The organism is Paenibacillus sp. UMB7766-LJ446, from assembly GCF_030226665.1.
Lineage (GTDB): Bacteria > Bacillota > Bacilli > Paenibacillales > Paenibacillaceae > Paenibacillus > Paenibacillus vandeheii.
In genome coordinates this window covers 1-57,671 of record NZ_JASOYM010000003.1, presented here as the reverse complement: position 1 = coordinate 57,671, position 57,671 = coordinate 1, and the positions used below count along the sequence as shown (strand labels likewise).

General features: G+C 46.7%; 43 protein-coding genes, 2 pseudogenes and 1 riboswitch (1 of these 46 running past the window's edge). All 45 genes and pseudogenes read left to right on the top strand.

The features are described from left to right. A protein-coding gene (locus QP794_RS08450; RefSeq protein ID WP_483311892.1) for an L-threonylcarbamoyladenylate synthase crosses the window boundary here: on the top strand, positions 1-426 show its 3' end. Its footprint begins 723 nt before the window's first position; only the last 426 of its 1,149 coding nucleotides appear in the window; its start codon lies off the left edge, out of view; it ends in the stop codon at positions 424-426. A gap of 171 nt (positions 427-597) precedes the next feature. Then, the gene (locus tag QP794_RS08445) at positions 598-1,158 is read left to right on the top strand and encodes a manganese efflux pump MntP (protein WP_024632729.1); all 561 of its coding nucleotides are present in this window, start codon (positions 598-600) and stop codon (positions 1,156-1,158) included. Positions 1,159-1,281: 123 nt separating this feature from the next. After that, positions 1,282-1,854 (top strand): low molecular weight protein arginine phosphatase, encoded by a 573-nt coding sequence (locus QP794_RS08440; RefSeq protein ID WP_285075808.1) that lies wholly within the window; start codon positions 1,282-1,284, stop codon positions 1,852-1,854. 84 nt (positions 1,855-1,938) lie between these two features. Next, positions 1,939-2,020: riboswitch (ZMP/ZTP riboswitch) on the top strand. 139 nt (positions 2,021-2,159) lie between these two features. Further along, positions 2,160-2,753 (top strand): TIGR01440 family protein, encoded by a 594-nt coding sequence (locus QP794_RS08435; protein WP_285075807.1) that lies wholly within the window; start codon positions 2,160-2,162, stop codon positions 2,751-2,753. Positions 2,754-2,797: 44 nt separating this feature from the next. Then, positions 2,798-4,045 carry a serine hydroxymethyltransferase gene (locus QP794_RS08430; protein WP_175480831.1) on the top strand — a complete coding sequence of 416 codons (1,248 nt, stop codon included), beginning with the start codon at positions 2,798-2,800 and terminating at the stop codon, positions 4,043-4,045. Positions 4,046-4,473: 428 nt separating this feature from the next. After that, positions 4,474-5,103 carry a uracil phosphoribosyltransferase gene (gene upp / locus QP794_RS08425; protein WP_024632725.1) on the top strand — a complete coding sequence of 210 codons (630 nt, stop codon included), beginning with the start codon at positions 4,474-4,476 and terminating at the stop codon, positions 5,101-5,103. A 38-nt stretch (positions 5,104-5,141) separates the two neighbouring features. Then, positions 5,142-6,299 carry a non-hydrolyzing UDP-N-acetylglucosamine 2-epimerase gene (gene wecB / locus QP794_RS08420; protein WP_285075806.1) on the top strand — a complete coding sequence of 386 codons (1,158 nt, stop codon included), beginning with the start codon at positions 5,142-5,144 and terminating at the stop codon, positions 6,297-6,299. Positions 6,300-6,485: 186 nt separating this feature from the next. Next, a complete protein-coding gene (locus tag QP794_RS08415) occupies positions 6,486-6,740 on the top strand; it encodes an AtpZ/AtpI family protein (protein ID WP_024632723.1) in 255 nt (84 codons plus the stop codon). Then, positions 6,733-7,110, top strand: a complete 378-nt coding sequence (locus QP794_RS08410; RefSeq protein ID WP_079350325.1) for an ATP synthase subunit I — start codon at positions 6,733-6,735, stop codon at positions 7,108-7,110. Before QP794_RS08415 ends, QP794_RS08410 begins: the two co-directional genes overlap by 8 nt. Positions 7,111-7,155: 45 nt before the next feature. Continuing rightward, complete coding sequence (gene atpB, locus QP794_RS08405; RefSeq protein WP_024632721.1) at positions 7,156-7,974, top strand: F0F1 ATP synthase subunit A; 819 nt, start codon at positions 7,156-7,158, stop codon at positions 7,972-7,974. A 78-nt stretch (positions 7,975-8,052) separates the two neighbouring features. Next, complete coding sequence (gene atpE / locus QP794_RS08400; RefSeq protein WP_017691934.1) at positions 8,053-8,277, top strand: F0F1 ATP synthase subunit C; 225 nt, start codon at positions 8,053-8,055, stop codon at positions 8,275-8,277. Positions 8,278-8,391: 114 nt separating this feature from the next. Beyond that, positions 8,392-8,880, top strand: a complete 489-nt coding sequence (gene atpF, locus QP794_RS08395) for a F0F1 ATP synthase subunit B (protein WP_079350326.1) — start codon at positions 8,392-8,394, stop codon at positions 8,878-8,880. Next, the gene (locus QP794_RS08390) at positions 8,877-9,425 is read left to right on the top strand and encodes a F0F1 ATP synthase subunit delta (RefSeq protein ID WP_094938884.1); all 549 of its coding nucleotides are present in this window, start codon (positions 8,877-8,879) and stop codon (positions 9,423-9,425) included. The genes atpF and QP794_RS08390 overlap by 4 nt, the downstream gene beginning before the upstream one ends. A gap of 16 nt (positions 9,426-9,441) precedes the next feature. Next, the gene (gene atpA / locus QP794_RS08385; protein WP_024632718.1) at positions 9,442-10,956 is read left to right on the top strand and encodes a F0F1 ATP synthase subunit alpha; all 1,515 of its coding nucleotides are present in this window, start codon (positions 9,442-9,444) and stop codon (positions 10,954-10,956) included. 248 nt (positions 10,957-11,204) lie between these two features. Then, positions 11,205-12,077: an ATP synthase F1 subunit gamma gene (gene atpG, locus QP794_RS08380; RefSeq protein ID WP_024632717.1), complete on the top strand. Its 873-nt coding sequence runs from the start codon at positions 11,205-11,207 to the stop codon at positions 12,075-12,077. 96 nt (positions 12,078-12,173) lie between these two features. Next, a complete protein-coding gene (atpD, locus tag QP794_RS08375) occupies positions 12,174-13,577 on the top strand; it encodes a F0F1 ATP synthase subunit beta (protein WP_024632716.1) in 1,404 nt (467 codons plus the stop codon). 59 nt (positions 13,578-13,636) lie between these two features. Then, positions 13,637-14,041: a F0F1 ATP synthase subunit epsilon gene (locus QP794_RS08370; RefSeq protein ID WP_079350329.1), complete on the top strand. Its 405-nt coding sequence runs from the start codon at positions 13,637-13,639 to the stop codon at positions 14,039-14,041. A gap of 603 nt (positions 14,042-14,644) precedes the next feature. Next, complete coding sequence (locus QP794_RS08365; RefSeq protein WP_024632714.1) at positions 14,645-14,902, top strand: DUF1146 family protein; 258 nt, start codon at positions 14,645-14,647, stop codon at positions 14,900-14,902. Positions 14,903-15,422: 520 nt separating this feature from the next. Next, positions 15,423-16,769 carry a UDP-N-acetylglucosamine 1-carboxyvinyltransferase gene (gene murA, locus QP794_RS08360; protein WP_024632713.1) on the top strand — a complete coding sequence of 449 codons (1,347 nt, stop codon included), beginning with the start codon at positions 15,423-15,425 and terminating at the stop codon, positions 16,767-16,769. A gap of 459 nt (positions 16,770-17,228) precedes the next feature. Beyond that, positions 17,229-18,575, top strand: a complete 1,347-nt coding sequence (gene spoIID, locus QP794_RS08355; protein ID WP_285075805.1) for a stage II sporulation protein D — start codon at positions 17,229-17,231, stop codon at positions 18,573-18,575. Positions 18,576-19,481: 906 nt separating this feature from the next. Then, the gene (locus QP794_RS08350) at positions 19,482-20,219 is read left to right on the top strand and encodes a M23 family metallopeptidase (RefSeq protein WP_024632711.1); all 738 of its coding nucleotides are present in this window, start codon (positions 19,482-19,484) and stop codon (positions 20,217-20,219) included. 171 nt (positions 20,220-20,390) lie between these two features. Continuing rightward, positions 20,391-20,678 carry a sporulation transcriptional regulator SpoIIID gene (gene spoIIID, locus QP794_RS08345; RefSeq protein ID WP_024632710.1) on the top strand — a complete coding sequence of 96 codons (288 nt, stop codon included), beginning with the start codon at positions 20,391-20,393 and terminating at the stop codon, positions 20,676-20,678. A 219-nt stretch (positions 20,679-20,897) separates the two neighbouring features. Next, the gene (gene mreB, locus QP794_RS08340; protein WP_024632709.1) at positions 20,898-21,896 is read left to right on the top strand and encodes a rod shape-determining protein; all 999 of its coding nucleotides are present in this window, start codon (positions 20,898-20,900) and stop codon (positions 21,894-21,896) included. Between the two features lie 102 nt (positions 21,897-21,998). Continuing rightward, positions 21,999-22,883 (top strand): flagellar hook-basal body protein, encoded by an 885-nt coding sequence (locus QP794_RS08335; RefSeq protein WP_285075803.1) that lies wholly within the window; start codon positions 21,999-22,001, stop codon positions 22,881-22,883. A 593-nt stretch (positions 22,884-23,476) separates the two neighbouring features. After that, positions 23,477-24,316, top strand: a complete 840-nt coding sequence (locus QP794_RS08330; RefSeq protein WP_024632707.1) for a flagellar hook-basal body protein — start codon at positions 23,477-23,479, stop codon at positions 24,314-24,316. 12 nt (positions 24,317-24,328) lie between these two features. Then, the gene (locus QP794_RS08325) at positions 24,329-24,553 is read left to right on the top strand and encodes a DNA-directed RNA polymerase subunit beta (protein WP_285075802.1); all 225 of its coding nucleotides are present in this window, start codon (positions 24,329-24,331) and stop codon (positions 24,551-24,553) included. A 483-nt stretch (positions 24,554-25,036) separates the two neighbouring features. Further along, complete coding sequence (gene fabZ, locus QP794_RS08320) at positions 25,037-25,468, top strand: 3-hydroxyacyl-ACP dehydratase FabZ (RefSeq protein ID WP_024632705.1); 432 nt, start codon at positions 25,037-25,039, stop codon at positions 25,466-25,468. A 57-nt stretch (positions 25,469-25,525) separates the two neighbouring features. Further along, positions 25,526-27,247, top strand: coding sequence for a phospho-sugar mutase (locus QP794_RS08315; RefSeq protein ID WP_285075801.1), 1,722 nt, complete (start codon positions 25,526-25,528; stop codon positions 27,245-27,247). 239 nt (positions 27,248-27,486) lie between these two features. After that, positions 27,487-29,508: a DUF5693 family protein gene (locus QP794_RS08310; protein ID WP_285075800.1), complete on the top strand. Its 2,022-nt coding sequence runs from the start codon at positions 27,487-27,489 to the stop codon at positions 29,506-29,508. Next, positions 29,484-30,731: a polysaccharide pyruvyl transferase CsaB gene (csaB, locus tag QP794_RS08305; RefSeq protein ID WP_285075799.1), complete on the top strand. Its 1,248-nt coding sequence runs from the start codon at positions 29,484-29,486 to the stop codon at positions 30,729-30,731. Before QP794_RS08310 ends, csaB begins: the two co-directional genes overlap by 25 nt. Positions 30,732-30,737: 6 nt before the next feature. Next, entirely contained in the window at positions 30,738-31,496 is a 759-nt protein-coding gene (locus tag QP794_RS08300) for a WecB/TagA/CpsF family glycosyltransferase (protein WP_285075798.1), read from the top strand. Between the two features lie 366 nt (positions 31,497-31,862). Then, a complete protein-coding gene (locus QP794_RS08295) occupies positions 31,863-32,990 on the top strand; it encodes a glycosyltransferase family 4 protein (RefSeq protein WP_285075797.1) in 1,128 nt (375 codons plus the stop codon). A gap of 163 nt (positions 32,991-33,153) precedes the next feature. Then, positions 33,154-37,110: an S-layer homology domain-containing protein gene (locus tag QP794_RS08290; protein ID WP_285075796.1), complete on the top strand. Its 3,957-nt coding sequence runs from the start codon at positions 33,154-33,156 to the stop codon at positions 37,108-37,110. A gap of 204 nt (positions 37,111-37,314) precedes the next feature. Beyond that, complete coding sequence (locus QP794_RS08285) at positions 37,315-37,656, top strand: hypothetical protein (RefSeq protein ID WP_285075795.1); 342 nt, start codon at positions 37,315-37,317, stop codon at positions 37,654-37,656. 416 nt (positions 37,657-38,072) lie between these two features. Next, positions 38,073-41,501 carry an Ig-like domain-containing domain gene (locus QP794_RS08280; protein WP_285075794.1) on the top strand — a complete coding sequence of 1,143 codons (3,429 nt, stop codon included), beginning with the start codon at positions 38,073-38,075 and terminating at the stop codon, positions 41,499-41,501. Positions 41,502-41,632: 131 nt separating this feature from the next. Further along, positions 41,633-44,230 carry a hypothetical protein gene (locus tag QP794_RS08275; RefSeq protein ID WP_285075793.1) on the top strand — a complete coding sequence of 866 codons (2,598 nt, stop codon included), beginning with the start codon at positions 41,633-41,635 and terminating at the stop codon, positions 44,228-44,230. A gap of 140 nt (positions 44,231-44,370) precedes the next feature. Continuing rightward, positions 44,371-44,937 (top strand): hypothetical protein, encoded by a 567-nt coding sequence (locus QP794_RS08270; protein ID WP_274568671.1) that lies wholly within the window; start codon positions 44,371-44,373, stop codon positions 44,935-44,937. Positions 44,938-45,073: 136 nt separating this feature from the next. Beyond that, a pseudogene (locus QP794_RS08265) lies at positions 45,074-45,345 on the top strand (alpha/beta-type small acid-soluble spore protein). Between the two features lie 257 nt (positions 45,346-45,602). Continuing rightward, entirely contained in the window at positions 45,603-46,805 is a 1,203-nt protein-coding gene (gene metK, locus QP794_RS08260; RefSeq protein ID WP_285075792.1) for a methionine adenosyltransferase, read from the top strand. A gap of 202 nt (positions 46,806-47,007) precedes the next feature. Next, positions 47,008-50,715, top strand: a complete 3,708-nt coding sequence (locus QP794_RS08255) for a SwmB domain-containing protein (RefSeq protein WP_285075791.1) — start codon at positions 47,008-47,010, stop codon at positions 50,713-50,715. Between the two features lie 284 nt (positions 50,716-50,999). Next, positions 51,000-53,723 (top strand): stalk domain-containing protein, encoded by a 2,724-nt coding sequence (locus tag QP794_RS08250; RefSeq protein ID WP_285075790.1) that lies wholly within the window; start codon positions 51,000-51,002, stop codon positions 53,721-53,723. Positions 53,724-53,770: 47 nt separating this feature from the next. After that, positions 53,771-54,931 carry a sensor histidine kinase gene (locus QP794_RS08245; protein WP_285075789.1) on the top strand — a complete coding sequence of 387 codons (1,161 nt, stop codon included), beginning with the start codon at positions 53,771-53,773 and terminating at the stop codon, positions 54,929-54,931. Between the two features lie 4 nt (positions 54,932-54,935). Further along, positions 54,936-55,658, top strand: a complete 723-nt coding sequence (locus QP794_RS08240) for a response regulator transcription factor (protein WP_063567747.1) — start codon at positions 54,936-54,938, stop codon at positions 55,656-55,658. A 291-nt stretch (positions 55,659-55,949) separates the two neighbouring features. After that, positions 55,950-56,363 carry a hypothetical protein gene (locus QP794_RS08235; protein WP_285075787.1) on the top strand — a complete coding sequence of 138 codons (414 nt, stop codon included), beginning with the start codon at positions 55,950-55,952 and terminating at the stop codon, positions 56,361-56,363. Positions 56,364-57,258: 895 nt separating this feature from the next. Beyond that, positions 57,259-57,671, top strand: a pseudogene (locus tag QP794_RS08230) (DNA/RNA helicase); the annotation flags it as partial.

Here is a 57,671-nt window from a genome sequence, read left to right as displayed (position 1 = left end):
GACCCGGCGCTGCTCGCCGAGGGGCCCGGTGGCGATGACAGCCCGGCGCCGCGCTCGCCGGGCATGAAGTACACGCACTACGCGCCCACAGGTGCGCTGTGCGTGGTGGAGGGGCCGCCCGCAGCGGTGGCGGCCTGGATCAGCGCCGCCCTCGCAGAGGCGGCGCAGCGCGGGGAGCGCACCGCAGTGCTGGCGTTCGCCGAGCACGCGGAGCAGTACCGCGCCGATGCCGTGTTCTCGCTGGGCGAAGCCAGCGAGCTGGAGGAGGCAGCGCGCCGGCTGTACGCCGTGCTGCGCAGCTGCGATGAGCAGGGAGCCACATATATTGTGGCTGAAGCCTGCTCGCGCGAAGGGCTGGGAGCAGCCGTCATGAACCGGCTGCTCAAGGCGGCAGGTCACCGACTCATACAGGTCGGTAACCGATAGCCCCCTTTTCCACGGCTTCGTCAGGCATGTATTTTCTTCTCCCTCTACACACCACGACCAGCAATCTCTTTTTTTTGAATGCTACGAATGCAAAAAATCTCCTCAGGTTATGTTTAGGTCCTTGTCCGCATATGGTGTACAAGAACCTTTACGTGACTTGGGGGTATGGGGATGTGGGATGTGTCTGCCCATGTAGGGCAGTTGGTAACCATTTTGATCATGGCAGTCGCACTCGGACTCGACGCGTTCTCACTCGGCATCGGGATTGGCATGAAGGGCATTCGTCTGAGAGACGTATTGCGAATCAGTACCGTAACGGCCTTGTTTCACATCATCATGCCGCTCATCGGCATGTATACGGGCAAATACGTCAGTTCCCTGCTTGGTGACATTACGACGTATGCAGCTGGCGGTTTGCTGGTCCTGCTCGGTGCCCATATGATTTTGAACGCTTTCCGGGAGGGAGACACCAAACTGGTGGATCATCGCTCTCTGCTCGGTGTGATTCTATTCTCTCTGAGTGTCAGTGTGGATTCATTCTCCGTTGGAGTCTCGCTCGGCATGTTCAGCAGTGATTTGGTGTTAACAGTGCTGGCTTTTGGCGTATGCGGTGGATTAATGTCCGTTATGGGTCTGCTGTTGGGACGGCGTGTGAGCCAGAACATGGGGGATTATGGAGAAGCGGTCGGCGGAGCAATCTTGCTCGCTTTTGGACTATTGTTTATATTTTAAAATATAACGTTAACTATAATTACAGCCTAGTGCAGTCTTCAATATATAGGTATGAGGTTCATTGGATCAGATGGGGTTTCAACATGATTCGACAACATATGCAAAATGGGGAGGCTAACCACAATGAAACATATTTTGTTTGTATGTACAGGGAATACCTGCCGCAGCCCCATGGCGGAGGGACTTTTACGTAAACTGGCGTCTGAGCGGGGCATTCAAGTGGACGTTCGTTCCGCAGGTGTAGCCGCAACAACGGGCATGCCGATTTCCCGTCATGCGGAGGCCGTATTAAGGGATCACAACGTGGAGGGACCACCTCATTCGACGCTTCTTAGCGCGAACCTGGTTGGCTGGGCCGATCTGATTCTCACATTGACACGCAGTCATAAACAGCATGTTATTCAGGTTTTTCCTGACTCGGTACACAAGACATATACTTTGAAAGAATACGTCGAAAATGACGAGCAAGTTCTGAGTGATCTTCAGGAACTGGACAGCCTGTTCGCGACATTGGAGATGAAACGTGCGCTCGGTCAGGAGATTTTGGCATCTGAACGTGAGCGGGCGATCGAGATTAGGCAGCGCATTCCGAGCTTTGACATTTCGGACCCGTTTGGCGGCAGTCGCGACGATTACAACATTGCTGCGGCAGAGATTCGGACCGCGCTCGACAGACTTTTGGACAAGTTGGAGTAATTGGAAGCCATATTAAAGCGGACATGGGATGTAAATTAGTCGTTGATTTTAAACGCAGGTTGTTTTATGATGAATGGGAAAACAGGGATCCGGTGTAACTGGCGACGAAGTGGGCACAACCACAATGGAGCACCGGAACAAACGGCCGGTCGCCTGGGCAAAAGAGCAATTCTGCGTTACCCGCAGACTGCTCTTTTTTTCGTCTTTCATCTGATTATTCGCTATAATAGTACCTGAAATGCCATGCAAGAATACGAAGGGCAGCCAAGAGGAAGCCGGGCATGATTTTATCGGGAGGCGATAGGATGACTATTGAATTAGATTCGGAACAACCCGGATTGCATGAACAGACTGCATCCATACTGCGTGAACTGGCGCTTGCCGGACAGCTTGGATCTGGACAGATTGTTGTGATCGGTACAAGTACAAGTGAAGTCGCAGGCAAACGGATTGGTACAAGCGGTGCAGTTGAAGTGGCGCAGCAGCTTCTTGCGGGTATACGCGAGGTGCAGCAGGAGTTCGGTTTTGATGTTGTATTCCAATGTTGTGAGCACCTGAACCGCGCACTGGTTATGGAGCGTTCTCTGCTTACACGTCTTGGATTGACTGAAGTGGGTGCAGTACCTGTGCCCAAAGCAGGTGGTTCCATGGCATCCGCAGCGTATCGCTCGCTGACCGATCCATGCCTGGCTGAACATGTGCAGGCCCATGCGGGACTGGATATTGGCGAGACGATGATTGGCATGCACTTGCGGCATGTGGCAGTACCTTACCGTACAGCACTCCGCTACATTGGTGATGCCCGTGTAACTACAGCGTTGACCCGTCCCAAGTTGATTGGTGGCGAGCGCGCAGTGTATCGCATGGAAGAGCAACCGGATTCGACATTTTGTGACTAATTTTTATTCAACCAATTCACTTATAAACTGGGAGGAATTTAATCATGGAACAATTGCGCAAGAATGACCCGGCAGTACTGGAAGCGATGAATCTTGAACTGAAACGTCAACAGAACAACATCGAGCTGATCGCATCCGAGAACATCGTAAGCGAAGCGGTTATCGAGGCTCTTGGATCTGTACTTACGAACAAATACGCTGAAGGCTATCCAGGTAAACGTTACTACGGTGGTTGTGAACATGTCGATATCGTTGAGGACATTGCACGTGACCGTGCCAAAGAACTGTTTGGAGCAGAACATGTGAATGTTCAGCCTCACTCCGGTGCACAAGCGAACATGGCAGTATATCTTGCGGCTTTGAAACCAGGTGACACTGTACTGGGCATGAACCTTGCGCATGGCGGACACCTCACACATGGTAGCCCGGTTAATGCTTCCGGCTTGCTGTACAATTTCGTGGCTTATGGTGTACAAGAAGATACGTTCCTGATTGATTACGATGAAGTGCGCAAAGCTGCATTCAAACATCGTCCTCGCATGATCGTTGCAGGTGCAAGTGCATATCCGCGTATCATTGATTTTGAAAAGCTTGCTTCCATCGCCAATGATGTAGGCGCTTTGTTCATGGTGGATATGGCTCATATTGCAGGACTGGTAGCTGCCGGATTGCATCCAAGCCCGGTTCCACATGCGCATTTCGTAACAACAACAACACACAAAACGCTGCGTGGACCTCGTGGTGGTATGATTCTGTGCCGCAAAGCATGGGCAGCAGCGATTGATAAAGCGGTATTCCCAGGTTCCCAAGGTGGACCTCTGATGCACGTGATTGCTTCCAAAGCGGTAGCCTTCGGTGAAGCACTGCAACCTTCGTTCAAAACATATGCACAAAATGTGGTGAAAAATGCACAGGTGCTGGCTGAAACGTTGATTGCTGAAGGATTGAACATCGTATCCGGTGGTACAGACAACCACTTGATGCTGATCGACACACGCAGCGTGAATATCACAGGTAAGGAAGCTGAGCATGTACTTGATTCCATCGGTATTACCGTGAACAAAAATGCCATTCCGTTTGATCCGACCAGCCCGTTTGTAACAAGTGGTATCCGGATCGGTACACCTGCGGCGACTTCCCGTGGTATGAACGAAGAAGCGATGGTGGCGATTGGTAAAATTATTGCTAAAACATTGAAAAACCCTAAAGATACAGCGAAATTGGACGAAGCCCGTGCGGAAGTGACTGCACTGACAGACCAATTCCCACTCTACACTGACCTTAAATACTAAAAAACATTGCTCATGCTGCTTTCTTTTGAGTTTTTATAAATTGGAATACAAAAGACGAAGCTGGCAGAATGCAACCGGAGAAGCGAAGCGCTCGCCTTTATCCCCTGATTTTCTCCTTATTTAAGGGGAATCAAAAAAAATCTGGGGATAACAGCGATCGAAGGTGCAATCTGTTTGCGGAGCATCACTTGTATTTATAATTTTTACCTACTCAATGATATAACAGCACGAGCAAACAGGACCGGAAGACTCATTTTTCCGGTCCTGTTTTTGTAGGATTCGGTTTTCTGTAATGATTAGGTGCCCTTTGATGGTGTAATTCGGTGTGGGTGATGATATAATATACAGGATTTATCGGGGCCTATGAATGATGATTAGGCATATTTGGTAATGCTGAACATGAAGAACATACCGGAGGGACAAATTAGATGGGAAAATTAGTAATATGTGATCACCCTTTGATTCAACACAAACTGACGTTTATACGCGACATGCGTACGAATACGAAAGATTTTCGTGAATTGGTGGATGAAGTAGCAACGTTGATGGCTTACGAGATTACAAGAGACGTTGAGCTGGAGACGATTGATGTACAGACTCCTGTAGCTGCAACACAAGGTAAAGTTATTTCTGGACGTATGCTCGGACTGGTACCAATTCTGCGCGCAGGACTCGGCATGCTGGATGGTGTTGTAAAATTGTTGCCAGCTGCAAAAGTTGGACATGTTGGTCTGTTCCGTGACCCTGAAACACTGCAACCGGTAGAATATTACACTAAGCTGCCTACAGACGTAACTGAGCGTCAACTGATTGTCATCGATCCGATGCTGGCAACGGGTGGTTCTGCCATTGCTGCTATTGACGTGCTCAAAAAACGCGGCTGCACACAAATCAAAATGATGAATCTGGTTGCAGCTCCTGAAGGAGTCAAAGCCGTTCAGGAAGCCCATCCGGATGTAGACATCTACGTCGCTGCGCTGGATGATCGTCTGGATGATCACGGCTATATCGTTCCCGGACTGGGAGATGCAGGAGACCGTCTGTACGGAACTAAATAAGCATATTGCATGCTGAATAGAAAAGGGGCTTTGCTTCAATGTCCAAGAAAATTAAAGTCATGACAATATTCGGGGTGCGCCCGGAAGCCATCAAGATGGCTCCGCTTATTTTGGAACTGCAGAAACATCCCGAATCTATTGAATCGATCGTTTGCGTTACTGCACAGCATCGTCAGATGCTGGATCAGGTTCTTGAAGTATTCGATATTCATCCGGACTATGATCTCGATGTGATGAAAGACCGCCAGACGCTGAATGAAATTACGATTCGTGTGCTGGGAGGTCTGGAGCCGGTTTTGCGTGAAGCAAAGCCGGATATCGTATTGGTTCACGGGGATACGCTGACAACGTTTGTAGCCAGCTATGCTGCGTTCCTGCAACAGATCCAGGTGGGGCATGTGGAAGCGGGCCTCCGGACGTGGAACAAGCTCTCTCCATACCCGGAAGAAATGAACCGTCAGTTAACCGGGGTGCTTGCTGATTTGCATTTTGCGCCTACGGACTGGTCGTCTTCCAACCTTGCCAAAGAAAATAAACCGGAGTCTAGTACGTATGTCACAGGCAATACGGTAACAGATGTGTTTCAATATACAGTACGGCAGGATTACACACATCAGGTACTCGATTGGGCACAGGGCAAGCGTCTTGTGCTGATGACAGCTCACCGCCGTGAATCCCAAGGCGAGCCTCACCGTAACATTTTCCAGGCTGTCAAACGGATTGCCGACGAGTTTGAGGATATTGCCATCGTGTACCCGGTGCATCCAAGTCCTGCTGTGAAGGAGCCGGCTCACGCGATTTTGGGGAATCACCCCCGTATTCAACTTATTGATCCACTAGACGTGGTGGATTTGCATAACTTTTACCCGCATACGCACTTGATTCTGACAGATTCAGGCGGATTGCAGGAAGAAGCACCTTCGTTTGGTGTGCCTGTTCTCGTCCTGCGGGACACAACGGAGCGTCCGGAGGGAATTGAGGCTGGAACACTGGAGCTGGTGGGTACCGAAGAGGAACGTGTATATGAGCGGACCAGAGCTCTGCTTACAGACGAAACAATGTATGCAAGCATGAGTCAAGCTGCCAATCCTTATGGAGATGGACATGCTTCGGAAAGAATTGTCAATGCGATTTTGCATCATTTTGGTGTGAATAGTGAACGTCCGGAATCATTTCACAGAAAATTCAAAAAATAATTCATTTTTTCTGACGGATTTATAAAGGGTACAGCATACAGTTAAACTGTACGGTTTACGCGGGTTTATGGGCTCTGAGGGCCTATAATCCCGTCGTTTTCCCCTTTAAAACACTAAAATCATTCAATTGACAAAGGCTCTCATCATTCAGTAAAATTAACTGGGATTGCAAGGGTGGCGTGGAAAATGGCCGATTCGAACAAACCAAATTCATCCCGTAACCATGATGATAATGTGTGGAAAGCAATGGGGCTCGTTACAGCTTTTGGAATCGAGATTGCCATTCTCGCTGTTGCCGGATATTACGCTGGCTCCTGGTTGGACAAGACCATCGGAGGTAACGGAATATGGATCGCCGTAAGCGTTCTCTTTTTCTTGGCGGCGGGCGGTGTAAGCATCTACTTTATCGCGAAAAAATTCATGGGGGAAAGTGATGAGTGAACTAACCAGATACCGCAGAATGATGACTGTTTTCATCATGTACTTTCTTATGATTTGTTTTCTCGCTGCGGCCTTTATGCCACGTGTGGAGACAATTGCTTTGGGACTGGCCCTGGGTACAGGAATTAGCTGGATCAATGCATTTTACCTGGGCTACAAAGTAAGGAAAATGTCGGATGATGCGGCAGAAGGTAACTTGAAGCGTGTGAACCTGGGATTTTTGACAAGAGCGGCACTCGCAGTGCTCGGTATTTTCATATCGATGCGCTTTCCGCAGTACTTCAATACATATGCGGTTGCAGGCGGTCTGGTCCTTGCACAATTTTCCTTACTGATTATAGGGATCGTCTATTCCCGCAGAGCAGAATGATGTTAGGTGCTGCAGCTTTCAAGTCGAGAAAGGGGTGAGAAAAATATGCATGAAGCTCCAATTATTATGCTTGGCGGATTTCGGCTGGATCTATCGGTTCTGTTGATGCTGGTTGTAACAGGTGCACTTGTTTTTATTTTTGCTGTACTGGCAACACGGAGATTATCCGTTGAAAATCCCGGCAAGCTGCAAAATTTTATGGAGTGGGCAGTAGAATTCGTCCGCAATCTGATTTCCAGCACAATGGACATGAAGAAAGGGAAACATTTTATCTCTCTCGCTCTTTCCATGATTATGTTCATTTTTGTAGGTAACATGCTCGGTCTTCCGTTTCAGGCTGTAACCGCGGTGGATAGCGCAGAACATGCGCAGGTGTTCGGTCAACCGATTGTTACGGCAGTGGACGCGTTTGAAGAAGCGCATGCCAAGGACCCTGAAGCACACCCGCACGTTGAGCTGGCCTGGTGGAAATCACCGACAGCTGACTTGTCTGTAACGATGGGATTGGCACTCGTAGCATTCCTGGTGTCTCATGGACTGGGATTGTTCCGTAACACAAGAGGATATCTGCAACATTATCTTAAACCGTTCGCCTTGTTCTTGCCGATCAACCTGATTGAGACGGCATCCAAGCTGCTAACACACGGAATGCGTTTGTTCGCGAATATTTTCGCGGGCGAGGTACTGATTACAACGATCCTGAAGCTGACCACATTCAAAGTGTTTGGTGCCATTGCAGCGATTCCGTTGCTTATGGTGTGGCAGGGCTTTAGTATCTTTATCGGCGCAATCCAGGCATTTGTTTTTGTAATCTTGATGATGGTGTACATTTCACAAAGCATCGAGACGCATGACGAACATTAAGTTTCAAGCCCTACGAAGATTTCTTCACCAGGCTGAACAATAAAAAATTCGATTTAACATTTTAAGGAGGATATACAAATGGGAGCAATGGCATTAATCGCAGCAGCAATTGTTGCAGGACTGGGCGCGTTTGGCGCAGGTATTGGTAACGGTATGGTAATCAGCAAAACGGTGGAAGGGATTGCCCGTCAACCGGAAGCAAAATCCACTCTTCAAACAACAATGTTTATCGGTGTAGGTCTGATCGAGGTATTGCCGATCATCGGTGTGGTATTGGCGTTCATGTTCTACGGTATGGCTTAATTAAATCGATACAGGTTTGGCGGGGAAGGCCATAGCCATCCGCGCCTTCTTTTTAGGTAATGTCCGTTCTAACGGATGACGTTTCAAGGATACCTCCAGGAAGGAGTGAACAGATTGAGTTTCATATGGGAAAATACGCTTCTTGCGATGATTGCATTTGTAATTTTATATTGGCTGCTTAGCCGTTATGCTTTCGGTCCTTTGTTCTCCATTATGGAAAAACGTCGTGAACTCGTGATGACGCAGATGAATGAGGCTGCTCAGACTCGGGAACAGGCCATTGCCTATGTGGAGGAACAAAAACAAGCTCTGGAGCAAGCGCGCAAAGATGCTTACGACATTATTGAACAATCCAAACAAACGGGCGGCAAACAAGCCGAATCGATTCTGGCTGATGCGAAAGCAGAAGCTAATCGTCTCAAAGACGATGCTGTACGTGAGATCGAGAGTGAGAAGAACAAAGCGGTCGCAGCGCTTCGCAGCGAACTGGGTACAGCTTCCGTTCAAATTGCTTCCAAATTGATCAAAAAAGAAGTTGAGAACGGTCCTGCACAAGAGGAACTTGTGAACCAATACCTCAATGAGGTAGGAGGCCGACAATGAGCCGCGATACGATAGTTGCCAAGCGTTATGCGAAAGCATTGTTCGAAGTTGCTCTTCAGCAACAGCAGGTACTTGAAGTTGAACAGGAACTGCGTGCGGTTGTTAGTGCATTGACCGGGGATGCTGATATTGAAAAATTTATCGTATCTCCGAACATCTCTGATGAAGCCAAGCAGAATGTGCTTCATTCAAGCCTTGATGGCAAGGTATCCGAACCTGTCCTTCGCACCGTGCTGCTGTTGATTGAGCGCGGACGCGTTGAATTGCTGGAAGCTTTGCTGAATGATTATTTGAAGATCCAAGGCGAGTCGCTCGGCATAGCTGATGCGCGCGTCTACTCGACTTATGCATTGAATGATGAAGAAAAAGAAGCGGTAGCCCGTGAATTCGGTGGCCGTGTGAATAAAAAGATTCGTATCGAGAATATTGTTGATCCGACTCTGCTGGGCGGATTGAAGGTCGCCATTGGCGATACGATCTATGACGGCAGCTTGGCTGGCAAGCTCGAACGTCTTGAGCAGTCTTTTAACAGACGAGTACAGTAGATTGGGGTGAGGACACTTGAGTATCAAACCAGAAGAAATCAGTACATTAATTAAGAGCCAAATCGAACAATACAAGACCGATATCGATGTAGTCGAAGTCGGAACGGTTATTGAAGTCGGTGACGGTATCGCTCGTGTATACGGACTTGAGAACGTTATGTCCAATGAGTTGGTTGAATTCCCAAGCGGTGTTATGGGACTCGCCATGAACGTGGAAGAGAGCAATGTCGGTGTCGTTATCCTGGGACCTTACTATGATATTCGTGAAGGCGACCAAGTTAAACGTACCGGTCAAATCATGCAAGTGCCAGTTGGCGAAGCATTGATTGGACGCGTTGTTAATCCGCTCGGTATTCCTGTGGATGGCAAAGGGCCAATCGCAACAACAGAATTCCGTCCGGTTGAAGGTAAAGCACCAGGCGTAATGGATCGTAAATCGGTTCATGAGCCAATGCAAACAGGAATCAAAGCGATTGATGCCATGGTTCCAATCGGTCGTGGACAACGTGAGTTGATCATCGGTGACCGTCAAACAGGTAAAACATCGATCGCGATCGATGCCATCCTGAACCAAAAAGGCAGCGGCATGAAATGTATCTATGTTGCTATCGGTCAAAAACAATCTACAGTTGCACAAGTTGTGGAAACTCTTCGTCGTAAAGGCGCTATGGAGTACACAATTGTTGTAACTGCGGCAGCATCCGACCCATCACCGCTCTTGTACATCGCACCGTATTCCGGTTGTTCGATGGGTGAGTACTTTATGTACAAAGGTGAGCACGTTCTGGTCATTTATGATGATTTGACCAAACAAGCTTCCGCATACCGTGAGCTCTCCTTGCTGCTTCGTCGTCCTCCGGGCCGTGAAGCATATCCAGGTGACGTTTTCTATCTGCACTCCCGTTTGCTGGAGCGTGCTGCGAAGCTGAATGATGAACTTGGTGGTGGTTCTTTAACAGCACTGCCGTTTATTGAAACACAAGCTTCCGACGTATCTGCATATATCCCGACGAACGTAATCTCCATCACGGACGGACAAATCTTCCTTGAAGCTGACCTGTTCAATGCTGGACAACGTCCTGCGATCAACGTAGGTATTTCCGTATCCCGGGTTGGTGGTTCTGCTCAGATCAAAGCGATGAAAAAGGTTGCAGGTTCCCTGCGTCTTGACCTCGCTCAATATCGTGAGCTTCAAGCGTTCTCCCAGTTCGGTTCCGATCTGGACAAAGCGACTCAGGCCCGCCTGAATCGTGGTGCTCGTATGATGGAAATTCTGAAGCAGGGTGTGAACCAGCCTCTGCCTGTAGAACAACAGGTAGTCAGCTTGTACACAGCGGTTAAAGGATTCCTGGATGAAATTCCTACAGGTGATGTGACTCGTTTTGAGCACGAATTCCTCGCGTTCATGGAGAGCAGCCATCCTGAGATTCTTCAATCCATCCGTGATACCAAAGAATTGACTGCAGACAATGAGAATGCGCTGAAGGGTGCTATCGAGAAGTTCAGAAAGAGCTTTGCTGTCTCCGTCTAAATAGATGATATGCAGCTGCGGAGTTGTCTAACCGATTCCGCATGTCTGCATGCAAAACTTTGACGCTGTCCAAGTTTTGATAGGCTTACGAAGTAACTTTGACGTTGTCAAAGTAGGGTTGTGCTTACGATGTAGTTTTGACTTCGTCAAAACTAGTGAATGCTTACGAAGTAACTTTGACGTTGTCAAAGTAGGGTTGTGCTTACGATGTAGTTTTGACTTCGTCAAAACTTTAAGGTGGTGAAATCATGGCAAAAGGCATGCGCGAAATAAAGCGGCAAATTAAAAGCGTACAAAGCACCAAGCAGATCACCAAAGCAATGGAGATGGTAGCTGCCGCTAAACTGCGTAAAGCGCAGGAGAAAGCTGAGGCAGCCCGTCCTTATTCGGAGAAACTGAAAGAAGTTGTGGCTAGTATTGCTTCAAGCACGCAAGGTATTCAGCATCCGATGCTGGAGAGCCGTCCGGTTAAAAAGACAGCGTATCTGATCATTACATCGGACCGCGGCCTTGCGGGCGGATACAATGCCAACGTTTTGCGTCAGGTCAATCTGACGCTCAAAGAGCGCCACAATTCTCAGGATGATTACGAATTATTCGTCATTGGGCGTAAAGGACGCGATTATTTCAGACGGCGCGAAATTGCGATGGCATCCGTTACAACGGATCTATCCGATTCACCAGCATTTGCAGATATCAAATCCATTGCCCACGAGGCTGTTCAAGGGTTTGAGCTGGCTAAATTTGATGAGTTGTACATTTGTTATAACCGCTTTGTGAATGCGTTGACCCAGATTCCTACGGTAGAGCGCCTTCTTCCGATGGAGACACCTGAGGTAACTGCTGCGGAAGGACCGACGGCAAGCTACGAATATGAGCCTTCAGCGGAAGCTGTACTGGAAGTTTTGCTACCTCGTTATGCGGAAACGCTGATCTATGGTGCACTTCTGAACGGTAAGGCGAGTGAGCTGGGAGCGAAAATGACGGCGATGGGTAATGCAACCAAAAATGCATCCAAACTCATTAACGACTTGTCATTGACGTATAACCGTGCCCGTCAAGCGGCTATTACGCAGGAGATTACGGAAATTGTGGCAGGTGCCAACGCAGCACAAGGCTAACCGTTTTTTATTAATGAAGGCTTGCAGTGCAGAGATAAGAGAGAACGGAACATTATTTCTGCAAAACTAGCAGGCTTGTAGGAGGGGAACGTTAAGATGAACAAAGGACGCGTTGTGAGCATCATGGGTCCGGTTGTTGACGTCGAGTTTGATCGCGGCGGTCTGCCGGAAATCCTCAATGCCATTACGATCACTACAGTAAGCGAAAGCGGCGTAAGTGTGAATCTTACACTCGAAGCTTCAAAGCATCTGGGTGACAACCGGGTACGTTGTATCGCGATGTCCTCCACGGATGGACTCGTTCGTGGTATGGAAGCCGTAGATACAGGAGCTCCAATCTCTGTACCAGTCGGGGAAGCGACACTGGGTCGTGTATTTAACGTACTCGGCGAAGCTATTGATACTGGCGGCACTGTAGCTGCTGCACATAAAAATCCGATTCACCGCTCGGCTCCTGCATTTGATGAACTGACTACCCAGGCTGAAATGCTGGAGACAGGAATCAAAGTTATCGACTTGCTGGCTCCTTACGCCAAAGGTGGTAAAATCGGTCTCTTCGGTGGTGCCGGCGTAGGTAAAACCGTAACGATTCAGGAGTTGATCAACAACATCGCACAAGAGCACGGTGGTATCTCTGTATTCGCAGGTGTTGGGGAGCGTACACGTGAAGGTAATGACTTGTATCACGAGATGAGTGATTCCGGCGTTATCAACAAAACAGCAATGGTCTTCGGACAAATGAACGAGCCTCCAGGCGCACGTCTTCGTGTAGCCCTCACAGGTCTGACCATGGCGGAATACTTCCGTGATGAAGAAGGCCGTGACGTGTTGCTCTTTATCGATAACATCTTCCGTTTCACCCAAGCAGGTTCAGAAGTATCTGCCTTGCTCGGACGTATGCCTTCCGCGGTAGGTTACCAACCAACGCTGGCAACGGAAATGGGTCAACTGCAAGAACGGATCACTTCGACTAAAAAAGGTTCTGTAACGTCCATCCAGGCCATCTACGTGCCTGCGGATGACTATACTGACCCGGCTCCAGCAACGACGTTTGCCCACTTGGATGCAACGACGAACCTGGAACGTAAAATTTCCGAGATGGGTATCTACCCTGCGGTAGATCCGCTGGCATCCAGCTCCCGGATCTTGTCCCCTGAAGTTGTAGGCGAAGAACATTACAACGTAGCTCAAGGCGTTAAACGCATCTTGGCTCGTTACAATGAATTGCAAGACATTATTGCGATTCTGGGTATGGACGAGCTGAGTGAGGAAGACAGAGCGCTCGTTTACCGTGCTCGTAAGATTCAACGTTTCTTGTCCCAGCCTTTCCACGTTGCTGAAGCATTTAACGGTATTCCGGGTAAATACGTTCCGGTTAAAGAAACGGTGCGCAGCTTTAAAGAAATTCTCGAAGGCAAGCACGACGATCTTCCGGAAGCAGCTTTCCTCTTCGTGGGTACGATTGAAGAGGCAGTGGAGAAAGCTAAAACACTGGTATAATCTGAATCCAAGATTGTCCTTATGAAGCGAGCTATCGGATAGTTTCAGGAGGGATGGAATTGAGCACCTTTTTGTTGGAAATTGTAACGCCTGAGCGTCTGGTATATTCAGAACAAGTGGATAGTATCACAGCTCGTGGCATTGAAGGGGAGCTGGGCATTCTGCCAGGTCATATCCCTATGGTTACACCTTTGCAAATCGCACCAATCTATATCAAAAACGGAAAAGAGAATAAACGCGTCGCTATTGGCGGCGGTTTTATCGAAGTCCGTAAGGATAAGGTTGTTGTCCTCGCAGAAAGTGCCGAATTCCCGGAACATATCGATGTGGACCGTGCGCGTGCGGCGAAAGAGCGGGCAGAACGCCGTCTTGGTAGCCAAAGCAATCAGGACCATTTTGATCACCGCCGGGCAGAGATTGCTCTGCAAAAAGCGGTTAACCGGATCAACGTATACGGCAAATAGACTGTTCATTGGAGCCTGGCGGCTTAGTCTGCCGGGCTTTTTTGAGTTTTCAGAGCGTCATCTTTTCCAGTTACAGTAAAATATATGGATGAAATCTTCAGCTGAAGCACGAAATTTAACGGTAAATAAAGTTAATTGTATTCACCGTTTATGGGCAGTTGAATAGAATGTAGGACTAAAGTCGTGGCGATAATGATCACTGTTGGAACCATTTTTAACGACGAAATTCCAAATTATTTCCGAGGAAATGACAGGATCGATATCGAAATAACGCTCTTTTATGTCGTTTTAGTCACAAAATCCCGGCATTTTGAATTTAAAATATGATCTAAGTGGAAATCAATGTAATTGACAATGTATGATGAAAGAGCCTATATTCCATAGAGTCAGCAGATGCAGGAAGCTGCGTTGATGAATTCCATAGTCATTCACAGCCAAGTAGTTGCTGCTCCGTGATTGGGCATCCAGATTTCCTGAATAACAGGAGTAAGTCCGACAGTAAACTCAGTATGTTGTGTTCAAGTCATTCCATTGTTCTAACAAGTTATGAATGTCAGGCATAATTATGCTGATCGCTGCAACAAATGTGGAGGTAATGAATATATGGATACTGACCTGACGAATCAGTTGAACCAGACATTAAGTACGAATGGCTTAGTCTCAATTATCGTCTCTCTTTTATGTATAGCGTTGGCGTGGTGGGCTTTGCAGAATCTCAAGCTGGATTTAATTATCAGGCAGCCACGAGGAGCACAGGGAAGACTGTTACACCTATTGTTGGCCATTATACTGGGGCACGCTGTTTCAGGTTTTGTCATTGACTATTTGTCATGGACACAAATGTTGCGCAATTTGTTTTAATGTCGAGATGGTTGGTTAATCATCTGTTAGGTTCTTCAAGCAGTTCAATGTCGAATAACATCGATTAATTGTGTTAACAATTAGAGTATGAGTTGTCGGCAAAAGAAATTAAGTAAAAAGTGTGACGTGTAATTGGATGAATTTGAGATGTTTTATGTAAAAATGCTTGTATCGTACAATTCAACAATGTTATGATGGAAGTTAGGGAATTCACAATTGTTCACTTATTTTGTGGTTATAAACGGGATATCCGGTTGAATCCGGCTAATAATCATCCCAATCTGTCTGTTCAGATGCTTGCTGGCCTGTAGGCATTACATTTACAAGTCGGAAGGCATCATGCAATGCACGTGGTATCATCGATATGGATCATAAACCAATTCTTTTCTGAATAGACATCAAGGGCATTATTTGCCAGGTTATGTCGAAATTCCACACACAGCAACAGTCTTTTCTATTACAGAAGGGCTCACGTATTCCGGAATGAAGAAAAGGGAATAAAAGCGCGGAGGGAACCATGATGAGCAAATTTATCGTCCGCGGTGGCAAAAGGTTGACCGGAAGTGTCAAAGTTAGCGGCGCTAAAAATTCTGTTCTTCCGATCATCGCTGCCTCTCTCTTAGGGGAAGAAGGACAAAGCGTTATTATTGACGCTCCTCCTCTAGACGATGTGATGACGATTAACAAGGTGTTGGAATCGCTGGGAGCGGGTGTTACATACCGGGACGAAGTGATTACCGTAAATGCGGAGAAACTTACTTCCTGTGAGGCACCGTATGAATGGGTAAGTAAAATGCGGGCGTCTTTTCTGGTCATGGGGCCATTGTTGACGCGTATGGGTCATACAAGAATTTCACTTCCTGGTGGATGTGCCATCGGTACACGGCCAATTGATCAGCATTTGAAAGGTTTTGAAGCCATGGGCGCTGAGATCAGCTTGGGCCAAGGCTATATAGAAGCTCGCAGCCAAGGACGGTTGCGTGGCGCGAAAATTTATCTGGATGTGGCTTCCGTTGGTGCCACTCAAAATATTATGATGGCTGCAACATTGGCTGAAGGCGTAACTGTTCTGGAGAACGCGGCAAAAGAGCCAGAGATTGTGGATCTAGCCAATTTCCTGAACGGAATGGGTGCCAAAGTGCGGGGTGCCGGAACAGGAGTCATCCGCATCGAAGGTGTGGAGAAACTGTCTGGTGTGAAGCACACGGTAATTCCGGATCGGGTTGAAGCCGGTACCTACATGGCTGCTGCTGCAATCTCCGGTGGCGATGTGTATATCGAAGGTGCGATTTCAGACCATTTGGGTTCTGTTATTGCGAAGATGGAAGAGATGGGTGTAACAATTCATCCTGACGAGAATGGCGTTCGCGTTATTGCGGATCGTCCGCTCAAGGCTGTGGATGTGAAAACATTACCATACCCAGGCTTCCCTACCGATATGCAATCCCAGATGATGGCACTCTTGCTTGCCTCTGAGGGAACCAGTGTTGTGACAGAGACTGTTTTTGAGAATCGCTTCATGCATGTGGATGAATTCCAGTTGATGAATGCGGAGATCAAAGTTGAAGGACGTTCATCCATCATCACGGGCAATGCCAAGCTGAAGGGTGCCAAAGTAACAGCTACCGATTTGCGTGCGGGTGCCGCACTCATTATTGCGGGTCTTGTTGCTGAAGGTACAACAGAAGTAGGCGGTGTTCATCACATCGACCGTGGCTACGTCCATCTCGCTGAGAAGCTTAACGGACTCGGAGCCGACATTTATCGTATTTCGGTGGAAGAGCCTAAGCTGGATGCAGTTAAAGCATCGAACGAAAAAGTCGGGGAAGAAGTACCGATGTTCAAAGTACAACCGACCTGGGCTTAACGTCCACTAGGATGATGGTCGCTCTGCGTAGGATCAATCACACCTCACTGTGAATTGTGGTTACGAGAGCATCTCCCGTCAACGAATTTAAAATCAAAAGCTAAGCCATCTGGCTTGGCTTTTTTTATGTTCTACGATCCACTGAATCAGTACCTGATTCTATTAATAGCTGGTCCTAACTTATATAGCATAACATCATATTCTGTACCAATTCTGAACAGAATGAAAGAGCATGCTTTTGGAGGGAGAGGACCTGCCCTATGTAACGGAATACCGCGACAGCTCAACGTTTTTGAATAATACATAACATAAGTAAGTTGGAAGTAACCACATATAGTATGCCTTCGTTTCTCTTAAATCAGGTTCTATCAGATCGGGCAGGCTCATACCCTAAACTATGGATTTGAACAAAAGGACCGGCGCTTTGACCGGCCATGGACAACGGAGGGTTATATTAAAATGAAAGAAGCCCGTGTGCAGGTTAAGGTACCTCTTGTCCCTCGTCCACAAGTGAAGGAACCTGAAGAGAATGCTGGTTTCGGTGTGGAAAAAGACAAGCTTGCTTCAACGAACATCAGAACTGTCCCAGAAGAAACGATACGAACATCTCCTAGACGGCCTGGGCCGAAACAGGAGTCAGCCGGGCAAGCTGCAATGCGGGTACACATGCCCGTCATTGAATTGGACCAGTTTCGTCGTGTGAAGCGCCGCCGAATGCGTACGTTTGGCCGAGGCCGCAGATGGGGCATGAACAACACTCGCTGGCAGCCGGCAGCGGCTGTTTCTGCAGTACTGGCTCTCGCGTTGCTGATCCCCGCTATTCTGGTCTGGCCGCGAGCGAATGATCCTGTTAAACCGATCCCTGTCCCACCTGGTACAGGCAGTATAACGACTCCAGCACCTTCGCCAGCGGTGCCCGTAACCTACCCAGAACCTAAGGTGAGGGTGTACCTGTCTGCAACCGGTACGACGATGAACCTGCCACTTGAAGATTATGTTACGGGAGTGGTCGCTGCCGAGATGCCAGCTGAGTTCAGATTGGAAGCTCTAAAGGCGCAGGCCATTGCAGCCAGGACATTTATCGTAAGAAGGCTGGCGGCAAACGATACAAGCGGTGTACCTTCAGGAGAAGCCGATGTGACGGATACGGTGAGTCATCAGGTGTTTATACCACCAGAACAAGTAAAAGCGGACTGGACGCGCCTGGGGAAAGCGAAGGAATGGGAGAAGCTGCAGCAGGCTGTTCGTGAAAGCAAGGATGCCGTCATGACATATCAGGGCAAGGCGATTACCGCTTCCTTTTTCTCCACAAGTAATGGATATACGGAAAATGCAGAGGATGTATGGGGCAACCCTGTACCTTACCTGCAAAGTGTAAGTAGTCCGTGGGATAAAAACCTGGCTCCAGGCTTTGAAGAAACGATCACAATGAAGCGCAGTGAGATTCTCCAGAAGTTGAATCTCGGGGCGAGCTCCATCCCGGTTACAGCTCAGCAGAGTGGCTCATGGATGGATGTATTATCTACTACAAAGGGCCATCGGATTAAGGAGATACAGATTGCAGGAAAAACGTTTAGCGGCCCAGAGGTTCGAAAGCTGCTTGGGCTGAGATCCAGCCAGTTCAGTTGGAAGACAGACGGGGATGAGGTTCAGCTTACAACCTATGGATACGGTCACGGGGTTGGTATGAGCCAGTGGGGAGCCAACGGCATGGCACAGGAGGGTCACACCGCGACCCAGATTCTCAAACACTACTACACCGGTATCTCCTTCGGACAGGCATCCAAGATGCTGGCATCGAAGTAGGAAACTGAAACGAATGGATAAGGAGATAAGCAGCAGGTGAACAGTGATCTATGTAGGCTCTCCATCATCCCGTTGGAAGGCTAACGAATCTCAGTCATCTTATTAGGCCTTATGTTGAACGATAGAAATTCTAACGAATCTCAGAGAAGCTAATTCCGCAGAAAAGCCGCAATTATACCGAAATATCCCAGTAATCCAGAGAATAACGTTTCTGAGATTCGTTATATGACCCAACGGATGTGAAATGCAGCAATAGGGCTGATCAGGTTCGTTAGATGTTTTCAGTAAAAGGGCATGATGAAATGTTATTTACCGGAATAGTGTTCTTTTGTCAATAAAATGCACAGTGTTGTTAGGAAGTTTTCCTGCAGTATATAGCTCCCGAATTGTTGTGCGATAGAAATAACCATTAGAGCGGCCTCTGCCTCCCTGCTCTTTCGCTTCTGGCTACTCTACCGGAAACACTCTCACGGTCTCAGACGTCTTATATCGCCTATATAGCTAATCTCAACCTACCTATAATCACGTTAAATTGATTTTACCAACTCATTTCATAGAAGGATTGGCCATTACAGCCAATCCAGGTTTTCTCTACCGCGCCCTTTCCGGAGCCTTCAAGACTCGGCTATATATGCGGAGAGTGTCGAGCGTATGGAGAGCGGAGGGGACAGAAAAGGCCTGTAGAAACGAAGTGTCCGCCTTTACTACCGGATTTCCCCTTTGAAGAAGGTGATAGAAGAAATCAGGGAGTAACAGCCGGTCGAAAGGTTTTCTGGCCCAAAGCGGCGCACACACTGAGCACATTCCCGCATATATAGCACTCTTTGAAAGCTTTGTGAAAATAATTAGAGTCGCGCGTGTATAAAAGAGTTGCACCCGGTAACACTTGTTACTGAGGTGATCATGATGAATGAACAAAACAAAAAAACAGTCCAAGAAGAAACTCCTAAAACAACTCAAGGAGTACCGGCTAGCCAGCCCTCTTCATGGAGAAGAGCAATGTCCAAACGTTGGGTCTTCCCGGCAGCCTACATCGCAGCAGCAGGCATTATACTAACCTTAGTGTGGGTCTATCAGGGCACAGGCGAAAAAACGCTGAACTCGGATCCTACGAGTGGGGTAGTAGAAACAGGCGCATCGGGTACAGAAGGAACAGCGGTAAACGGAGAGCAGGAAAGTGTGGAAGTTGTTGCAAAGTCGGAGAATTTTGTATGGCCGGTAGCGGTTCCTTCAGAAGTTTCGGTAGTTAAACCTTTCTATGACAACGAAGCGTCTACGGAGGAACATGAAGCAGCGATGGTGCAGTACAATGACACATTTATTCCGAACACGGGTGTAGATCTGGCACGCGGGGATAACAAAACGTTTGAAGTCAAAGCAGCACTCGGCGGAAAAGTGACCCGGGTCGAACAAAATCCGCTGACAGGTCAAGTTGTGGAAATCACACACAGTGATAACCTCAAAACCGTATACCAAAGCTTGGCTGACGTCAAAGTAAAACAGGATGATGAAGTGAAGCAAGGAGATGCAATTGCATCGGCTGGCGTTAATGAACTGGAAAAAACGCTGGGCAACCACCTTCACTTTGAAGTTTACGAAGACGGACAACCGGTTAACCCGCAAGGATATCTCCCGGAAAAATAAATGATTTTTATCGCAGCAACATGACGGGCAGAGGGAATTCTCCTCTGCTCTTTTTGTGCTTTTCAGAAAATAATGGGACCTTCGAAGCTTGTCACACCTTTAAACCGCGAATATATAGGCATGCTCCTCATATAATGTACCAAACTATCCACACAGTAGGGAGGCGGGAGCGTGCACGATTACATCAAGGAACGGACCATAAAAATTGGTCGCTGCATTGTTGAGACGAGGAATACGGTCCGTACCATTGCCAAGGAATTCGGCGTGTCAAAGAGTACTGTGCATAAGGATCTGACGGAGCGTCTGCCGGAAATTAACCCTGATCTTGCTGACCAGGTGAAACACATTCTGGAGTATCACAAGTCCATCCGTCATTTGCGGGGCGGTGAAGCGACCAAAATTAAATACAAAAAAACAAGCGGTAAAAAACGCGAGGTGCTGGCTTCGGCTAAATCGTAAGGACCTGTGAAAAGACGTAGGCCAAAAAGCTCACACATGCATTGAATCCCTCCCCTGAAGTATGATATGTTAAAAGCTGGTACAGGATCGAATTATGACATCTTATCAGCCCGATTTTTACATATATATGTTGCACTTTGTCGAACGAGCGGTGACGTGATAAGGGACTCTTTTTCACAGGATACGCTGACCAAATAATATCACTTTGGGGGCTCTTTTATGTTTAGCAAGGATATCGGTATTGATCTTGGCACGGCGAACGTGCTTATTCACGTGAAAGGAAGTGGGGTTGTCCTCGATGAACCTTCCGTCGTGACCATTGAAAGCGATACGAAGCGGGTCCTTGCTGTTGGGGAAGAAGCGCGTCGTATGGTGGGGCGTACTCCAGGTAACATTGTTGCCATTAGACCGCTGCGTGACGGTGTTATTGCGGACTTCGAAATTACGGAAGCAATGCTTAGACATTTCATTAATCGTGTGGGAGCAAGAAGCTGGCACAGCCGCCCGCGTATTTTGATTTGTGCACCAACCAACATTACTTCCGTGGAGCAGAAGGCTATCCGTGAAGCTGCTGAGCGCAGCGGTGCCAAAGAAGTATTTCTGGAAGAAGAGCCGAAAGCGGCAGCGATCGGTGCGGGAATGGATATTTTTCAGCCGAGCGGCAATATGGTCGTGGATATCGGCGGCGGAACGACTGACGTTGCAGTCCTGTCTATGGGCGACGTAGTCACCGCCTCTTCTATTAAAGTCGCAGGGGACAAGTTCGACGAAGCGATTACCAAGTTTATCAAAGCCAAATACAAGCTCATGATCGGTGAACGTACAGCCGAGGATCTCAAAATTGCGATTGGTTCCGTACATCCGGGTGGACGTCAGACGGAGATGGACATTCGCGGACGGGATATGGTATCCGGGTTGCCTGTTACCGTAACGGTGTCGGGAAATGAAGTGCAGGAAGCGCTATGGGATTCCGTGCAATCCATCATCGTTGCAGCCAAGTCGGTATTGGAGCGGACACCGCCGGAATTGTCGGCAGATATTATTGACCGAGGTGTCGTGTTGACAGGCGGGGGTGCTTTGCTGAACGGATTGGATGAACTGTTGTCCAATGAATTGCATGTACCGGTATGGGTTGCAGAGGATCCGATGCATTGTGTCGTCAAAGGTACAGGCATTATGTTGAATAATTTGGATCAGGTGGTTAAGAAAAAGTTCTAATCTGCCGATATAAAAAGCAAAGGTTCGCCCATGCTCGGGAGAAGAACGGACAAGCAGTTATCCTGTTATGCAGGACAAGCGCTTGAGGAGAGGGGTTAATACATGTTAAGAGGTCTGTACACCGCTACGGCGGGAATGATTACGCAGCAACGCCGCCATGACACCGCAACGCAGAATATCGTAAATATGAACACAACGGGATATAAACAAGTGAACAGCGTAAGCCGTTCTTTTCCGGAAATGCTCATTACGTTGGTAGGCGGAGATGCCAATCTTCCGACGAAGCGGCTGGGCAAGCTGAACACGGGTGTGTTCGCGGAAGAAAGTTTGTCCATGAATTTGCAGGGAGCCATTATGGAGACTGGGCAAAAGAGTGATTTTTCCATTTCGTCCAATCTGGCCGTAAATGATCCACAGACAGGGCAACCTGTCTCGTTTGACGGTTCAGGCAAATTTGTACGGGCTGATGGTACGGTAACCTACCAGCCTCAAGCGTATTTTACAGTACAGGATGCAGAAGGCAACACAAGATATACACGTGATGGTCACTTCGAGGTTACAGGAACAGGACAGCTGCTCAGCTCAACGGGATCACAGGTGTTGGATAATAATGGACAACCCGTTGTGTTGACAGGTTCAGTAGACCAATTTAAAGTGGATGAGCAAGGTCGTCTTGTCAATGCAGAGACGGGTGTCCCCACAGGAGTTACATTGGGAATCAGCGTCATCGATCAACCGAACCAATTGGTACGTCAAGGTGATGGCAATTTCAGCCTGAATGATCAGAATGGAGCAACGGCTCGTATGCTGGCTGCAGGTGATAATGTGCAGATCCGTCAGGGCTACCTGGAAGGTTCCAATGTGGATGCATCACAGGCAACTGTGGATATGAACGCTGCGTTCCGTGCGTATGAAGCGAACCAGAAGGTCGTACAATTCTACGACCGCAGTCTGGATAAAGCCGTTAATGAAGTTGGGCGTGTATAACGCCAACATACCAATATAACCGCGTAGCGGAGAGCCAAACGCCCTTTGCGCAGCAAAGCAGAGAGGCTCACGCGAAGCGGTAATCCAAGCGCAGCGACGGTCTCGACAGCCCTTTGCGAAGCAAAGCAAGGAGAGACCCGCGGAGCGCAAAGCCTAAACGCAGCCGAGCCTATGCGAGGATTGCGCAGCAGTACCCTCAGCGCAGCGACGGTCTCGACAGTCCTTTGCGAAGCAAAGCAAGGAGAGACCACGCGGAGCGCAAAGCCTGAACGCAGCCGAGCCTATGCGAGGATTGCGCAGCAGTACCCTTAGCGTAGCGACGGTCTCGACAGTCCTTTGCGAAGCAAAGCAAGGAGAGACCACGCGGAGCTACCCGTCGCATAAAGAGCGTGCCCAGGAACGATTCAGCCATAGGAAACCATGGCGTGAATCGTTCCTGGGCAGTCGCGGCGCACACATACCACCGTCACTTAGCAAGATCGTACCTTACTTACCTACTCCGCCTGTTTCGGGAGTCCAGAGGGCAGCGCCATCTGGGGCCCTCCCTACCAGGGAGGGTTTGGGAGGGTGAAAACAGGGAGGGTAACCACCGAATGAATAATTCCATGATTAGTGCAATGGTCTCCATGACCGGAATACAGCAGCGTCTGGATGTCATTTCCGATAATATTGCCAACGTGAATACGGCAGGCTATAAGAGTAAGCAAGCAGCCTTCGAGGATGTACTGACCCGAGTGCAGCAGCAACCGGATAAGTACAAGCTGGATGGACGCTCAACCCCAATGGGATATAATCTCGGGTTTGGCGTACGTTTAGCGGATGTGACAAAGGATATGACTCAGGGTACGCTCAATGAGACAGGAAATCCTACCGATCTGGCGATTGAAGGCAATGCGATGTTTGCCGTTGAAGCAAATGGTGAGAAAATGTGGACGCGTCAAGGCGCATTCCATTTTGTCCCTGATACAAGACCCAAAACGAATCCCAATGCACCAGACATGATGGTATTGGTCAACGGGGAAGGCCATTTTGCATTGGATCGTCAAGGTAATCGCATTACGGCACCGAATAACAGCAAGGTTGCTTTTGATGAAAAAGGCAATCTGTTGATCCGTCGTGGCAATGAAGCCAATGCAACGATTGGTGCCCAACTGCAACTCGTAGATATCGAGCGTCCGGAAGGGCTTGTGCAGTATGCAGATAACTTGTTTGGTCTCGATGCCGGTCTAACTGAAAATGATGTATTTGGAGCCAATGCTGCTACACGTGAAGCGACAGCTATGATTCGTGCAGGCTACATTGAACAATCCAACGTGGACTTGACCCAGGAGATGGCTTTGCTGATGCAAGGACAGCGAACTTACCAACTGGCGGCACGTGCGCTGACATCCAGTGATTCCATGGCGGGTCTTGCCAACAATATGAGAGCATAAAAGGTGAATGTGATGACAGATACACAGCAGCAGAACAGCAAGCCGGATAAGACGAAAGTCAAGAAGAAGAAGAGTGGATGGCGCATCGCAAGATGGTTTCTGGTTCCGGTCTTGCTTGTTCTTGCCCTCGCTGGCGGATTGGTGGCTGGCTACGTGGTACTGGGCAAACAGGATATCGGTTCCGTATTGCAGTGGAGTACATGGGTACATGTATATGATTTGGTGTTCGCTCCGTAGATGAACGATATATGCGAAAACTCCTGCGCAGGCAGGAGTTTTCTTTTTGGCGTTGAAAACAGTATAATGATGGATGACGTTTCACGGCAAAAGAGGCCTCCCCTGCGAAAGACTTTCGTCATCGCGAAGAGAGACCCCTTATCTTAACCTTCACTACTGCAGTCATGAAGGATATAACTAGTGTTAACTGAAAATATGCTTTTCATACACAATTAAATGAAAACCACATTTATATGAGCATCGACTTGATCATGTTGGGGTTGACGACTTCCGCACTAAAGTAAGTGGAGGGAACGGAATCGTTCAGAAGAAGCGAAGCGCTCGCCTTTGTCACCGAATTTTAGACCACTCTAAAATGTATCAGAAAATTCGGGGACAACAGCGATCGAAAGAACGATCCGTAACCGTAACGACCGCTATTGCGCTTAACGTCAATCCATGATGGAGAACTTCATATAAATGACCCTGAGAGGAGATTACACTGTGCTCGACATCAAACAAATTCAAGAAATTATTCCGCACCGTCCCCCATTTTTGCTGGTGGACAAGATTGTAGAGTTAGAGGATGGCAAACGTGCCGTTGGATTAAAAAATGTAACCATTAACGAACCTTTCTTCATTGGTCATTTTCCAGAGTATCCGGTTATGCCGGGTGTGTTGATTACAGAAGCACTGGCACAAGTTGGTGCAGTAGCCATTCTTAATCTGGAAGGCAACAAAGGCAAAATCGGCTTTTTGGCGGGACTGGATAATTTCCGTTTCCGTGGACAAGTTGTGCCTGGAGATACGTTGATGCTGGAAGTGGAAATTACGCGTCTTAAAGGTTCCATTGGTAAAGGCAAAGCTACAGCCAGAGTGGGCGACAAAGTGGTAGCTGAAGGCGAGATCATGTTCGCACTGTCTGACCCAAGCTAATGATTGTATAGTTCAGAACTCAATTGAATTTTATATAGAAGGAAGGGGTTTGCAGGAATGGAACAGTTAAGCGGAACAGCAGCACAAACATTGCAGCAGTGGTTGGAGGATGCTTCGATTGATGAAGCGACGAAACAGGAGCTTCGTGATTTGCAGGATCAGCCGAAAGAGCTGGAAGATCGTTTCTACAGAAATCTGGAGTTTGGTACAGGTGGATTGCGTGGTGTAATTGGAGCGGGAAGCAACCGGATGAATCGTTATACCGTGGGTCGTGCAACGCAAGGGTTTGCGCGTTATTTGCTGGAGCAGCATGGCGACAAAGAAGGTAAGCCTTCTGTAGTGATCGCACATGATTCCCGTCATTTCTCACCTGAGTTCACACTGGATGCGGCCCTGGTTCTGGCTGGGAATGGCATTGTGGCTAAGCTGTTTACTTCCCTGCGTCCTACGCCTCAGCTTTCCTTCAGTGTACGTCATTTGCAAGCAACCGGCGGTATTGTGGTGACGGCGAGTCATAATCCTCCTGAATACAATGGCTACAAAGTGTACAACCACGAGGGTGGCCAACTGGTACCGCACGAAGCGGAGAAAGTCATCCAATACATTCAGGAAGTTCCTTCCCTCGCGGATGTGAAAAAGCTGACGCAAGAAGAAGCCGAAGCCCAAGGATTGCTCGTATGGCTTGGAGAAGAGGAAGATCAGGCATTTGTTGATACAGTTGCCAGCCTGAGTCTCAGTCGTGATCTGATTCAATCCGGTGTCGGCCGTGATTTCAAAATCGTCTTCACTCCTCTGCACGGAACAGGAAATGTGCCTGTAAGACGTGTGTTGGAACAAATCGGTTTCGAGCAGGTTCACATTGTGGCAGAACAAGAACAGCCAGACGCTGAATTTTCAACTGTGAAATCCCCTAACCCGGAAGAACGCGAAGCGTTCACACTCGCAATGAAGCTGGGTGAATCCGTGGGTGCGGACATTCTGATCGGTACAGATCCGGATGCAGACCGCATGGGTGCGGTAGTTAAAAACAATGATGGCAAGTATTTCGTACTCTCGGGTAACCAATCCGGAGCCATCATGGTGCATTATGTGTTAAGCCGCTTGCAAGAGACAGGTAAACTGCCGAAAAACAGCGCGGTTGTCAAAACGATTGTAACCAGCGAGATGGGAGCGGTCATTGCCGAGCATTACGGTGCAGAAGTAATGAACACCCTGACAGGCTTCAAATATATCGGTGAAAAAATGAACCAGTTCGAAGCAACCGGCAGTCATACGTTCTTGTTCGGTTATGAAGAAAGCTATGGCTACCTTGCAGGCAGCTACGCACGTGACAAGGATGCAGTTCTGGCTGCAATGCTGATTGCTGAAGCAGCTGCTTATTATAAAAACCAAGGCAAAACTCTCTATGATGTCCTGCAAGAGCTGTACAGCCAATTCGGATATTTCCTGGAGAAGCTGGAGTCGCGTACGCTGAAAGGCAAGGATGGCGTAGCTCAAATTCAGGCGAAAATGACCGACTGGCGTTCCAATCCGCCACAAGAAGTAGCCGGCATCGCTGTACAAGACGTGCTGGATTACTCCCTTGGCTTGGATGGCTTGCCTAAAGAGAACGTTCTGAAATATATTTTGGCAGACGGATCATGGTTCTGCCTGCGTCCTTCGGGAACAGAACCGAAGATTAAAGTGTACTTCGCCGTGCGCGGAGAGAGTCTGGAAGACGCCGAAAGCCGTATCGATCGTCTGGCGACTACAGTGATGACGCGTGTAGACGCACAATAAATACGAATGCAGTACTGAGCAAGAACATGAGAAAGCCTCTCCGCACCGTAAGGTTGGTTGGCGGAGGGGCTTTTCTTTTAGGTAAAAAGGGTGAATGTCTACGTCTATTTTGAATGAATTGCGGATAGATGCACGTTGGTTAACACAAGCTGTGTGTATCCGGTATTTATTAACTATATTGCAATGAAAATCATGAGCTGAACGTGTATTTGGTTCCAACACTTGAGGAGGTACATGTAGTGCGTCAAAAATGGCTTTATTGGAATACCGCTTCCCGGAAGTGGCTGTGGATTGTTGTCATTATCGGTTTGATTGCTTCCATCCCTGTCATCAGTGATCGGGTACAGACGGAATCTTCCGCCAAAAAGGTGGAGCTTGTCTTCAATTATCGGGGTCTATTGGATATTTCGGCTTATCAGGCCCATCCGCAAGACTTCATGAATGAGCAGCTGACTCGTTTGAAAGATGCCGGAGTGACAACCATGGCGGTGTTCGAAAGTACACTGGATGAGTTGAAGAAGTCCCGCCGTCTGATGGTGTATAACGGGCAGGATATTGCTAACATGACTAAAAATGTCATTCCTTCTAACGATAATTACACGTATGTGCTGTTCACCAACGAGGAATATGCACAAACGTATACTCCTATCATTGAACAAACGTTCGCCGATCGGGAGATTCCTGTGGTTCCATGGGAATATGAAGGTCGTAGCGGCTTAATATTGCAGACTCCACCGGAGAATGCGAACATGCAGCCTTTGCAGCCAGATCCAGTTGCCGTGAAGATGCTGCGTGATAAAGGATTTTACATTTTGCCAAGGATCGCAGATAGTGTTCCTTACAATCAGGAATCCATGGAACGCCTGCTTACCTTCTTCGAAGAGAATGGGGTAAAGCGCATCTTGTTTGATGGCGATGCTGTGAAAGGGTACAATGATAATGCAGAGATGAAGAGTCTTGATATGTTCGCTCAGTTGCTGAATAAGCACCATATTGGTCTAGCGGCTATTGAGAATTTGAAGAAACCGCAATCCGGTTTTGAGACTCTCTCCTATAAAATTGACTACAATGTAACTCGTCTGTATTCCTTAAGTGACGGGGATGCCAATCTGGATGTAGACACCATTGCTGACCGTTTTGTTTTGGCTACCAAAGACCGCAACATTCGTATGCTCTATATGAATGCTTCGCCAAGTCGGAATACGGCCAAAGCCATGATCACCAATCCAATTGATAATCTGATCAACAGTTTGGGTGAGCCCGGTCATGCGATTGAGCGTATGGGAAAACACGGCTTTGAACTGGGACAAGCTGAAGCTTTCACCGTTAAAGATTCTTCCATTCAGCGTTATGCCAAGCTGGTTGCCCTGATTGGTGCAATCGCAATGATTACGCTTATGGTCTCCTATTTTGTACCACTGCTTACATTGCTGGTATTTGCTCTGGCTCTGGTGGGCAGTGCCGGATTGTTCTTGCTCAAACCGACGTTGCTGGAGCAAGGAATTGCCTTGCTGGTCGCAATTAGCGCGCCGACCATTGCGATGGTGCTCGCGGTTCGTACAGTGAACTATCAGCAACAGCGTCAGCCTGACGCTTCAGCGGGTCGTCGATTGGCACAAACGATAGTCTTATATGTAAGAACGTCGATTCTTTCGTTCCTGGCGGTGCCTTTTGTCATCGCATTGCTGAACAGCATCACGTACAGTCTGGTGATCAACCAGTTCCGAGGCGTGAGTCTGTTACACTTTGCACCGATGGGGCTTGTTGCGATTTATATTTTGTTTTACCGTGGTTCGGGTACGTTCTCCATTAAACAAATTAAGGAGATTCTGCGTACACCGATTAACGTATTAATGGTTGTATTGGCATTGGTTGCTGCTGTGGTCGGGTACTATTATTTGAGCCGTACAGGCAACTCGGGTTCGGTTACACCATTCGAGATGTTCCTGCGTACAACGCTGGAAGATACGTTCGGCGTGCGGCCAAGATTCAAAGAATTTATGCTGGGACACCCGCTGTTTATCGTTGGCGTGTTCGCCGCTTTAAAATATCGTAAAGTCATCTTTGTGCTCATTATTGCAGCAATTGGACAATTGTCCATGGTGGATACGTTCGCGCATATCCATACGCCAGCTGTGTTGTCACTCATTCGTGGAGTGATGGGATTGGGACTTGGCTTAATCTTCGGTATCGTTGCTGTGGGTGTGTGGCAAGTAGCGGAAGGATGTTGGAAAAAATGGTCACCACTTCTCAAAAGTTAGTCATCTCGGGATATTACGGATTCAACAACAGCGGAGACGAAGCGGTACTTAAGTCAATCTTGACCGCGCTGGAAGAGGAGAGCCACAGATCGAACGTCACGATTGAGCCGATTGTGCTCTCCGGTGACCCGGAGTCGACCACTTCAATGTACGGTGTACGTTCAGTACATCGGATGAAGTTGAAGGAGGTTCGCGAAGCGATCAAGGAAAGTGACGGTTTAATTAGCGGAGGAGGAAGTCTGCTGCAGGATGCAACCGGACTGAAATCCATCCCTTACTACTTGGGTGTCATCAAACTGGCCCAATGGTTGAAAAAGCCAACATTTATCTATGCGCAGGGTATTGGACCTGTAAATCGCAAAATTTTTAATCCAATGATCCGATCGGTCTTCAAGGCCTGCAATTATGTATCTGTGCGTGATGAACAATCCGCTGAATATTTGCGTGGGCTCGGATTGCAGTGGAATCAGATTCATGTGGTCCCTGATCCGGTGATGGGTCTGCCACTGCCTGAGGCTAAAACGGAAGAAGCAAGTTCTGTGAAACCGAATATCGAACGTTCAAACTCAGCTGAAACTCCTTTTGAAGAATCATCTGAAAAATCTACTGAGCAAACAACTTCTACCGAGAAGATCGTGGTTAATGCTAAGGGAGCAAGCATTCATACTAAACTCCCGGTGATCGGCATTTCCGTGCGTTTCTGGGAATCGGATCGTAAAGAGCTTACAGCCATTGCTGCTGGTTTGAAGAAGCTATGCTCCAAAAAGGCCGTTCACTTGCGCTTTATGCCATTTCACTTGCCTAATGATGAGCAGGCTTCACGGTTTGTCATGGAAATGCTCGGTGATTTGGGTAACAAGGGCAGCGAAGTTAGCATTACCAAGGATCTCACTGATCCACAGCTGATGCTGCAGGAAGTTAGTAATTGTGATGTCGTTATCGGCATGCGTCTGCACAGTCTGATCTATGCAGCTTCACAGTATGTCCCACCCGTTGGTATTTCGTATGATCCGAAGATTGATCAGTTCATGCTGCGTTTGGATAGTGAATCCGTGGGCAGTACAGAAGCTCTGGATGCGGATAAACTGGCGAAAACGGTGGCTCACCTGTTGGATCAGCGTTCACAGTGGTTGAAGGAACATGAAGAAAGCATTACCGAATTGAAGCAGGAGGCCAGAGTGCCTGCACAGCAAATTATTAAATATTTAGGCCGCAAAGGGTGAAATAAGATGAATCAGACCGGACCAATACCTACCGTTTCGATCTATGGTATTCCTTTTTCCAAACTAACGATGAAAGAAACGGTGGAGGTTCTGCGCCAAGCAGTGCTCACGAAGCAGCCACACCAAGTCATTACAGCCAATCCGATCATGGTCATGGCCGCGCTGGAGAATCCGGCAATGATGCAGGTTATGCAGTCTGCTGAAATGATTGTTCCCGATGGAACAGGCGTTGTATGGGCTGCCAATTATTGTGGGGAGCCTGTGGCAGAACGGGTGCCTGGATTTGAGCTTTTACATGAATTGCTGCGGGTTGGAGAAAACTATCGGTGGGGCGTGTATCTGCTCGGTTCTACACCCGAGGTGATTCAAGAAACGGCAGTTCGGTTACAAGAGCAATATCCGGCGATTCGAATTGTAGGTTATCGTGACGGTTATTTTGGTCCGGCTGAGGACGAGCAGGTTGTCGCTTCCATCCGTGAAGCTGCACCTGATCTTCTGTTTGTTGCACGTGGGGCAGATACGCAGGAACCTTGGATTCACAAGTACAAAGACGTGCTTCAAGTTCCCGTAACCATGGGGGTTGGAGGCAGTTTTGATGTGATATCGGGGAGAACCAAACGTGCACCTAAAGTGTTCCAAAAGTTAAGACTGGAATGGTTTTACCGTCTGCTTCGCGAACCTAGCCGGGCTGGCCGAATGCTTGCGCTTCCGAAATTCGCCATCAAAGTGATGCGGGACAAAGAAAACGTGACTAAAGTCCGTTAAAATTAGGCTATTACGCGTAAAATGCACGTTTTTGCTAAAAATTGAGGTTGGCATTTCGCCTGTGATCAGCGTATAATTCATTCCGGATTACATGTGTCGTACTGCTTGAATTAAAACGTTACACTGAGCAACTACGATAGCAAGGCAACCTTTCGATCGCTGTTATCCCCAGATTTCTTTTATTACCCTTTATGAGGGTGAAATCAGGTGATAAAGGCGAACGCTTCGCTTCTACAGGTTTTCCTTGCCCTCTTCGTTATCGTGTAACAAGTTTTCAAAATAACTAACAAAACATTTTTATATATAAAAAGAGATCAGGGGATTTATAATTTCTTACGGTATTATAATTGGGGGTCGAATGTTCAAATGGTAGCGATCTTTATCATTGGATTTATCGTGTCAATGGGACTGGCTCTTGCCCTGACACCACTTGTCAAAAAGTTCGCAGTCAGAATCGGAGCAATGGATACGCCGAATGCACGTAAAGTGCACACTCGGATTATGCCGCGCCTTGGTGGTTTAGGAATTTTCCTGGCCTTTATTATTACAGTTGCCGCATTGCTTCCTTTTGTGTCATCATGGTTTACTACAAGAGACATGAGCTTTGTCAGTGCTTTTCTGATTGGTGGCTCGATCATCGTACTGATTGGTGCGTTGGATGATCGTTTTGAACTGTCAGCCAAAGTGAAGCTGCTTGGACAAATTATAGCTGCTGCTGTAGTCGTATTCGGATTCAATATTCGCGTAGACTTCGTCAACATTCCTTTTCAGGATGCATACTCTTCATTGGAAGCTTGGGTGTCTATTCCGCTGACGATCCTCTGGATTGTTGGTGTAACAAATGCGATTAACCTGATTGATGGTCTGGATGGTCTGGCCGCCGGTGTATCCGGTATTGCTATTGGTACCATTGCCGTGATGTCCTTCCTGATGGGAAACATGATGATTGCCTTGATGTGCCTTGTGCTTCTCGGTAGTATTGTTGGATTCTTGTTCTTCAACTTCCACCCAGCCAAGATCTTCATGGGGGATACGGGATCACTATTCCTTGGTTTCTCTCTGGCGATGCTGTCCATGCTCGGATTTAAACAAATTGCTGTTGTGTCCTTCATTACGCCGCTGATCATTATCGGTGTGCCACTCTCGGATACCTTCTTCGCGATCATTCGCCGTGCGGTACAACGGAAGCCGATTTTCTCACCGGATAAAGGTCACTTGCATCACTGCCTGCGTGAGCTTGGATTCAGTCACCGTCAGACGGTACTGATCATCTACGGTATTGCCGCATTCTTCGGTGTACTGGCGATTATCCAATCTTCCGCTGCGATGTTCGAAGCCAACTGGGTGACGTTCGTCGTGATCTGTATCATGATGTTCTTCCTCCAGGTCGGAGCAGAAGTCATCGGACTTGTAAGCAAAACCAGAAGGCCGGTCATTAACTTCCTGATGCGTATGCGCGTCAAGATGAACCCGGAAACCCGCTCGAAATCCTAAATAGAAACGCTCGTTTACTGATATTATTGAATATTCTTTCCACCCAAACCTTGTCCTTCATGGACAAGGTTTTTTGTTTATTTTGCTGTTTTTACTAAATAATTGGAACCTTTCGGCCGATATATAACGGTAACTGACTTAAAAAGAGGAGAGATGATACGTAATGCAACAAAAGAAACGGCCGTTGGCATGGATCATGTTGGTCGCTATGGTGTTCTCATTGTTCCCACAAGGTCTGTTCGGTGGGGCCGTTGCTTCGGCTGCGGACGGTGACACGACGACAGGATCTAACGCGTATACCACGTATTTTACACCAGATCTTAGAACGTTAAGGGAGACTGCTGCGCTGACTATCGTGCCAGATGCAACCAAGGCTTTCCTGACACGTTCGAATGCATATACAACCTCAACTTCATCCATTACAATCACTGGTTCTTACGCTTTTGTATCGAATACCAGTTTGAAGGTAAAAGTTGAACAGCTAAATCTGGTTACTAGCGGCTCGGAGAGTAAATGGGTCGCAGACTCTACAAAATCAATTACAACAGCAGTGACTGCTGATCCAAGTGGTAATAATAAATTCACAGCGAACAGTCTGAATCTGTTTCCAGGATTTAATAGAATCACTTTTCTAGGGAACCAAGGGTCAGTAGAACGTTCTGATACATTCTATGTATTGTACGATCAGGCTCCTTTTATTGAGAGCTTTCAAGTGTACACGGACAGTTCTGCTACAGGTGGAAACAAATCCTATAACTTGAATGAGGGTTCTAATACGGTTGTAGATACACAGCGTGTATCTATTCAAGGTAAAGTGCAGAACTCCACGCTCGTTAGCGTGAAAGTGAACGGAGGCGATGAAATCAATGCTTCCATGCTGCAGGACGGATCATTTTTCCTACCTCAGCTTGCCTTGAAGGCTGGACTAAATAACTTGAAATTTAAGATTTCAAGCGCATCCAATGCTATAGAAACAGAACGTTCTATTTATTATTTCGATAAAGATCAACCCTTTACGGATTTGAAAGTGCAATTAGGTGGACAGGACAAATCTATTCTAGGTAGCAATCCAACCTTTACAGGTACAAGTCAAACAACAGCAACCTTGACTGGGCAGGTGCTGCTTCCATATTCAGCGAGTGCCCAGCCATTTAGTCCAACAAATGGTGAGATTACTCTTTCCAATGGGAATTTGACACAACCAGCTAATTTTATCTTTACGACTACCCCTGAGGATGAAATCCTTATTACAGGATCAGATGGTGTTACCATTGAATATCGATTGGTCAAATTTCAGGTAACCACACCTTACAATCTGGAGCTCGCGGCGGATGGGATAACCCCTAAAAAGGAACAAACTTTGCGTGTTCGTCTTGCTTACGGTAATTTCAGTGCGGGCTACAACGCGAGTTACACTTACTCTGCAGGAGCACAGGATATCACCGAGATCTATTATTTGCCTGATTACAAAGCGGGTGAGGCCATTGATTCTCAAACAAAACTGGACGGAACCAAGTTGCAGAGTAATGAGTTCTTCATCCTCGTGGAGTCCAGTGAACAGATCACTGGGGATCTAGTGGGTGAGTATCTGCCAACAGGTACAACCAAGCTTACCATTACACCAGTTGATAACACGGATAAGATGAAACTGACAAACAATCAAAAAGTATATAAAATTTCTGGCTTCCTTGGAGGCGAGCAGCAGGTTCGTTTCTATTACGGAAGTCCAACCAACTTGCCCAAAGTTGTGAAAATCTCCTATGTAACTGCAAGTTCTATTTATGTAGAGAGCCTTCAAAACGGACAGACATATACATTCAATTCTAAAAAAAATGACCAAAAGCTTACGTTAAAGGGACGTTTTATTGGATTTAAAACGATAGGTGGTACTAACTTTGTTGCTGAAGTACTTGTAAATGGTAAAAAGTTTACTACAACGGACAAATTCCCTGCAGATGACGGCACATTCATTGTAGACCTGCCTGTATTAAAGCAGGGGCCGATTGTCTACGGTGAGAACACGATTCTCATTCGTGCTACGGATGAGGATGCGAATAAGCTTCCTATTACGATTTCGACGACGCTGAAAATCAATGTAATCGATCAGAATCAATCGACGGTTACATCTTTCATGCCTACGCTGATTCCTAAGGACTCTCGTCAGCAGTTTATTAACAAACCCATCACGCAATATGAAGATGAAGAAATGAAACGGATCTTCTCAGTCACACCTGAATTTGCGTTTAAAGAGGACAAGTATGTAACAAGCGAAGAGAACTATGATCTTGTTATTAACGGTGGCGGAGCCGAGATCGTAAATGTATATTTTGGCTCAGATAAGATTTTCACCAAAGAATTGACCACAACGACAATATTTGAAGTGAACCAACCTAGTACATCTGGGCTGCCAAGCTATGATATTACAGGGAACAGTGATTTGTTTATCGCCCGGATTCAGAATCTCAAGTTTGATGCACCGGGAACGCATGTATACACGCTCGAACTGATTAACAGCACGGGTGCTAGAACAACCCAGCGGCTTGAGATTGTGCGTGAGCCATCATCCTACCGTATCTTGTCTCCACAACCTACTGTAGGCAGTAAGATCGTTGTGAACAAAAACTTTGTTCGATTCGACATCGAAGCTGAGGGAGCAACGCAAGTATTAATCGGTAAAGAGCCAGCTGTAAAGCGTACAGATATGAACAATCGTTTTGTGCTGGATTATGTAGGTCTGAAGGCAGACAAAGATAACGCAATTAAGATCCAGATTATTCGTGACGGCGGCACAATCAACGACACAATTAATGTGTATTATACAAGTGCCATCGCGATTGATTCTCAATACATGGCGCCTAAAGTGGCCAGTAAATATACGGTGTTTAACAAAAATGTAATGCTTTCATTCCCGAAAGGAACAGTTCTGCAATCTACAACAACGAGCGGTATGGTGAAATTCTATCCCGACAACAAACTATTGTTTGGTATCGCTGATCCAAAAGACGGGGTCGTTGAACGTAAAAATGACTACGGTAACGTCATTGGAGTGAATACGGATGACAGAAGCACGAATGGTGCAAGCGTAATCCGAATACCTACCGAGTTGTCCAGCTTCTTTGCCTCGGTAATCAATACAGCTAACTTCACACAAGTATCTGATATATATTGGATTAGTGGTGGGTTGGGTGAACTTGGTGATCGTGGTACGAACGGGTATAAAGCAGGAACTAACGGAATTACCCCATATTCCATTGATGGAGAGTTCACGAGATATGCGCAGGAGCGTATTTTGACACCTTCCCAACGGGGAACGTTAACTCTGAGCTATGATCCTACTATTGTTGACGATGTAGGTTCTACCATTACGGTATACCGCTACTCGGATGACTCTAACGTAGGTAAATGGGTATCCATTGGTGGTGTAGTAGATACGAAAGGGCACACAATTACGGTACCGTTCGATGAATTTGGTTATTACAAAGTTATGAAGCAAAGCCAGAGCTACCCTGATATCACAAACCATCCATGGGCGCGTAATTTGTTGAATGCGATGTATTCCAAAGGCATCATGAACCCGCTTAGAACAAATGCCTTCGGTGCGGATGATCAAACGACACGTGGTGAGTTTGCTACATTGCTCGTGAGAGGTATGGATATTCCATTAATCAAAACGACTAAAACAACCTTCACTGATGTTTCGGAAAACACGAAATCCGATCGCTGGACATTCGAAGCGATTGAGACGGCTGCACGTGCAGGTATTGTGCAAGGGCTTAGTGATGGATTCTTTGGACCAGATCAACCTGTTACGCGTGAACAAGCAGCAGTTATGATCGCAAGGGCCATGAATGCCAAACTCGCCGCGAATGACAGCAAGTTATCTGCGACATTGGCAAAATCGTTCCTGGATTCAAGCTCTATCGATTTCTATGCACGTCCAGCCATCGTGGCGGTTACAAAAGCCAAAATCATGGAAGGAAGCCCTGTGACGATTCCAGGCGCAACCAAACCTCAATATCAGTTCAATCCGAAAGGTAACATGACTCGTGCGGAAGCTGCCAAAATTGCAGTAGAGCTACTCAAGAAGAGCACGAAGCTATTCCCTAAAACGTTGAGCTAATCTAGTATAGTTATGAATATTTGGAGAGGACCTGTCCCTGTTGATAAAAAGGGCGGGTTCTTTTTATGGCCGTATAATCACTGGTAAAGAACACTTTTATAATAGAAGAAAAGAGTTTTTTACCAATATCTATTTTTGTAATTTGCTAGAGTTTAAGATACAATAACGGTAAATACACAATGATCTAGAGGGTGAAGTTAGCTAATGAAACCGATTTATTCGAAAGCCCAGCTGGGCTACATGAAGGCAAAGACACAGTTCGAGAAACAAGCAGTCATTCTGGAGAAGAAAATAGAAGATACACGTAAAACGCAGGAAGTTTCCCAAGAAGTGATGGAAGGGCTTGTACAGGCGACTGGCTTCCATGAGGCGTATAACAATTTGGTTCTGGCTGAGAATGACTTAATTGAATGGTCTCACACCACGATGAAACATGAGAAGACGTACCGGGAAAATAGACAACCCATTGACGACATGTATCTGAGATTGAACAGTGATCCGAATATGCGTGCTCAAATTATTGATCTTGCGATGAAAATTCGCTAAGTTATAGAACCAGAGTATTACGAAAGACATTCCATATGGAATGTCTTTTATTTATTTTGTAATTAGAAGAATTTGTCGCTTCATGCAGCGCGTTATCGGGTATAAATAAACGTCCCCATCAATCCAGACACAAGATAATTTCCTTCAGATTGCTCCATCATTGGTGGTTTACAGGTTTTGAACCTCGCATTTACCCGCACTGTATCAATACATAAATAAGTTCAAAACTTTTTTTGCTGAATCCGCAACTTTTTGAAATCTGCTGCGTTTAAGATGTAGAGTCAAAAACATTGGGGAACTTACCAAGAATGACCTCGTGAAGAATCTTGTCTATTTATTAGAAAAAATTGCTTTACGGCATGGAAGACCCATTGTATAATACGTAAGGTAGGATTAGGAAACTACTCTATTTTCGTATGGATCTATTATTATTATCGTTTACAAGTTTCTGTGATATGCTCACAGACATCATTTATATTAACTTGCTCATGACTCTGGAAAGGGGGTGCGACAATAGAATGAGGAACACGAGCGACCCTATTAAAGAAAATTCCAATGTTATGAACGCCCAAGGAGGAGAAAAAAAGGTTATGAAGAAAATTTTATCCGTAGCTCTGTCTACAGCAATGGCATTCTCAATGTTTGCATCTGTAGCATTCGGTGATACAGCAGTTTCGCCACAACAACAGTTTGATGCATTGAAAGCAAAAGGTGTTTTCACTGGTTACCCAGATGGAACAGCTGGTTTGGACAAAGAGATGACTCGCGCTGAGTTCGCAAAGGTTATCACTAAATTGCTTGGCCTGAAAGAAATCACTGGTGTATATTCTTACAACGATAAAAACTACAATGCTAAAAACTGGGCTGCTCCTTACATCGAAGCAGTAACAGCTGCAGGCATCATGGAAGGTAAAAACGTTGAGAAGAAAATCTTTGACTTCAACGGTAAAGTAACTATCGAAGAAATGGCGAAAGTTCTGACAATCGCTTTGGACCTCGAAGTTCCAACTGAAACTAACAACAGTGCGACAGCTTGGGCTAAAGGTTATGTTCAAGCAGCAATCAACGCTGGTCTGCTTGACACTAGCTTGAACTTCCAATCTAACGCTTCCCGTCAATTGCTTGTAGGCGCTGCTTACGCGATTGATCAAGCTCAAAGCTTGAAAGTTGCTTCTTATGAAGTAAGCGAAGCTGGTAAAGTTGTTACTTTCAAAATCAGCGACGGTGAATCCGTTAAAGTAACTTTGGATAAAGCTCTCGAAGCTAACAAAGAAACTGAAGTGAAATTCACTTACAAAGATAAAGAGTTCACTGAGAAAGTTACTTATGTAGTAACTACAGCTACTAAGTTGGAAACAGCTACTGCATCTAACTTGGCTCAAGTAGTTCTGAACTTTGATGGTAAAGTTGACAAAAACACTGCAGAAGATGCTGATAACTACACAGTTTGGGAGCGCGACAACCATAGCGCAACTAAAAACGTTAAATCCGCTGTTCTGTCTGCTGACGGAAAATCCGTTACTCTGAATGTTGCTACTACTAGTACTGATGTAGGTTTCACTAACCAATTGGCTTACCAAGTAAGCTTTAATAACATCAAAGCTGGAGACAAAGTTCTGAGTGTAACTAACCAAGAGTTCACACCAGTTGACTCCACATTGCCTGTTGTTGAGAGTGCACAAGCTCTGGGTAACAAAACAATCCGTTTGGTATTCAGCGAGCCAGTTAAAAATGCAAACCCTGGTAACTTCCAAGTAGACGGAAATACTTTGGTTGGTACAACTAAAGTTACAGGAAATACTGTAATTGTTAAATTGTACACTGCTCTTTCTGATGGTGCACACAAAGTAACTGCGACAAATGTTGAAGATTATGCTGGATTCAAGTCTTTGGCTAAAGAATTGAGCTTTGATGTAGTTGCTGATACAACTGCTCCAACAGTTGCTGTAGAAAGTGCTACTTTCGAAACAGTGACATTGAAATTCAGCGAGCCAGTTGATCCAGATACAGTATTGGCTTCCAACATCTATTGGTTGCAAGGTTCTACTAAGAACTACGCTACTGGATCGGTACAACAAATTTCCGATGACACTTTCAAATTCACTTGGGCTAACAAGTTGCAGTACGCAAGTGATGTTTATGTGACTAATGTAAAAGATTACTCTGGTAACACAATCGCTGCTGATACTAAAGTTGCAGTGAACCCTGTATTGGATCAAACTCGTCCAGAAGTTGTAAATGCTGAGTTGAAATCTGATGCTAAAACAATTACTGTGAAGTTCTCTAAAGCATTGGAAGCAGCTTCTGTATCTTCTAGCGACTTTGTAATCAAAGATGCAGATGGTAAAGAAGTAAGTAAATTGAAAACAACATCGGTTTCCGCAGATGCTAAAACTGTAACAGTTACTCTTGCTACTGCACTGACAGCAGGAAAAGCTTACACTTTGAACATTACTGGTGTTAACGACAACACTACATTGAAAAATGTAATTCTTCCTTATTCTAAAGAACTGACTGCAAAAGATAGCACAGCGCCAGAAATTGATGGAACAACTGTTGTTAGAAACGTAACTAACAACACAATCACAGTTTCCTTCAACGAAGCTATGGCTGTATCTGGAGACGGAGCAATTACTGACCGTGCCAAATACTCCTACTATGTTAACTCAACTGATGGATGGCAAGTTCTTCCTTCCTCAGTGAACATTAATGTTTCTTCCGATGGTAAATCCGCTATTCTTGGTTTCCCATCCAACATTCAAGTTGCAAATGTTCAACAAGTTAACGTTCGTCTTGTAAAAGACGTTGCGGGTAACTACCTGAAAGATCTTACTTCTGGTAACCTCAATGTAGTTAATGCTACTGCTGTTGCTTATAATGCTGCAGCTGCTACAGCAACTAACAAAATTGAAGTTGCATTCAATAAAGCTTTGCTCTCAAGCACAGTTACTGCTTCTGACTTCACAGTTAAAGCTGGTTCAACTGAGCTGAGCGTAATCAATGCTACATTGGCAAGTGACGCTAAAAAAGTTGTTTTGACTCTTGCTGATTCCACTAAGTTGAATGAAAATGGTACATTTGGTGCAGGAGTTGCTGTAACAGTAGATGTTAAAACTAATGCTACAACTTCCACTTCAGCTGGTGAAGTGATTGCTAATGGTTCCAAAACTGTAACTGATAGCATCCCAGCTACTGTAGATACTATTAAAGGTCTTGCTAACGGAAACCTGCAAGTTACATTTAATGAGAACCTTGTAGCTGCTCCTGCTGACCTTGATAACATTGCAACTGATTTTGTTATCAAAAATGATAATGGAACTTTGGTTCCTAATAAAGATTATAAAGTTGAATCTGTCACAAATGGCGTTGTAACTATTAGCTTCACTGCTAGTCAAGCTGGTATTGCAGAAGTATCTATCCCGAATCCTAGATTCTTGAAAGATGCTAACGGAACAGTAGTAGCTTCTTCCACTGCAAGTGAAGTAGAAGTTAAAGTGTTAGATGTTACTGCTCCTACTGCAACTCTGCCAGCAACAACTGGCACTACTAACAATGCTACTACTGTTGTAGCTACATTTAGTGAAGGTCTTTACATCAATGGTACAGCTGTTGCTAATAACACTGACGTTAAAACTGCTTTCACACCAGCAGGTGGCGTAACTATTACTTCAGCAATTTATGATGCAACTGCTAAAACAGTTACATTTACAGTTGCTGATGCAGTAGATAACAGCACAATTACACATCATAATGATGCTACAGCATTGACAGATGCTGTTGGTAACAAATATGTAGCAAAAGTTTACACTTACGCTGCTGCAGGAACTATCTGGACTACTAACTAATTAGTCTAGGTCTTTAAGAGAGGATTCCAATTGGAATCCTCTCTTTTTTTCATTTTAACAACATCGTAACTTTCTCCTCTCTCAAAACGTTTATACTATAAAGCAACAAGCAACTTATGGGAGGTTTGGAAGTGGATCAAAAGAAAATGGTTGTGAGCTTGCTCGCAAGTGCTTTGTTGATCAGTTCAACAGCTGGCATTGCAATGGCAGCGAGTACAACGAATAAAACGTCTGCCACCAGTTCAAATAGCAGTGCATCTAAGAAAACAACATCAACGAACAAAGTCGTACATACACTGAGTAATTTGTCCCCTGTAAAGGTAACGGCACGTAGCTCCGTGAGATTAACAGATGTGAACATCTTATCTCAGGATGATGGAAACGTTGTTACGTATACATTGACGTACAAGAACAATGACAGTACCCCGATGATGATGCTCGATTACTGGAGCAAGGTAAAGACCAAGGGAGGGACTCTATTCTCACCCAAACTGATTGCGAAAGATCAGGAGAAGAAAACGGTTGCGCCTGGATCAACGGTTGAGTTGACCTATGTTATGAAAGTTGGTCGCGAAGTGAAGCTGAGTGATCTGAACTTTCTCATCGTAAAATGGGATTTCAGTCAATCTAACTATGAACGTACGCTGGGTAAGTTTAATGTACCCGCATCCTATAGTATTACTACACCCGTAGGCAAACCGAAGACGGTTCGTCTAAGTGATTCTGCAGTGAAGGTGAAAGTGTCTGGTATTAAAGTGTTCCCAGGTGAAGATAAGAATCAGTATGTCAAAATTGGCGTGAATTTAAACAATATTAGTTACAAATTACTTGAAAATCCGAATATCAAATGGATCTTACGTACGCCAAGTGGTACGAACTACCCGTTGACGCCAGACAAGGATAGTACAAGCGTTAGCATTCAGGCTCAGGCTAATAAGGCACTCAGTCTGATGGCTTCTCTCCCCACTTCGGTAAAGCTGCAAAAGTCTGAGCTGTTGCTGGTGGAGGAGCAGGGTGAAGAGAAGACGGTCTTACCTGTTGCTGCGTTGCAGCTGCCTGAGGCAAGTAAAGCTACGAATGTAGAGGTGGCTGCAAATCAACCCAATATCATATCTGTTGAGGGACAACGATTATCTACATTGCTTGAGTCAGCAAAGGTCCGTATTGATGACGGTGAATATGATCTGAATATGCAATTTGTACTTAAGAACGAAGGCAAGAAAGCTGTTAAAGTACCAACATATACATTTGAGGTACGAACTGCTGACGGAACGGTTTATCCTATTGAAACCAAGGCATTAGATGCATTAAAGCTTAATCCGGGAGATATTAAAACGATTAAACTCAACGCGACCTTACAAGGTGATGGGGACACAAGCAAAATTAAGCTGTACGCGATGAGTCCTTTGGATAAGACTGAAAGCACGGATACAACGACTCCAACGAGTACAAGTAGCTTTGTTTTCTCCTATCCTGTAGGCGTATATGCGATTCCGCAATCTGTATCCACTGGAGACGGTTTGACAACCGAGACGGTCATTAAAAATAGTAAAGGAACGTTTGGTGTTTCGTTGGGATCGTTACAGCGTTTACCATGGTCGGATAGTGACATTGTGGCTGCGAAAGTAACGATTCGTAATGCTGGCAACAAAACGGTGCAGCTCCCAGAGCTCGAAGCCATGTTCACCATTGACTCGGCTCAAATTGATGGAGATAAGAAGTTAATCTATACGCAAAGCGGAAAACTGCTTGGAGCGGGTATGACGACCGAGGCTTATCTATTGACTAAAATTCCTTCTGAGCTTCGCATGGGACGTTTGGAAGTAAGTTTGATCGAAAAGGTTAGTGAAGAAGAAACAAATGAGTGGATCACATTAAATACGTCCGGTTTGATCCAGCCTGTATCCTACGTAGCAACGGGTAAGACCTATACAACTGGCATTGCGGATAAAGAGACTGAAATGGGTGTGCGTAGAACGATCCGTTACCCAGGAACCTCATCTGATATCGTATATACCGAATTCGAAATGACAAACAAATCGTTGCGTCAAAGTGGGCTTGGCAAACTGGTGGGTTACTTCAAAACATCGGACGGTCAATATTACAGAGCAACTGCAAAACAATCTGAGCGTTCACCTGGGCCAGGCCAGAAATCAATTGTTACATTCTGGGCTAAGGTTCCGAAGTCAGTCACATTCTCGGATATGCGGTTGGTTGTGGGTGAAGGCATAGCAGATAGCAAGTTTGTCATCGGCGAAGGGGAAGCCACAGCCTATGTGAATGCTCTGGCATTCGAAGTGCCACCAACTTCTATCAGTGTTCAAGGGACGCTGAACAATATTGATCTCTATCCATATTCGCTCTCTGCTAGTAGTGTACGTGTATATCTGGCAGGCAGCTCGTCCGTACAGGTTGAGATGAATTATAGCTTATCTCGCAATGAAGAGATTGAGATGGGCGAGAACGAACATAAATTAATTATCGCACTGACCGATCAAGCAGGTAAAACTTATGAGAAAGAGTTAGTCCTGGGAACCGATCTGAAAGCGGGAACGAATCAAACACTCACTTGGAGTGTAGAAGACAGCTTTTTCGAGAAACTGCGTGGAGGCTCGTATCGTTTGGCGGTATATGACCAGTTCCAGGGACAACGTATTCGTCTTGCGGAACAAGGCTATGGATACGATCTGACCAAGCTTCCAAAGGAAGAACCTGTAGATTCAAGATGAACGAAATCTTTCTACGAGATTAGTGATTTATCCACAAAACCTCGTTTCCAGAGAAATGGAAGCGAGGTTTTGCTTGTCGCATCCCTACTTTTTCTCTATAGTTAAAGTTAATAGATTTCCAGAGGAGGAAAATAAATCACATGAAGCCTTATATGAAAGTATCCCTGGCTGCGCTGGCGATTGGTGTTGGCGTGTGGGTTGGCTCTGTATACAGCAATACGGCAATAGGTGCAGGCACAAGCCAACCGGGAACAGCAGATGATCCGGTAGTGACCAAGAGTTATGTTGATCAACAAATTCAAAAGGCTCTAGGTGGCGGCACGAACACAGGGTCTGGAAATACATCAGGTAGCAACAGCGGATCTACGGGAACCGGAAACTCGGGAAGTACAGGTGGAGATACAACGCTGCCTCCATTGGTATCAGGAGCTTCTGATGCTGTTGAGATTGTAACTGTAAAGCCAGGTCAACAGCTGATCGGTGCATCTGGCGCGGAGTTCATCGTACGCAGCGGTAAAGCTGTGATCGTCAGTGAAGGTACGAATGGTGTAGCTGATCTGACGGACGGGGTTGACTTGACGAATGGTCAGACAGCACCGACCAATCACTTGCTCTCTTTTCCAAGAGATGGACGGGGTATAACGGTATTGGATGGTAACAAGTACAGCCTGACTGTCATGGTACGTGGTGGATATTCTCTGAAATAGGATGAGCACTTTTCGGACTTTTTATTCATTTCATTTGTTCAGATTAACCAGTTCTAACAAACATTAATACGGCTAGCCAGCACTGTTCCTGCTCACTCTATAATTGTACAAAAACAATAACCGGAGGTGCAGGAATATGGCTAGAAGCAACCGCAGAGTGGTACCGGAAAGTCGTCAGATGTTGGATCAGATGAAGTATGAAATGCTGCTGAGTTTGGTCTGAATGTGGGATATGGCGGTAGAGGCCTTGCTGGTGCAGATACCGAATTTGGTTCTGAACTGGGTGAGGTGAGTGATCACTCCTATGGACAGTATAAAGGCTGGGGCCATCTGACTTCCCGTGAAAATGGGTCGGTCGGTGGAGAGATTACGAAACGGCTGATTCGCCAGGCAGAGCAGCACTTATAGGGTGTTTTCCTTATCCCCATTTGTTTGACACGTCTTGACAAATACGTTAAGATGGCAGTTGAGGTACGCAGCCTTTTCCACTAGGGAAAGGTTGATTTTTTGTTGAGGCCATTACCTGAAAAATCCTTATCTTCGTAACTGCGGACCCTGCGTCCTTATTCCGCCCGGAAAGCTTTCGAGGGTACAGTGAACGAATCAACGTAAATGTTTTGTTCGGGCAATCGCCATACTACTGGTTATGGGAGGTTGAAACTTCAATGTCTATTAAAGGCCGACATCTATTCACATCGGAGTCTGTAACTGAAGGACATCCGGATAAAATTTGCGATCAGATTTCGGACGCCGTGTTGGACGCGTTCCTGGCGAATGATCCAAACGCTCGTGTAGCGTGCGAAGTTTCCGTGGCTACAGGCCTTGTGCTTGTCATCGGTGAAATCAGTTCAGCGTCTGAATACGTGGACATACCGTCCATCGTTCGTAATACGATTAAGGAAATTGGGTACACTCGTGCCAAGTTCGGTTTTGACTTCAATACTTGTGCAGTTCTGACTTCTCTTAACGAGCAGTCTGCTGACATTGCACAAGGCGTTAACGCAGCTCTGGAGAACCGTGACCCGGAACAAATGGCTCGCGAGACAGAGAACATTGGTGCTGGAGACCAAGGTCTAATGTTTGGTTTTGCAACCAACGAAACACCTGAACTCATGCCTTTGCCAATTGCATTATCCCACCGTATCGCTCGCCGCTTGGCTGAAGTGCGTAAAAACGGTACATTGGAATATCTTCGTCCGGATGGTAAAACTCAAGTAACGATTGAATACGACGGTGACAAACCGGTACGTGTTGATACAATCGTCGTGTCTACTCAGCATGCTGAAGAGACTACATTGGAGCAAATTCAAAAAGACATCAAAGAACATGTAATCCTGCCGGTCGTTCCAGCTGAATTGCTGGATGAGCAGACTAAATATTTCATCAACCCAACAGGGCGTTTCGTTATTGGCGGACCTCAAGGAGATGCGGGCTTGACTGGACGTAAAATCATCGTAGATACCTACGGCGGTTATGCACGTCACGGCGGTGGCGCGTTCTCCGGTAAAGATCCAACAAAAGTAGACCGTTCCGCAGCTTATGCAGCTCGTTATGTAGCGAAAAACCTTATTGCTGCAGGTCTTGCCGACAAAGTGGAAATCCAGCTCGCTTACGCGATTGGTGTGGCCAACCCGGTATCGATCAACGTAGATACATACGGAACAGGCAAAGTCAGCGAAGAGAAATTGGTTGAGCTTGTGCGTAACAACTTCGATCTTCGTCCAGCTGGTATCATCCGTATGCTGGATCTGCGTCGCCCAATCTACAAACAAACAGCTGCATATGGTCACTTCGGCCGTACAGATCTGGATGTACCTTGGGAGCAAGTGGACAAAGCAGATATTTTGAAAGTGCAAGCAGGTCTTTAAGTTAACAGTTAAACTTGAATGCAAATATGATATACATGAAGCCTTTGGTTCCTCTATGGAGCCAGAGGCTTTTTTTGCATCTTTAACCAAAATAAACAACCTATAATTACCAAATGATTAAACGAAATCTCTTCTCTGACCGACATACATATAGAGGTCTGTATATCAGATATGAGGATAATGAAATGAGGAGGAAGGATGGGTGTTTGTGAATAAATGGGCCCGTAAGGGATTGATTAGTCTTATGATCGGTATGTTAGTTGCACAAGGTTGGTTGACCGGATGGGTAGGAGGAAGTATCGCTTATGCAGCCGATCTTACAGGGAAGGGAATTAGCTCGACGACTCCTGCTTTAAACGAACAACAGGCGAGTGGATCAGCACCACTAACAATTGAATTCATCAAACCGGTAAAAAAAGTCGCTGCTACGATAGAGAAAATCTCTGTACGCCGGGTACAGGATGACTCCATCGTTACAGAAGTTCCCGTAACGGATGAAGCAGTTACAGTCTTAGCAGATGATGCGGTTGCCGATGCAGATTTGGGGAGAAATGTACGTATTCAGCTTCCCGCATCTCTGCCTGGTGGATCATTCTATGTCATGATTGGCAGTCAATCTTTTGTTTACGGCGATGGTCAGTCGGTGGAGGGATTAAACAAGGAGTGGACATTTCGAACGGCTGGAGTTGGTTCTGCACAGGTAAAAGCTCAGTCGCCTCTTAATGCTGCTACGAATGTAACTGCCTCAGCTAATATTCAGCTCACATTTGACCGGGCGATGAAGGTGGGAGCGGGCAAGATGCAGATCTATCGTGGCAGTACACTAGTGGAAGAGATAGATGCCAATTCGTCACGGATTAGCTTCAATACGGACAGAAAGACGGTAACCGTTGATCCTGTGAACAATTGGGCGAGCAACAGCACGATTTACATAGAAGTGCCGGAAGGATTTTTGCGTGATGATCTGAACAATGATATGAGCACCATTCAGCGGACGACTTGGGGATTCAATGTCATATCTGACCCGACAGCACTAACAGTATCCAGCCTTTCGCCTTCGAATGGAGCAACGGGAGTATCGCTGTCCGGTGAATTCACCTTAACGTTCAACAAGGAGCTGGACCGTAATTTTACAAGCTCGGCTACGGTGAAAAACGCAAATGGCGGAATTGTGGCCTCCACTACGTTAATTAATACGTCCAACCCTAGACAATTGCGTATTATCCCGCAAACGAGTCTCACCAGCAATACAACGTATACCATTGATATTCCTGCCAATGTATTCCGGGATCAAGCGGGCAACCTGTTTACAGGCTTGAATGGAGCAACATCGTGGACAGTTAGAACTCTGACGGTAGATACAACGGCTCCTGTACTCAAGACAGCGAAAATGTATAGCAACTCAATCATTCGATTGACCTATGATGAGTTGCTCTCCAGCCTTGACCCATTTGCCTCCAGCTTCACGGTTACAGTAAATGGGGAGAACCGGAATGTGAGTACCTCTTACGTTTCAGGAGATAGCGTTTATGTCGTATTAGATACCGGTGTAGCAGTTGGACAAGTGGTTAGAATTGCGTACGCTCCGGGAACAGGAACACGCAAAATTCAGGATTTATCTCTCAATGCAGCAGCAGCATTTTCAGCTAGAGATGTGGAGAATAGTCTAGATTCCATCATGTCCAAGCCTCGTGAAGGTAACGCTTATTACAATACCATTACCCTTTACTATCCAGAGACAGTCTATATAAGCTCCAGTGATGCGGTAAGACAATTCAGTGTGACAGCAGATGGATCAGGGGTGGGTATTAGCAGTATTTCTACCAATAACAGTTCGATAGTAACACTAAATCTCAGCCGTTCGATCCAAAATGGTGAAGTGGTACAAGTATCCTATGCACCAGGAACGTGGCCAGTGAAAGACAGTCGTGGTCAGGCCCTAGCTGGATTCAACGGGTTCTATGTACGTAACAGTATCGACACGAAACCACCTGAATTCAAGAGTGCAGAAGTAAGTGGTACGAAGATGTGGATCAGATACAACGAGCCGCTGAGCCGGAACAACAAACCGCTCAAGAGCCAATATTCGGTTTTGGTAGACGGAAAAGCCGTCTATGTCAATGATACAGATATAGAAGATGACCTGATTACTTTGACGCTGGCAAACACGGTTTCAAGTACTCAGAACGTTACGTTTTCTTATGTACCGGGTACCTTGCGGTTAACCGATCTAAACGGCAACCCTGCAGGCTATGTTAACCTGGCTCCGGTTACTTTCACCTATGGAAATGGAAAAATACTTTCGGCTACCTTGCAGGGAGACAAAGTATATATTAACTTCCGGGATACGCTTCAGGCACAAACAGCATTAACTGCTTCCCAGTTTAGCGTGCAGCTTGGAGGAACAACAACGAATGTTCTGAACGCTTCCATATCGGGTTCAATTGTGACTTTGAGCCTTTCGAACTCGGCGACAGCGGGCCAGACAGGCACCGTCAGCTATACTCCAGGTGCTGTGCCATTACGGGATGCGTTAAATAACACTATTGCAGCATTTGGACCGCTTGCATTGCAGCAAAATGGCAGTTCCACAGGTAGCCAGACGACAAACAGTCGCCCTTCTTGGCTAACTGAACAGGATGCATCAAGCTATGGACAGGCATTGCTCGTCATGAGCAGTGATACGGCTGCTACTGCCTCCATGATGTCACGAAATAACCGTTCCACTCGTCAATTTAATGTGGATGCGACCAAGCTTTTGCAGGCCTTCCAGTACGCAGCAACATCTGGAAAAACGGCACAGCCTGTTGTATTTGAGGTCCCTGCCAGTGAATCTTCCGCCTATGTAGGATTTCCACTCAATACACTGGCTCAGGCTGTAACAAGTAATCGGACAGGTTCAATCGGTATCAAGTATGGGGATCGTCTGTGGACAGTTCCTTTGAACAATTTGAATGTATCCACAATGAGTCAAAGTGTAGGTGGGAATACAACCAGCACAGATGCCTCCTACTTGTATGTGCAGCTCGAAACCGTACCTGTATCAAATTCAGGAACCATAGATGGGATGTTGGCAAGTGCAGGGGCGCAGAAACTTGGAAATGTTACAGATATCTACCTATCTGCGTTTAACGGGAATACGAATCAGCGGGTAGAACAGAATTTTAAAAGCCAACTGTCGATGCAGCTACCTGTGAACACACCTACTGTGACATCCGGGTTTACTTATATTGATCCGATTACACTAATTCTCGCAAATGTACCTCATACGTTCGCAAATACGACAACAGGAGTAGTCATTAAAGGACAGATAAACGGTAATCAAACCGTGGTCCCTGTAACTCATGCCGTAAGCTATCAGGATACGGCCAGTCATTGGGCCGGTGCTGTCATTAAAGAGTTGTCGTCCAAATGGATTATCGGTGCAACGAATGGTTCCTTCTACGGACCCAATCAAACGATTACGCGTGCAGAATTTGCTGAATTGGTAGCCAAAGGACTTGGGTTAAAGGGAGATCAGACAGCTGCACGTCGTTTCCGCGATATTCGTGGTGGTGATCTTACAAGTGCCTATATAGGTGCTGCGGCAGAAGCAGGTATTATTACAGGAAATACCGATGGTACCTTCAAGCCGGATAGTGCGATTACCCGTGAACAGATGTCCATTATGATGGTTCGGGCCATGAATTATGGTGGAAAAACGGTATCACTGCAATCTTCAGCGGCCTCCACATTATCGAAATTCAAGGATAGCAACAAAATCCAATCCAAGGATTCTGTCGCCAAAGCAGTGCAAGAAGGAATCATCCAAGGAATGACGTCCAAAACATTTGTCCCTCAAGGTAATGCTACTCGTGCACAAGCAGCGGTGATGTTGAAGCGTGTACTGAACAAGTTGGGCTATCTATAAGAGACATTGTTGTTATAAGAATTTATAAATAATTGAAGGACTTCAATAGTACAGGGCAACCTTGTGCTTCTGAAGTCTTTTTTCTATTGAAATGAGAAATTACACGTAAAACATAATCAGATACTCAACCAATAAATACCTGAATTCAGGCTCCGGGCGTAACTTTTTCCACAAAAAGTAGTCTATTAATAGAAGAGTATACTAGAAATCTCGCTATCTGCTGCCACGTGGTAGAGATCGTGATATCTAAGATTGATATACAAGATGGGAGAGACGTTTCAAACATGCTGGGGAAACAAGGGAAACGGCTGAACGACGTTAAGGGCAGCAAGGCGAAGAAATGGGCGATTGTGACGCTGGCAGGCGTGATCTGGATTGCACCGGTTCTGGGAGCGGGACAACAGGTGTGGTCGGGAAGTTCATGGCAGTCAGTAGCCGCTGCGGCATCTACAACGACAAGCAAATTAAGTGAAGAAATTCTGACTTCGGGTGCGAAGTTGATGAAATACAGTTATACAACAACACGTTCCGGCTCGAAGGTGAACGTACTGGCAGACGTCATTCAAGTGGATTTGCAGAATCCCTATGTGAAGCTGGACGTCATGACAGGCAAGGGCGGCAATCTGAACAGTAAACAAAGCACGGGTGGCATGGCTAAGGAAAACGGAGCAGTAGCCGCCGTGAACGGCGATTATTTCAATGTATCCGGGGAACTTGCTCCTATCGGTGGACAGGTCTCGGACGGGGTCCTCGTATCTACACCATCGGAATTGTCAGGCATGTATGCCCTTACCGTAACCAAAGACGGCAAGCCGATGATTGATGAATATTCATTCGATGGCACCGTGAAGGCAGACGATGGTTCGACGTTTGCTTTGCGTGGGATAAATAAGGAGGATTACACGGTCGAATCGGGTTCGGTCAAGTACAGCCATGCCAATTCGATGTATATTTATACACCGGCTTGGACGTCCACGAAGCGGCCGAATGATCCTTCGACCACACCAACTGAGGTACTTGTGCAGAACGGTGTAATTACCCAGATTTCCGATAAAAAGGCGTTAGACATGACGGTGCCGGAAGATGGGTATATTTTGCGTGCGCATGGAACGGCTGCGACATGGATTATGACTCACCTGGCGGTTGGGCAGACGCTGAATGCGGATTACAAGCTAAAAGCCAAAACAACCGGGGAAACTGTTGATCCGAGCAACCTGCAAATGATGATTGGCGGTCATACCATTCTGGTGAATGGTGGCAAGGCGGCTACGTTTTCCCGCGATATTGTAGCTTCCGGGATCGGTGGTATTCGTGCCAGAACGGCAGTAGGGTATTCTCAGGATGGTCGATATGTCTACATTATTGCAGCGGAGAAAAACAGTAATAGCAGCGGCATGTCGCTGACTGAACTGCAATCCTTCATGACCAGCATTGGTGTATGGAAAGGCATGAATCTGGACGGAGGCGGCTCCACAACGATGGTAACTCGTCCGCTCGGCGAGGAGACAGCAGGGCTTACGTTCAACACGGAGTACGGTACAGAGCAGCGTCAGGTTGTAAACACGCTGGGCGTGTTCTCTACGGCTCCAGAAGGTAAGCTGAAGGGCTTTGCCGTGAGTGGCAGTCAAACGTTGCTGGTAGGGCAAGAGGGCAAGTATACAGCCAAAGGATATGACACCTACTATAACCCGATTGCGACAGGCGATATCAAGATGACGTGGAAATCGAGCAACAACGGCATCGTGAGTGTAAGCAATGGAACGATCAAAGGTGTGAAACCAGGCACAGCGACGCTCACCGCAACAAGTAACGGTGCTTCATCTTCCATTAAAGTTACCGTGCTCGGTGGCAGTGAACTGGCTTCACTGACAGCAGGATCTGGACTGGGATCGCTCCAAGCGGGCACAACGATCTCCATTCCGGTGACGGCGAAGACCAAAGACGGACAAAGTGTAACGGTTCCGGCGGACTCGCTGACATGGGAATTTATCGGTTTCAAAGGTAAAGTGGCTGCAGACCAATTAACCGTATCTTCTGTGAATTCCGGTGCTCAGGTTGGTTATGCAATCGGTCGTTACGACGGCTACAGCACGGTGGTTGTGCTCTCCGCTGCAGCAAGTGAAACGATATGGGAGAATTTCGAAAATGTAAGCTACCCGATCAACTTCACCACCAACGCAGCAGGTGTAACCGGATCGGCTTCCGTGACAGCCGGAACAGGTGAAAAAGCGGGCTCCAAGGTGCTGCAGCTGAGCTATGACATGACCGTGGGAATAGGTAAAATGTATGCTTATGCCCAACTAAACGGTTCCACTGGCAAAGAGGTATCTGCGACAGCTACATCGATGTCTATGGATGTTATGGGAGATAAGAGCTTGAACTGGCTGCGTGCTGAATTTACTGATGCCAGTGGAAAAACGGTATATGCCGACCTCGCTAAAGCGATTGATTGGGACGGTTGGAAAAAGCTGAACGTGGACCTGAATGGGCTGAACATTGCTTATCCGGCGAAGCTGAAACGGGTGTATGTGGTGAATGTGGAAGAAGGTCAGGATGAGCGTGCGAAGACAGGCACGGTTGCTTTTGACAACCTTGCTTTCACCATGCCATCCAAATCCAGTGAAGTAGGGTTGCCTACAGGAACTGCTTCGCTGGTGCTTGGACAGAAATCCATGACGGTGAACGGAACGAAAAAGGCAATCGACGCCGCACCTGTACTGAAAAATGGAACAACTTATGTTCCAATCAAGCATGTATTGGATGCTTTTGGCGGACAGGCGAGCTGGGACAGCAAAAATCAACGGATTACTGTTGTGCGTGGTGGTAAGCTAATCGATCTGGTTGTAGGTCAGAAAGAATTCATTATTAATGGTAAAAGACAAAGCGCAACAGTCGCACCTTACGTATCGGGTGGTAGGACTTTAGTACCTCTCAGACTCGTTTCGGAGCAGCTTGGACTGACTGTAAAATGGGAACAGAACACGAAGACCGTTACCATCTCATCGTGATATGGTATGATATATACCGGAAACGATAGAAATGGAGTCGAACAAACGTGGATTTACAAGCCGATGCCATAGACCGCGTCATAAAAAACGCCATTCAAGTCATGGAAAACAGTAAATATCAAATGTTTGAGATTATGGACTCAACCCGTAATGAGCTGAAAACGCTGAACGAGGAGTTGAAGTCGGTTCTGAAGGAGACGGCGGAAACGATCGAGAAAGTAGATCAATTGGAGCTGAACTACCGCCGCTCCCGGATCCGGCTAACCGAGGTTAGCCGTGACTTCGTCCGTTATTCCGAGCATGATATCAAGCAGGCGTATGAAAAAGCGACGCAGTTACAGCTGGATCTGATGATTTACCGTGAAAAGGAAATGTATCTGAAAGCCCGTCGGGATGATCTGCAGAAGCGTGCCAAAAATGTGGAAGCTTCGGTGGAGCGCGCCGAGACGATCGGTTCCCAGATGGGGGTTGTACTGGAGTATCTGTCGGGTGAGTTGGGTCAAGTGACCCGTATTATCGAATCCGCCAAAAATCGACAAATGATTGGTTTGAAAATAATTTTGGCCCAGGAAGAAGAGCGGAAACGTATTGCCCGTGAGATCCATGACGGACCTGCACAGATGCTCGCAAATCTAGTGCTTAGGACGGAAATTGTAGAAAGAATGCTCATAAAGCAGGATTTTAAGATGGTCCAGGCCGAAATAGTAGATTTGAAAGGCCAGGTTCGTTCGAGTCTTGGAGAAATGAGAAAAGTTATTTTCAATTTGCGTCCTATGGCACTGGATGACCTGGGATTGATTCCGACGCTTCGGAAGTACGTGCAGGATTTTGAAGAAAAAACAAAAATCCGCTCGCTTTTTGAAACGAGAGGCAAGGAACACCGTTTGTCTTCCGCAATGGAGGCAGCGATCTACCGCCTCGTGCAGGAAGGTCTGTCCAATGCTGCAAAGCATGCTTATCCCACTTATGTTGTAGTGGAAATTACATACCAGGCTCAGCTCGTCAAAATTGTCGTGCAGGACAATGGGCATGGATTCAAACCGGAGCTTCTTGCGAAGAAGAGCAAGGATCATACCCACTTCGGTCTGATTGGGATGAGAGAGCGGGTTGAACTGTTAGAAGGAAGAATAGAGATCGAATCCGCGGAAAATCAAGGAACCAAAATAGTGATTCATATCCCGACAAACGTGGATAAGGGAAAGGAGTAGCAGGATGGAAAACCGTGATACTGGAAAGACATCAATTAAAGTTCTTTTGGCTGATGATCATCAGCTGTTCCGTGAAGGTTTGAAACGCATTTTAAATATGGAGGACGACATTGAGGTCATCGGCGAATGCGGCGATGGAATTCAGGTGCTCGAATTCTGTAATCAGGATAAACCGGATATCGTATTGATGGACATCAACATGCCGGTAGAAAACGGGGTTGAAGCAACGGAGAAATTGCGTGAGCTGTTCCCGGATGTCAAAGTCATTATCTTGTCTATTCATGATGATGAGAGCTACGTGTTCGAGACGCTGCGGAAAGGCGCTAATGGATATCTGCTGAAAGATATGGAGGCCGAGTCCCTGATTAATGCGATTCGTTCCGTTCATGAAGGGCATGCATTCATCCACCCTAAAGTAACGGGCAAACTGATCATGCAGTTGCGTCGTATGACGTATCTTAATGAGACAGGGGCAATGAGTGAGGGAGCTTCGAAAGAGGCAGGCGTTAAATTTGTCGCGGGCGACAACAATCCGCTTACTCGTCGTGAGGCTGAAGTGTTGCGTCTGATGGCTGAAGGTAAGAGCAATAAAATGATTGGTGAGTTCCTGTTCATCAGTGAAAAGACAGTAAAAAACCATGTCAGCAGTATTCTGCAGAAGATGGAAGTAGACGATCGTACGCAAGCGGTTATCAACTCGATCAAATATGGTTGGGTTACGCTCTAATATACAATTGTAATGATGTAGTGTGTTGTTAACAAATATAGGCTTCTGTTTACTCGCGCCCATTCCAAGATATTGGACTGGTTAGCGGGTTAATGGACTTTATTACAGCAAATGATCAAAGTGTGAAGCTGTGTAGAACTTACGTTAAGCTTCGGCATGAATGAGTGAACGACCTGGCCTGTCTTCTTCGTCCAGTGTCGATCAGAATGGAATATGAGCGTTCGGGATTTGCAAGTGTAACCCTTCAGGGGATGCAGCATATACTGCTGTATACAGGGATGTTCGCCATGGGTGAGCATGACCTTCCGAGGAGGTGCAGTTGCCATGGTTGCTCATCTGACTATGATTCTGCTCATATACTTCCTGGCGGCAATGGCCGTTCATGCCATGCACCAGCGCCATCTTTCTCGTCCGGACCCCGAAGGCTACGAGCAGATTCTGCTCATTCCTTCCAATCAGGAGCAGCGGATTGAAGGTATTGTAAGAGCGCTTTGCCGGGAATTATTTTACCGTGGAAAGAGCTTCACATTGACGGTTGTCGCTGATCGTACGGAAGCCGAAACGGTTCGAATCATTGAAAAGCTTATGCATAGGCAAGGGATGGAGTTATCCTATTTGTCTGCTGTCCCTTCCGATATGGAGCAGGGGAATCAGACAGGGAATCGTTCTATTCGCCTTATCGATTTGCGTGAGCCGAAGCAGTAGTTGCTTTTTTCGGGTTGAAATCACTATTCGTACGAAATGCTGAGACAGACCGGCTAAAGAATGTCATCAGTCAGACAGTACTTTTAATGTAGTCATACCTGCTTGCCAAGTTAAGCTTGGATTTCAGAAGTTCGAGGTTAAAGATTACAGCGTATGCTGTAGTCTTTTTTTGTCATTGTAGCCAAGCTTGCTGATAAATTAAATATGGGTTTTTATGCAATGTATGGTTATTGCAGGGTTTCTGTTCTTCTTTAGTTAACAATCAGAAGCTTTTTGAAATCAGAACTCTTAAGTTAAAAGTATAGACGGTACGGATTGGAAAAAGTTTCGCGTATTCAAAGAAAGATTATCGTTAATAGAGAATTGGTAAAAGGATACAAGGAAGAGGGTTTGGAATTACAATAACTTGTAACACCACTCCACGATTGATATAGTGGTAGTACAAATGGATATGTTTTGATTGGAATGACATGAAGCACATGCTCCGACGAAAAGTCGGGTTGGCATGTGCTTTTTTGCGTTTCGGGATATTGAAGCTGAGGGAGGAGAGCAGATGAAGGTTGGTTTATATGTGTGTCGAGTGAGAGAAGGGTGGAAGATGATTCTATCACTGGATATCCGAGTGGATGCGGCGTGGTGGCTAGAGGGTGTAAGTGGACAGCAGGTGTTGAAGTGGTTGCTGCTAGGCAGGGAGTTGCCTTTAAGTCAGGCTTCATGGATGGTAGAGAATTTTGAATCGGAGAAGGAAATGAATCAGTGGGTCGAACGTCATTGGCAGGTATATATGCGACGGAAACTGGAAGGGTACGAGCGGGCCTCCGGGGAACTGGAGGCTAGGGCAGAGATGGCGGGGAATGTGGGGATTGCCGCTGTAAGAGTTGCGGAGGTAGGCGGGATGGCAGAGCCATATCCCGCGGGGGAGTGGGCTCAGCTGGAGCGGGGCGCGGCCCTGCTGGCTGAGCGGCTTCGCGGCCGCCAATTGCTGGCGGCCGAGGCAGAGGCGCTGCTGGCGGATACGGCGCCGCAGCTTGCCTCGGTTTGGCGGGCGGCTGCGCAGCTCGCGCACCTATGGGGGCGGCTGAGCATAGCAGCCGCCCTGGAAGGGCCTGCCACGCGGCGGCAACGCATCGCGTGGCTTGGTCGCGCGCACAGCGCGCCCCGCTGCCGCCGATGCGGCAGCTTTGCCGGGCAGCGCGTGCCCTGCGCTGCCTGCGGCCTGGCGGCGTGCGCCTACTGCGAGGCTTGCCTCGCGCTGGGGCGCAGCCGTGCCTGTGCGCTGCTGCTGCGCAGCGCAGCGCCAGGGGCCAT

What these genes read in the sequence shown, in the direction of transcription:
- atpE (WP_017691934.1), top strand. Translation starts at nt 8,053, where the DNA reads ATGGGAGCAATGGCATTAATCGCAGCAGCAATTGTTGCAGGACTGGGC.
- QP794_RS08335 (WP_285075803.1), top strand. Translation starts at nt 21,999, where the DNA reads ATGTTAAGAGGTCTGTACACCGCTACGGCGGGAATGATTACGCAGCAA.
- QP794_RS08270 (WP_274568671.1), top strand. Translation starts at nt 44,371, where the DNA reads ATGAAGCCTTATATGAAAGTATCCCTGGCTGCGCTGGCGATTGGTGTT.
- QP794_RS08280 (WP_285075794.1), top strand. Translation starts at nt 38,073, where the DNA reads ATGGATCTATTATTATTATCGTTTACAAGTTTCTGTGATATGCTCACA.
- murA (WP_024632713.1), top strand. Translation starts at nt 15,423, where the DNA reads ATGAGCAAATTTATCGTCCGCGGTGGCAAAAGGTTGACCGGAAGTGTC.
- atpD (WP_024632716.1), top strand. Translation starts at nt 12,174, where the DNA reads ATGAACAAAGGACGCGTTGTGAGCATCATGGGTCCGGTTGTTGACGTC.
- QP794_RS08330 (WP_024632707.1), top strand. Translation starts at nt 23,477, where the DNA reads ATGAATAATTCCATGATTAGTGCAATGGTCTCCATGACCGGAATACAG.
- QP794_RS08440 (WP_285075808.1), top strand. Translation starts at nt 1,282, where the DNA reads ATGAAACATATTTTGTTTGTATGTACAGGGAATACCTGCCGCAGCCCC.
- QP794_RS08250 (WP_285075790.1), top strand. Translation starts at nt 51,000, where the DNA reads ATGCTGGGGAAACAAGGGAAACGGCTGAACGACGTTAAGGGCAGCAAG.
- spoIID (WP_285075805.1), top strand. Translation starts at nt 17,229, where the DNA reads ATGAAAGAAGCCCGTGTGCAGGTTAAGGTACCTCTTGTCCCTCGTCCA.
- metK (WP_285075792.1), top strand. Translation starts at nt 45,603, where the DNA reads ATGTCTATTAAAGGCCGACATCTATTCACATCGGAGTCTGTAACTGAA.
- QP794_RS08285 (WP_285075795.1), top strand. Translation starts at nt 37,315, where the DNA reads ATGAAACCGATTTATTCGAAAGCCCAGCTGGGCTACATGAAGGCAAAG.
- QP794_RS08300 (WP_285075798.1), top strand. Translation starts at nt 30,738, where the DNA reads ATGAATCAGACCGGACCAATACCTACCGTTTCGATCTATGGTATTCCT.
- atpG (WP_024632717.1), top strand. Translation starts at nt 11,205, where the DNA reads ATGGCAAAAGGCATGCGCGAAATAAAGCGGCAAATTAAAAGCGTACAA.
- QP794_RS08365 (WP_024632714.1), top strand. Translation starts at nt 14,645, where the DNA reads ATGGATACTGACCTGACGAATCAGTTGAACCAGACATTAAGTACGAAT.
- QP794_RS08295 (WP_285075797.1), top strand. Translation starts at nt 31,863, where the DNA reads ATGGTAGCGATCTTTATCATTGGATTTATCGTGTCAATGGGACTGGCT.
- QP794_RS08410 (WP_079350325.1), top strand. Translation starts at nt 6,733, where the DNA reads ATGAGTGAACTAACCAGATACCGCAGAATGATGACTGTTTTCATCATG.
- QP794_RS08325 (WP_285075802.1), top strand. Translation starts at nt 24,329, where the DNA reads ATGACAGATACACAGCAGCAGAACAGCAAGCCGGATAAGACGAAAGTC.
- QP794_RS08315 (WP_285075801.1), top strand. Translation starts at nt 25,526, where the DNA reads ATGGAACAGTTAAGCGGAACAGCAGCACAAACATTGCAGCAGTGGTTG.
- QP794_RS08435 (WP_285075807.1), top strand. Translation starts at nt 2,160, where the DNA reads ATGACTATTGAATTAGATTCGGAACAACCCGGATTGCATGAACAGACT.
- upp (WP_024632725.1), top strand. Translation starts at nt 4,474, where the DNA reads ATGGGAAAATTAGTAATATGTGATCACCCTTTGATTCAACACAAACTG.
- QP794_RS08390 (WP_094938884.1), top strand. Translation starts at nt 8,877, where the DNA reads ATGAGCCGCGATACGATAGTTGCCAAGCGTTATGCGAAAGCATTGTTC.
- QP794_RS08430 (WP_175480831.1), top strand. Translation starts at nt 2,798, where the DNA reads ATGGAACAATTGCGCAAGAATGACCCGGCAGTACTGGAAGCGATGAAT.
- QP794_RS08445 (WP_024632729.1), top strand. Translation starts at nt 598, where the DNA reads ATGTGGGATGTGTCTGCCCATGTAGGGCAGTTGGTAACCATTTTGATC.
- QP794_RS08415 (WP_024632723.1), top strand. Translation starts at nt 6,486, where the DNA reads ATGGCCGATTCGAACAAACCAAATTCATCCCGTAACCATGATGATAAT.
- atpB (WP_024632721.1), top strand. Translation starts at nt 7,156, where the DNA reads ATGCATGAAGCTCCAATTATTATGCTTGGCGGATTTCGGCTGGATCTA.
- QP794_RS08290 (WP_285075796.1), top strand. Translation starts at nt 33,154, where the DNA reads ATGCAACAAAAGAAACGGCCGTTGGCATGGATCATGTTGGTCGCTATG.
- wecB (WP_285075806.1), top strand. Translation starts at nt 5,142, where the DNA reads ATGTCCAAGAAAATTAAAGTCATGACAATATTCGGGGTGCGCCCGGAA.
- QP794_RS08240 (WP_063567747.1), top strand. Translation starts at nt 54,936, where the DNA reads ATGGAAAACCGTGATACTGGAAAGACATCAATTAAAGTTCTTTTGGCT.
- mreB (WP_024632709.1), top strand. Translation starts at nt 20,898, where the DNA reads ATGTTTAGCAAGGATATCGGTATTGATCTTGGCACGGCGAACGTGCTT.
- QP794_RS08350 (WP_024632711.1), top strand. Translation starts at nt 19,482, where the DNA reads ATGAATGAACAAAACAAAAAAACAGTCCAAGAAGAAACTCCTAAAACA.
- csaB (WP_285075799.1), top strand. Translation starts at nt 29,484, where the DNA reads ATGGTCACCACTTCTCAAAAGTTAGTCATCTCGGGATATTACGGATTC.